A 56,866-nucleotide genomic window follows, 5' to 3' on the forward strand; every position below is an offset into this window, starting at 1 on the left:
CACTGGGGACGGTGTGGGAGAGTAGGACGCCGCCGGACAATTTTTGTGGGAGGGGTCAGCCGTGTAGGCTGGCCCTTTTCTGCTTTTGTGGGGGGTCGCCTGTGGGGGTGGCCCCTTTTTTGTTTCGCGCGTCCGTGGTTGTCACTCCACTCGCTCCCGCCGGGGCACGTCTACTGGCGCCTATGGCTGGTGTCTACGCCGGTCCTTTACCTCTTGGGGGTGTCTGCGGCCGCGTTGATGAGGGGTTCGATGCGGTGGGGGATCTGGGTCGAGAGGGCGATGGTGGTGTCGGTCCGCCGGATCGCCGGCGACGCCAGGACGACCGCGATGATCTCTTGGAGATGGGTCGTGCTCCGGGCGACGACTCGGCAGAGCAAGTCGGAGCTGCCGCTGGTTCCGTGTACTTCAAGGATCTGCGGGAGTCGCCGGAGGGCGTGGACGGCCTCCTCCAGCCTGCCTTGGGCGATTTGGAGGGAGAGGAAGGCGAGGATCGGGTAACCGATGTTCTCGGGTGCCACAGTCGGGCCGAAGTCGGTGATGACGCCTCTGGTGGTGAGTTTCTCCACTCTGGCCTGGACGGTCCCGCGGGCTACGCCGAGGAGTCGGGCGAGTTCGGTGAGCCCGATCCTGGGGTACGTGTGACGACGACTCGATCGCGAGCCTGCTCCGGACCGCGTCCCGGGGGGCCACGCGCTAGCCGTACCCTCTGATGACGTGGACCCATACTGTGACCATTGCGGGGAGCTTGTCCGAGATCGTGACCACACCGAGTGTGTCACGGCTCGCGCGATGGAGCCGCCTCGATTCTGCGCCCGCTGTCGGCGTCGTCTGGTGGTTCAGGTGACGCCGTACGGGTGGACGGCCCGATGCTCGGCACATGGACTTCGTATCGGGTAAACCCCATAGTTTTCGGTTTTGGTTAACCGATATGCTCGTTTCGTCACCCATCTCATAGGGCTCTCGGGATTCGCTGGACATGCGATGTTCCGACACGCGATACTGCGGCCTGCTATGCCTACATAACGGGTGTAACCGTGCGTGTTTGGCGCATTGCAATCGGTCTCGTATAACGGGGGAGCATGCTAAGGCAGGGAACGATGCTGGCGGGACGCTACCGCCTTGCCTCCCGCCTCGGTGCCGGGGGGATGGGTGAGGTGTGGCGTGGGGAGGACGTCGTCCTCGGCCGCATTGTCGCAATCAAGGTACTACTCGCCGGCCTCATGGAGGATCCGGGTTTCGCGGAGCGGTTCCGCGGTGAGGCTCGCGCGATGGCCACGGTCAATCACTCGGGCGTCGTCGACATCTACGACTACGGAACGAGTGAGCTCGAAGGCGGGGGCGCCACAGCTTACCTGGTGATGGAGTACGTCGACGGTGAGGCCCTCGACCGGCTGCTGGGCCGGGTGGGCCGTATTTCGACCGACGCCACTCTTGAGCTGATCGCGCAGGCCGCCGAGGCGCTGCACGCGGCGCACGAGAAGGGGATCGTGCACCGCGACGTCAAACCGGGCAATCTCATGATCCGGTCGGACGGCACGCTGGTGCTGACGGACTTCGGAATCGCGCGCCGGGGCGGTTCGGCCCATCTCACCGATGTCGGCATGGTTCTGGGCACCGCGGCCTACTGCGCGCCCGAGCAGGCCGAGGGGCGGGAGATCACCCCTGCGGCGGACATGTACGCGCTGGGCGTGGTGGCGTACGAGTGCCTCGCGGGCTATCGCCCGTTCGACGGTGAATCGTCGGTCACGATCGCGCTGAAGCACATCAGGGAGGCTCCGCCTCCACTGCCCGGGGACATCCCGGAAGCGGCACGCAAGGTTGTCGAGCGCGCGCTGGAGAAGGATCCGTCCGCGCGGTGGGCCACCGCTTCGGAGATGGCCCATGCGACGCGACGTGCCCTGGAGATGTCGGTGTTCGCCCAGCAGGGCAGCCCACTCAAACCTGCGGAGGGCCCACCGGTACCGGGCGTCCCCGAGACGGGCACCCAGGTGCGGGTCACCAGAAGCACGTGGGCGGAGACGGATGCGTCCGCCCCGGCCTTGCCGCAGACCGAAGTCGCCGTGCCCGGGGGAGGCCGCCGAGCCAGACGCCGAAACGAGCAAACCTGGCGTAAACCCACCCTGGTGGTGGCGGGGGCGGCGCTGCTCGCCGTACTCGTCGGGGGCTTCGCGTTCATCAGCTTCGCAGACCGTGACGGGGGGCCCGGGAACGGCGTCGGCGTGAATCCGGCCGGCACCACCCGGCCACTGGGTACGGCGACTCCGATCAAGACGCCCAAGCCGACGGCGAAGCCGGCGATCCGCACCACGCGGCCGCCGCGACCGACCCCGACGCCTACCGCGACGACGATCAAGCCCTCGGCGTCCCCGACGAAGAAGCCGCCCCCGACCGCCGCCCCGTCGACGACCAAGCCGCCGGTGTCGCCCAGTCCGTCGCCGTCACCGTCTCAGACGCTGCGGCCGAGCGCGCAGGTGCCTTCCCTGATCGGGCTGACCCGGGAGGAGGCCGAAGCCGGTCTGCGCAAGGCCGGCTTCAAGCCGATCGTCGACTACGGCGGCGACCCCGACGGGAAATGCCGGGTGGTCACGCAGCTCATCCCCGCAGGGGAGTTGCGGCAGGTCGGTACCCGGGTCACGGTCATCATCGACGGCCTGCCGGGGTGCGAGGCCGCCTAGATCCCTGTCGTGTTGCGGGGGTAGGCGATTTCCGGGTCGGTGGCGATGTTCACCAGGTAGGGCACTCCGGAGTCGAAGGCGCGGCGGAGCGCGGGGCCGATCTCCGACGGCTTGGTCACCAGCTCGCCTCCGCCGCCCAGGGCGGTGACCACCTGGTCGTAGCGGCACTGGGGCTGCAGCTCGGCGGCCACGTCGTAGCCGTAGAGCAGCTGCATCGGGTGCTTCTCCAGCCCCCAGATCCCGTTGTTGCCGCAGACCATGACGACGGGAAGCCGGTGCCGGACGAGGGTGTCGACGTCCATGAGGGAGAAGCCGGCCGCTCCGTCGCCGAGGAGGAGCACGACCTGAGCGGACGGTCTGGCGAGCCGGGCGGCGATGGAGTAGCCGAGCCCGGTGCCCAGGCAGCCGAAGGGGCCCGGGTCGAGCCATCCCCCCGGCCTGCTCTGTTCCACATATTTCCCGGCGTAGGACACGAAGTCGCCACCGTCTCCGATGACGATGGCGTCGTCTTCCAGGACACGGGTGAGCTCGCCGTAGATACGCATCGGATGGATCGGGTCCGCAGCCGAGCCGAGCAGCTCGGCGTCCCCGGCGACCGCCGTACCGACCGCTTCGCGGAGCCTGGTGAGCCAGGCCGCGTACGCCGAGGGGCGGACACCCGCCTTCGGCGCGGCCTCCAGCAAGCCTTCGAAGATCAGGCTCAGGTCGCCGCCGGCGGCGCCGACGGTGCCCGTGTGGGTGGCGAGCTGGTCGGGTGAGTCCGCCAGGTGGACGACTTTGGCGAGCGGGGCGCCGTCCCGCCCGCCGAACCAGCCGTAGTTGAGCCGGAAGTCGAGCGGGGTGCCCGCCACGATCACCAGATCGGCCTGGCCGAACGCGATGCCCCGAGCCCGGGTCACCAGCAGCTCGTGACCCGCGGGGAGGATGCCGCGCCCTTGCCCGTTGGCGATGACCGGCAGCCGGAGCTCCTCGGCGAAGGCCCTGCCCGCCTCCTCGGCCGTACCGGTCCACACGTCCGAACCGAGGACCAGGACCGGCCGCTCCGCCGTGGCGAGGTGCTCCGCGATCACGGCGAGGGCGTCGGGGTCGGGTGCGAGCCGTACCGGCTCCTCGATCGGGCCGAGTACGGCCGCCGCCGGGCTGAACAGGTGATCCATGTAGAAGTCGAGGAAGACCGGTCCCCGATGCGGGGCGAGGGCGGTACGGAACGCCCGCTCGACGTCGGCGGCGATCGTCTCCGGCCCGGTGGAGGTGAAGGAGGCCTTGGTGATGGGGGCGAGCAGCGGGGGATGGTCGAGCTCCTGCAGCGCACCGGAGCCCCATCGGGAGGCCGGGGCGCGTCCGCCCATCACGACGAGGGGGGATCCGTTGAAGTGCGCGGTGGCGACGCCGCTCACCCCGTTGGTGATCCCGGGCCCCGCGGTGAGCACGGCGAGCCCCGGCTTTCTGGCGAGTCTCGCCGTGGCTTCGGCCGCGAACACGGCGCTCTGCTCGTGGCGTACGTCCAGAATGCGCATCGTCTGGTGGACCGCCCCGTCGTACATCGGGAAGACGTGCCCCCCGGACAGGGTGAACATGGTCTCGATGCCATAGTGCTGCGCCACGGCGACCGCAACGTCGCCCGCGTGTCCGTCTACTTGCCGCATGGCCGAACGTTACCAGTGAGTCACTTGTGGGCCTAGATTCACCGCCCATTACTCAATGGAGCAAATAATGCTATTTCAGTGAAAGTCAGGGTTGCTGCTCCTAGGGTGTGGGTCGATGGGAAATCCTGGTGAGAGGACTGTTTCATGAGTGTGCGAGTCTGGCGTCGGGCCGGCCTGGGGGTTGTCCTCACGGCCGCGGTGGCGGCATTCGGCCTTCCCGCGTCGGCGTCGGCCCCGTCTCCGACGCACATTCCCCGGGGATTTCTCCTCCACGACGCGGACGCCAGGAAGAACGCCAACCCCGAGTTTCCCTGGATGGTCAGCAACCGCAGGCAGGACCCGCTGTCGGTCAACCCCTGTGAGACCAAGCTCGGGCCGGGCTACTCCGGCCGGACCGCGGTTCGCACCCTCACCCAGCCGCAGCCGGACGGTTCCATCTCCGAGGAGCTGCTGGTCTACCGCAACGAGGCGTGGGCGCGGCGGGCCGTGAGCCAGATCCGGGCGGACCTCGCGCGCTGCCCCAGGCTGAAGGTGCCCGACGGCGTCGACCAGGTGTACCGGGCCCGGACCCTGCGGCTCGGCGACCACGGGATGGCGATCCACGTGCAGAGCCACCGCGGCGCCAAGGCCGTGGACGGCGGGACACACATCGTCTTGGTGCAGCGCGGGAACGCCATCGCGCTCTACTCGGCCACGGCGCCGTTCTTCACCCCGACCGACGACGATTCGCGGAACCTGCCCAAGGCCAAGCGCATGGCGAAGAAGCTCTGCTTCTACGACGGCGGCTGCTCCTGACGCCACCGCACTCCCGGACGCGGCGTCCGCCCGAGGGGCGCCGCCTGCCCGGAATCCGGTACGGCCTCAGGCGCACCACTGAGATCCGGTACGGCCGAGGGCCCGCCTTGCTCTCCCAGGCTGCGGAGAACGACGCAAGGTCCGGCGGGCCCGGCCGCCGGGTTCAGAGTCCGGGGACGCTCCACCCCTTCTCCGCGAAGAGAGGCGCGTGTTCGGCGTTGACGAACAGCCGGTCCTCGGGATTGGGAATGCGGAAGTAGCTCTGCGGGTGCAGAAGTTCGGAGCCCTCGTCGCTCAGGTCGACCACGAAACGGTCGGGAGCCCGGCGCTGGGCGAGATAGCGCAGTTCGAACGGGAAGAGCCGGAGCGGGTCGGCGGGATTCCACAGGCCCAGCCCACCCGTCCGTGCCTGCCGTACCGCCTCCCGGGCCCGGCCCAGCGCACCTTTGGAGGCGAGTTCCAGCGCCCCGCCCGGAGCGGGTACGGCCAAGGCCGGCGTGCTCTGCTGCTTGACGAACGGGTCGACGTTGGGCCAGATGAAGTACGGCATGACATGTCCCGCGGCGAGCAGGCGCTCGTTGTAGTACGGCGGCCGCGGGGCCGTCGGCTGCTCCCGGTTGACGTAGCACAGGAGACGGCCGTACCGGTCTAGGATCTCGTGCGCGAACGCCATTCTGAGGCGGAACGTCTCCGGGGTCAGCCCTTGCTCGGTGATGTCCGCGGCGATCATCGCCCGGAGGGCTTCGGTGGACGGTCCGGCGTGTGCCGCGTGGTTGGCGGCGGTCTGCTCGTCCAGGCGGGTGCTCAGGTGGTTGTGGAGGGCCGGACGGAGGGACAGCGGCGGATAGCCCGCCTCGAAGGGGTCGGCGAGGAAGACGGTCCACGCCGGGTTGGTGATCTTCACGAACCCTTTGGGCACATCGGGGCGGCCGGTGTTGCGGGGGAGCTCGAAGCTCACCTCGGGGGCGTCGACACCGAGCAGGCGCACGCCGAAGTTGCCGTCCGCCGCCACGTTGACGGTGTCCCCGTCGTGCACCATCTGGGTGATCGACTGCGGTGCGCCCTTGCTTCGGGCGATCATCGCGTGTCCCACGGTGATCCCTGGGACGGGTTGTTCAATCGCCTTGGCCATCGTCGGTCCTCCTTCGGCCTGGCAAAGAGCCAGATATCCCACTGTGAGGGAATCCGTGGGAATGAATGGATTCTTCGGTGCTTCACCGGCGACGTGGAGAACGCCAAATGATCAAGCCCGATATGTCTAGAGATCGCGATAGAAAGGGGGCTAATTCCTGATAGGGGTGTTTTTGTAGCGCGGGTGGCCCGGAATTTCAGGATGATTCTTTCCGGCCACAAGAACCTTGTCCACAGGGCGCCTCGATCGTGAACCGGTTATCCCCAGAATTCGGTTCGGCTCATCGGGGGAGCCCGGCGGTTGGGCACGCTGGCCGTCATGTGCAAGCGAGAGAAATTGGCGTTTGGCCTATTGCCAAAACTCGTCTGGAGTGCCAGCATTGGACGCGGCAAACACCCGAACAAGGATGTCGAGAAAGCGCTTCGCCACGCTGAATCCCGGGGGTTCACGGTCACCGAGCTCCATCGCGGTCATCGATGGGGCGTGATCGATTGCGGGTCCGGTTGCCGGCGGGCGGTGTGGTCCACCCCCAGGAGCGGGGGAAGGCACGCCAAAGAACTAAGAGCTGAAGTCAACCGTTGTGTGCATCCTCGCGGTCGCGAGGGAGACAGGGGTGAAGGATGACACAGCACGAGTTTCGGGTCATTCTCAGCCGGGAGCTGGCCGAGAACGAGCTCGACGGCCTCGCCGAGCGCATCTACGGCACATCCGACGCGCCCGGTGGAGACATCTTCCCGGGTACGACGGGTGGGGTGCCCGACGCCGGGGTCTACTGGCCCGGTCAGAGCTTCGTCCACGCGGCCTTCGAGGTGATCGGGCATCTGGAGGAAGCGGCCGCCGGGCTGACGGTGACACGCATCGAAAGCGACCCGATCGTCAATCAGCAGGAGATCGCCGAGCGGATGGGGCTGACGAGGGAGTCCATCCGGCTCGCCATCAACGGCAAGGTCCGGCAGGGCGGGTTTCCCGTCCCGGTCACGGCGCCGAGTGCGAGCCGCCGCATGTGGCGCTGGTCGGAGGTGGCCGCCTGGTACGGCGTGAACGACCCGGTGATGTGGGAGGCGATGCGCGCCGCCCGGGCCGTCAACGCCTGGCTCGACCTGCGTGAGCTCGCTCCCGCGGCGGCTCCGACGCCCGCCGTGTTGATCAAGGCTCTGCTGGGGGAGCGGGAAGCGGCGTGAGGGTGATCCGAAATTCAGATCGCGGAGCACACCCGTTCGATCGGGCCGAGCCGACGTGGCATCACCCGAAGCCGGAGCGCTCACCGGGTCGGATCTCGGCGGTCGGGGCATGGATGCGTGACCTGGCGACGGCCCGATCACAGCCGAGGCCGGAGCGGCCCGCCGGGCGAGGCCGTCGAGATCCGGCCGTCGAGATCCGACGGGCGATGCCGGCGCTTGAAACAGTGGGATGAACGAGTCGTCAGAGCGTGTCGGACAGTGCCTTGATCGGCATCTTCAAGTCGACCAGGAGCTTGAGGTCCTGGTCCGGGGCGCGGCCTAGGGTGGTCAGATAGTTCCCGACGATGATCGCGTTGATTCCGCCGAGCATGCCGTCACGGGTGCCCAGGTCGCCGAGGGTGAGTTCGCGCCCGCCCGCGTACCGAAGGATCGTGCGCGGGAGCGCGAGGCGGAACACCGCGATCGTCTTGAGCGCCTCCTTTCCGTCGACGAGCGGGTAGGAGGCGAACGGAGTCCCCGGCCGTGGGTTGAGGAAGTTGAGCGGCACCTCGTCCGGCTCCAGCGTTCCGAGCTGTGCGGCGAACTCCGCGCGCTGTTCGACGGTCTCCCCCATCCCCACGATGCCGCCGCAGCACAGCTCCATCCCGGCCGCGCGCACCATGAGACAGGTGTCCCACCGCTCCTCCCAGGTGTGGGTGGTGACAACCTTCGGGAAGTGGGATCGGGAGGTCTCCAGGTTGTGGTTGTACCTGTGCACGCCCATCTCGGCGAGTTCGTCCACCTGGTCCTGGGTGAGCATGCCGAGCGAGCACGCGACGTTGATGTCGACGGCCTCCCGGATCGCCTTCACCCCTGCTCGCACCTGCTCCATGAGGCGTCGGTCCGGACCTCGGACGGCGGCGACGATGCAGAACTCGGTGGCTCCGGTCTCCGCCGTCTCCACCGCGGCTTTGACGAGTGAGGGGATGTCCAGCCACACGGCGCGGACGGGTGACTCGAACTTTCCGGACTGGGAGCAGAAGTGACAGTCCTCGGGACAGCCGCCGGTTTTGAGGGAGATGATTCCTTCGACTTCCACCTCCGGCCCGCACCATTTCATCCGCACCTCGTGGGCGAGGGCGAGTAGTTCGGGGAGGCGATCGTCGGGTAACCGCAGACATTCGAGTGCTTGGGCCTCGGTCAGGCCGCGACCCGATTCGAGGACCTGTACCCGTGCCGTTTCCAGAACATCCGTCATAGCTCCAACCTAAAGGTCTCCTTGAATTGGACTTGGTTGAACCTTCCCCCAAGGGATACCCCGAGTGAGCTTTGTGCACCTTCGAGAAATCCGCCGGCATCCATCCGCGCCATATCTTCAGGAAGCACGCCGGCGAGTGGACGGGCACCGAGCATTTCAAGGTCGGCGACGTTGTGGCGCTCCGCGAGGCCGGGATGACGCGGCCAGGAGCCGATGACGACACCCGCGAGTTCGACCCCGCGCAGGGCGAGGACCTCCAGGGTCAACGCGGTGTGATTGAGGGTGCCGAGGCCGGCCCGGGCGACGACGAGCACGGGTGCGCCGAGCGAGCGGGCCAGGTCCGCGACGGTGGTGCCGTCCTCGTCGAACCGGACGAGGAGGCCGCCGGCCCCTTCGACGAGGACCAGACGCCGGCTCCGGGCGAGTTCGGTGATCTTGCTCGCGCTTTCGGCCAGCGACACCGGCGGCCGGTGCGACTCCCGGGCCGCCGCGGCGGGGGAGAGCGGGTCGGGGAAGCGGGCGTACTCATGGAGGTCGGTCACCCCGGAGAGCCGCGAGATCTCGTCGAGATCGCCGGGCTCGTCGTCGCCCACCCCGGTCTGAGCGGGTTTCACCACGGCGACATCGGCGCCTCGCGCCCGGGCCAGCGCCGCGATCGCCGCGGTCACGACCGTCTTGCCGACCCCGGTGTCCGTACCGGAGACGATCAGGATGCTCATATGGGCCTGCTCGAAGGGGCAGACGCGGTGACCGTGGCGGCCCCGGCACGGAGGCGGCCGGTGTCGCGGCGCCGCGGAAGCCGGGGCCGGCCGGTGCCCGTACCGGTGCTCATGTGGGCTTACGGAGCCGGGTGACGAACTTGTACCGGTCGCCGCGGTACAGCGACTGGGCCCATTCGACGGGGTTGCCGTCGCTGTCGAACGCGTGCCGGGTGAGCAGCAGCATGGGCAGACCCACGTCGACGCCGAGTACCTGGGCGTCGTAGGGCGTCGCCAGGACGGTCTCGATGACCTCCTCCGCCTCGGTGAGCTGCACGTTGTAGGCGTTGTGCAGGGTCTCGTAGAGGGAGGAGTGGGCCTCCAGCTCACGGCGGAGCCGGGGGAACCGTCGCGCCGACAGGTGGGTGGTGTCGATGGACATGGGCTCGCCGCCGCCGAGGCGGAGCCGGTGGATGCGAAGCACCCTGCCCCCCGGATTGATCGCCAGGCGCCGGCTCAGGGCCTCGTCGGCGGCGATGTAGCCGACTTCGAGGATCTTGGTGTCGGGTTCGAGGCCGACCGTCCGCAGGTCGCCGGTGTAACTCGTGAGCTGAAGAACCTGTGCGACCTTGGGCTGGGCGACAAAGGTGCCCTTGCCCTGGATCCGCAGCAGCCGTCCCTCGACGACGAGCTCGGAGAGCGCCTGGCGCACCGTGGTGCGCGAGGTCTCGAACCGGACCGCGAGAGTGCGCTCCGGGGGGAGCGTGCTCCCCGGAGGCAAACTCTTGGTGAGCTCCAGCAGACTTCGCTTGACGTCGTAGTACTTCGGAACTCGGGGGGGATCTTCGATCACGCGTTTACCCTTGTCTCGGCCACAACGGTGAGGGCCTCTTTGATCACCGTGAGTTCATCGGAACCTAAATTGGCCCTGGCGGTCAAGCGAAGACACGATCTGCCTTCTGGGACAGAGGGTGGTCTGAAACATCCGACGCGTACGCCGAGTGCCGCGCAGAGGTCCGCCGCCCGGACCGCGGCACCGGGTTCTCCGATCACGATGGGGACCACCGCCGCCGCTGGATCCGTGGTCTCCAAGTTTAGGTCAGCGGCGAGAGCGGACAGTGCTTTCGCGGTGCCGCGTGCCCGTCGGGGCAGGTCGGGCTCGGTGTCGAGGACGTCCAGCGCGGCGAGTGCCGCGCCGGCGCAGGCCGGGGCGAGCCCGGTGTCGAAGATGAACGAGCGGCCGGTGTCGACGAGTGCCCGGACTATCTCGGGGGCGCCGAGCACCGCTCCCCCCTGTGACCCCAGGGACTTGGAGAGCGTGACCGTACGGACGACGTCGGAGTGCCCGGCGAGTCCGGCTCCGTACACGGCTCCCTGACCCCGGTCGCCGACCACTCCGAGCGCGTGCGCCTCGTCGACCACGAGGAGTGCGCCGTGCGCCGAGGCGACGGCGTGGAGTTCGGCCAGGGGGGCGAGGTCCCCGTCGACGGAGAAGACCGCGTCGGTCACGACGAGCTTGGGCGTGACGTCGGCCGAGGCGAGAGCCCGGTCCACGGCGGCGACGTCCCGGTGCGGTGTGACGATCACGGTGGCCCGGGACAGCCGGCACGCGTCCACGATCGAGGCGTGGTTGACGGCGTCGGAGACGACGAGGCCGCCCCGGCCAAGCGCGGTGACCGCGGCGAGGTTGGCCAGGTAGCCGGAGGAGAAGACCAGTGCCCGATCGGCCCGGACGAAGGCCGCGAGTCGCTCCTCAAGCTCGCTGTGGAGCGTGGTGGACCCGGTGACCAGACGGGAGCCGGTGGACCCGGTCCCCCACACCTGGGTGGCGCGGACGGACGCCGCGATCAGACGCGGGTCGCGGGAAAGCCCCAGATAGTCGTTTGAGGCGAGGTCGACGAGCCCGTCGTGGTCCGGGGTGCGGGGACGGAGAACACGCGTCAGGCCCAGTGCCGCGCGTTCGGACGCCGCCGCCCGAAGTCGCGCCAGGGGATCCATGTTCGATGGCCTCATGGGGAGAATCCTCCCAGGTGGCGATTGTCGATTCGCGTTCGGGCCGCTGAGGACGCATGATGCACAGGTGCCGACCATTAGTGACCTCGTTCTGCGCCACTCCGCGCTCGACGAGGCTGATCTGGAGTGGCTGCACTCCCTGGTATCGGATTGGCAGCTTCTCGCCGATCTGTCGTTCGCCGACCTCATTCTGTGGATTCCGCTCAGCGAGAACGACGGATGGGTGGCGATCGCGCAGATGCGTCCCACCACCGGACCCACCGTCTACCACGACGACGTGGTGGGCAAGCGTGTCGCGCGGAACGAGCGGTCGCTGATCGACACCGCCTGGAACGAGCGCCGGATCTGCCGGGAGGGCGACCCGGACTGGTCGAGCGGGGTGCCGGTGCGGGAGGAGACCATCCCGGTCCGGAGGGCGGACCATTTCATCGGGGTGATCCAGCGCTCCACCAACCTCTCCTCCGCGCGGACGCCGTCACGGCTGGAGCTGACCTACCTGCAGAGCGCCTCCGACCTGGCCCAGATGGTCGCCGAGGGTCAGTTTCCCTTCCCCGGGGAGGAGCCGATCCTCGTCCGGTCCCCCAGGGTCGGGGACGGGCTGCTCAGGCTGGATCGGGCCGGTCGGGTCACCTACGCCTCGCCCAACGCGCTCTCGGCATACCGGCGCCTCGGACTCACCGCCGATCTGGTCGGCTCCGACCTCGGCCGGGTCACCGCGTCCCTGTGCTATTCGGACGAGCCGGTGGACGAGGGGTTGATCCTGGTGGCGAGCGGCCGCGGGCCGCGGGAGACCGAGGTCGAGGCGAGCGGGTCGGTGGTGCAGCTGCGGGCCATCCCGTTGATCACCGGGGGCACCCGGCTCGGGGCGCTCATCCTCGTCCGCGACGTGACCGAGCTGCGGCGGCGTGAGCGCGAGCTGATGACCAAGGACGCCACGATCAGGGAGATCCACCACCGGGTCAAGAACAATCTGCAGACGGTCGCCGCCCTGCTTCGCCTGCAGGCCCGCCGGCTCCAGGTGCCCGAGGGCCGGGAGGCGCTGGAGGAGGCGGTGCGCAGGGTGGGCTCCATCGCGATCGTGCACGAGACCCTCGCGCACACCCCGGAGGAGCTCGTGGACTTCGACGACATCGCCGACCGGGTGATCGCCATGGCCGCGGAGGTCTCGGTCCCCGAATCCCGGGTGACCCCGCGCAGGATCGGCACCTTCGGTGTGCTTCCGGCGGCGGTGGCGACCCCGCTCGCCATGGTGCTGACCGAACTGCTGCAGAACGCCGTCCAGCACGGGCTGTCCAACCAAGCCGGGTCGATCAAGGTGTTGACCAGCCGGGCGGGCGGGCGGTTGCAGGTCACGGTGGCCGACGACGGTAAAGGGCTTCCGGAGGATTTCGACCTGGAGAAGTCGACGAGCCTGGGGCTTCAGATCGTCAGGACCCTGGCGGTGGGCGAACTGTCGGGGCGACTGGCTATAGTTCCGGCGGAAGGTGGAGGAACGGAGGTCTCGCTCGACATACCGGTTGCCGAGTCGTAGATCATCGGGAATTCGAGGGCCTCGGCGGGCTCCGTCGGGTGCCTGGCCGGGATCGTCAACCCGTGCGGTCCGTTAGGGTTCTGTGGAGCGGCGGTGAAGGGGCTGATCGGTAGGGTGCGTCGGCACGGATATGGAATCCCGCAGCCACATCGGCGTCAGGGTCGATGCGGCCACGGGTTCGCGACGGCGGTTGCGCGATGGGCTGCGCGTTTGCCGGTTGACCTCATGCGTGCGCGCGGGCGCGAGCGCGAGCGTTGCGGCGCTTGAGTGCGCGGCGCTCGTCCTCGCTGAGAGCACCCCAGACGCCTGCGTCCTGACCGGACTCCAGCGCCCACTTCAGGCACGGGTCGCTGACCGGGCAGGCTCGGCAGACTTGCTTGGCTTCTTCGATCTGTAGCAGCGCAGGCCCGGTGTTACCGATCGGGAAGAACAGCTCGGGGTCCACGTCACGGCAGGCTGCGCGGTGGCGCCAGTCCATGCGGTCCACTCCTTCTCGTACTTTGTGAATCATTTCACTAACTTGACCGAAGCTTCACCGGGGCTATGGTTAGACCCGGGGTTTCCTTCGCCTGATCGTCGGGCATGCCTTGCCGGGAGGGTGATTCCCCGCAAAGGTCCTACGTTCCGACGTCGTTCTGAGCCTGACAGCCACAGGGATCACACGCAAGAGGTTTGGGCAAACGTTTTGCCGGAGCTGGCTGTCTATTGCGTCACACTATGGCGGTAAAAGGGCGCTAGACGATGACGTTGATTGCATCTGGTATGGCCTGGAATGTCACGCTTTCCTGCTCACCGATGTAGTCACCGTCCAGCTGGAAGGCCATCGGCCGCCGGGCCCGCAGGGTGAACTCGCCCTGGTTGTGCGCCTGGACGATGTGCCGTCCCGCGGGCAGCGCCGCCCGCTCGCCGAGGATCTGCCGGATCAGGTTGAGCAGGGTGGCCAGGCGTAGTTTGCGGAGTCCGAGCAGGTCGATCCCGGTCTCAAAGGTTGCCCAAGGCGTCGGGTACACCGGCCGCGAGCCCAGATAGGTCCACGGCGAGGTGTTGGAGACGATGACCAGGTAGACCCCCTCGACGGGGGGTTTGTCCGGCCGGCCGATCGTCAGTCCCGGGTTCCGGCGATCGGTCATGAAGTAGTGGCGCAGCGCGGCGCTCACGTACAGCGTCGGCGTCGCCCGGTAGCCGGCGCTTCGCAGGCCTTCGACCGCACGGATCACCTCCGCGTCATACCCCATACCCGCGGAGAAGGTGAAGTAGCGCTCACTGGACTCCGATCCCGTCCCCCATCGGGCCCGGCCGAGTCCGATGGTCCGGCGCCCACCCGCCCGGATCGCCTCCAGGATCGCCCCGGTCGCCTCGATCGGGTCCCCGGGCAGCCCGAGCGCTCGGACGAAGACGTTGGCGCTGCCCCCCGGAATGACGGCGAGCGCGGGCACGTCCGATGAGACGCCCTCGGCGAGCAGGCCGTTGACCGTTTCGTTGATGGTTCCGTCGCCGCCCAGGACGGCTACCGTGTCGTAGCCCTTGGCCTGTGCCGACATGGCCAGGTGCGCGGCGTGCCCGCGGTAGTGGGTCTCTTCGACGGTGAGATCGACGGCGGCGCCGAGTGCGCGGATCAGGACATCCCTGGTTCGGGGGTTGGTCGCGGTCGCCTTTGGGTTCACCAGGAGCAATGCGCGCATTTTGTCAGCGTACTTCGTACCGGACACCTTGCCACCGCGATACCGGAGAGATGGGGGTTCACCGAGGAACCGGGCGTGTGGTCGGCTAGCCTTTCGAGGGTGCGCCGACGTCCGATGACCTTGACAGCAGCCGCGGTGGTTCTCGCCCTGGAGGGACTGACCTCCGTCGTGCTCGGAGGTTATGTAGCCGTGCAGACCGTGATCGGCAAGCCGGAGGACGTCACGAGTTCGATTGCGCTGGCCGTGTTCGGCCTGGGTGCCGGGGCGGCTCTCCTGTGGGTCGCCAAGGGGCTGCTCGACGCCTTGCGATGGAGTCGTTCCCCCGCGATCGTCACCCAGATCTTCGCGCTGCCCGTGTCGATCTCCCTGATTCAGGCCGGAGCCTACCTGTGGGGGGTTCCCCTGGTGCTGGTGGCCGTCGCCGGGCTCGTGGCCATGTTCAGCCCGCCCACGACGAACGCGCTGATCGATGACGGCGCCGACCACTCCGGGCGCGGCTGACCCCGGGCGGCTCAGTCCTCGGCGGTGAGCCCTTCACGGAGCTGGGCGAGTGTTCTGGCGAGCAGACGGGACACGTGCATCTGCGAGATGCCGAGCTCGGTGGCGATCTGTGACTGGGTCATGTTCCCGAAGAAGCGGAGCAGCAGGATCCGCTTCTCCCTCGGCGGGAGTCGCTCCAGCAGCGGTTTCAAGGACTCCCGGTACTCCACGCCCTCAAGGGAGTCGTCCACGATGCCCAGCGAATCGGCGACGGCGGGTGCGTCGTCGTCTCCGGAGTCCGGCGCGTCCAGGGAGACCGTGGAGTAGGCGTTGGCCGACTCAAGGCCCTCCAGGACCTCCTCCTCCGTCATCTGGAGGTGGATCGCCATCTCGGCGACCGTCGGGGCGCGCCCCTCCCGCTGGGACAGCTCGCTGATCGCCTTGGTGAGCGACAGCTTGAGTTCCTGAAGCCGACGGGGAACCCGGACGGCCCAGCCCTTGTCCCGGAAGTGCCGCTTGATCTCACCGACGATCGTGGGAGTGGCATAGGTCGAGAATTCGACCCCCCGCCCCAGGTCGAAGCGGTCGATGGACTTGATCAGGCCGATCGTGGCGACCTGGGTCAGGTCGTCCAGCCACTCGCCGCGGTTGCGGAACCGCCGGGCGAGATACTCCACCAACGGGAGGTGGAGTTCGACGAGTTCGTCGCGGATGCGCTGACGGCGTGGATCGTCGGCGGGCAGCTCCACGAGCTGTCCGAACAGATCACGAGCGCGGACCCGGTCAGGAACCGCGTGGTTGTCACTGGCCATAGCCCGGGTCTTCTCCGTCACGCCCTGTCTCCCGGCCCCGCCGAAGCAGCGCTCCGGCGCTTGCGCAACAGGATGGCCATCCGGTCCGCCGGCTCGGTTACCGCGTCGACGTCGTCGGCGAGCGCCGTCAACACCATCCAGGCGAAGTCATCCCGCTTGGGAGCCTGTGCGGTAACCGTCTGCACTTCGACCTTGACGCTCATCTCTTCGCCGGTCAGCTCGAACTCGGCGATGAGGTCCGTGCCCGGCACCGCCTGAGGCAGCAACATGGCGCAGGCCTCGTCGACGGCGATTCTGAGGTCCTCGATCTCATCGAGGGTGAAATCCAGACGTGCGGCGAGCCCGGCGGTCGCCGTACGCAGCACGGATAGGTAGGCGCTCACTGCGGGCAGCCGAACGGTCACCGTGTCCCGGATTCCTGACAATCCCGCCGCACGCGCCGCGGTTTCCTCGGTCACGTTCCTCCTAACGACTGGAGCGTTGCGATCCCTGAGTGCAACCTACAGCCCCAGGGCTCCCCTTGCCGGACTTGGACGCGCCCGATCTCCCGGCGTCATGGAGGAGACGCCTGATTTAACGGATTCACCCATCCCGCTCTTGAGACTCAATATAGGCGATAAAGGTAAACGGACTGCATATCTGCAGTTTGTGCAGATAAATCCCGCTTTACCTTGCTTAACGCGGGGCGTTAAGCCCGTCTATCCGGCCCTCCGGGTGATCCTAACGATATCGCCGATCCCGGCGAACAATGTCGTGGCTCCGGCAACGCGTGTCCCGCCGGCACGGCCGTCGTGCCGGCCGTACAAAAACGGGGTCAGACCTTGGGGTTCGCCCGCTTCCGGGCGCGGTAGGCGGCCACGTTGGCACGGCTCGCGCACCGGCCCGAGCAGTAGCGGCGGGAGCGGTTGGAGGAGGTGTCCAGATAGATGTTGCGGCACGGGGTCGCGAGGCAGGTGCCCAGCCGGTCGATGCCGCGGTCGGTGACCACGGTGGCCAGTCCCATCACCGCGCCCACCGTGTACTGGTCGGCGACCCGGCCCACCTCGGTGAGGTGCAGGTGCCAGCGCTTGTTGTCGTTGGTGGAGATCTGCGGGTAGATCGGGTGCAGGATGAGCAGGGTGTTGAGCCGCTCGACGGCGTCCGCCGCGTCCTTGGCCGCCACGGATTCGAAGATGGCCCGGAGCTCGGCGCGCAGGTCCCGGAGCGAGTCGAGGTCGGCACGGCTCGCCCGGCGGGCCAGCGCGGGCCGGTCCGCGAGGAGTTCCTGGAGGGCTTCCATGCTGCCGAGGCGATCGACCTCGGCGTCGGTGTTGACGAGGGCGACCGCGAGCTCAGCGTATGAGGCCAGATTCACGTGCGAGCCTTGCTGTGGTGGGACGCTGTGACGAGACGGGACCGTGGAGAGAAGTATCCCACGGAACGCCGTACCGCAGACTCATCTCGCCCCGTCCCGCCGGGACCGGGACAGCCCTGGGCCGCACGGTCACCTCATCGCTCCCACTCCATGACCGTGTGACACAATCGTGCGACGGGGGACCCCCGGACCGTCCGATAGATGACCGCTCCAAGGATCGCCCAGGCGAACCAGTCAAGCCAGAGGCTCCTATGCGGTTTCCCAAGCCAACTGACAATGGGGTCACCAATGGCTGCCGAACCCTTATCCGTTACGTCCAACCCTCTCGATGATGATCCCGTCTTCGCGCTGCACCGCGGAGGCAAGATCGAGATCCAGTCGAGCATTCCCGTGCGGAACGCCGAGGACCTGGCCCTCGCCTACACCCCCGGGGTCGCCCGGGTCTGCACCGCCATCGCCGAACGTCCCGAACTGGTCAACGACTACACCTGGGTCTCGAACGTGGTCGCCGTGGTCTCCGACGGCACCGCCGTACTCGGCCTCGGTGACATCGGGCCCGCTGCCGCCATGCCGGTCATGGAGGGCAAAGCACTCCTATTCCGTCAATTCGCCAATGTCCATGCTGTGCCGATTTGTCTTGACTGTACCGACGTTGACGCGTTGGTCGAGACAGTTGTACGGCTTGCGCCGTCTTTTGGCGGGATCAACCTCGAGGACATCAGCGCACCCCGCTGCTTCGAGATCGAGGACCGGCTCCGCGAGCTCCTCGACATCCCGGTCTTCCACGACGACCAGCACGGAACCGCCATCGTCGCCCTCGCGGCACTCCAGAACGCGGCCAAGCTCACCGGGCGAACCCTCGGTGACCTGCGCGCCGTGGTCGCCGGAGCCGGTGCCTCGGGCGTCGCCGTCACCCGGATCCTGCTCAACGCCGGCATCGGCGACATCGCCGTCGCCGACAGCAAGGGCATGCTCTACGAAGGCCGGGAAGGGATGAACCCCTTCAAGGCCGCGCTCGCCGCCGAGACCAACAAGGCGGGCTTCTCGGGATCGACCGAGGAGGCCCTGGCCGGAGCCGACGTGTTCATCGGCCTGTCGGGCTCCACCGTCTCCGAGGAGTCCGTCGCCTCGATGGCCCCGGACGCGATCGTGTTCGCCCTCTCCAACCCCACCCCCGAGATCGCGCCGGACGTCGCCCGCAGACACGCGCGGGTCGTCGCCACCGGCCGGTCCGACTTCCCCAACCAGATCAACAATGTGCTCGCCTTCCCCGGCGTCTTCCGCGGGGCGTTCGACGTACGCGCGTCGGCGATCACGGAGAACATGAAGGTCGCCGCGGCGACGGCACTGGCCGCCGTGGTCGGCGACGACCTCGCCGAGGACTACGTGATCCCCAGCCCGTTCGACGAGCGGGTCGCCCCCGCCGTGATCGCGGCGGTCGCCGAGCAGGCGCGTAAGGACGGCGTCGCCCGACTGTGAGTACGGCTCACGCGGCCCGAGCGTGTGCCTGACCCACATGGGCGTTCCGTATGCCGACGCCATCCCGCCCATCACCTGAACCGGCGGGCAGTCGTCCGGCCCCGGTAAGCGTGACCCCGCTTGCCGGGGCTTCGCCGTTCCCCGGTGTGTCGGGCGCGGCGCCCGTACCGCGTGATCGGTCGGGGTGTCCGAGGCGGGACCGGATGCGACCGGCACCGGTGTGGGTCCCAAGCGCCGGGATACACCGGTGACGGACCTCCCGGTATCGACGGATCAAGGGGAGCCGAGGCTCCAGATCCGGACACTGTCGTCCAGGCTTCCCGAGACGGCTATCGGATTGCCGTCGAGGTCGCCGATGGTGACGGAGAAGACCCCGTCGGTGTGCCCCTTGAGCGGCTCACCGATCGGCTGGCGGTTGGAGAGGTCCCAGACGCGGAGGGTGTTGTCGTCACTCGCCGAGACCGCGATGGGCCGCCCGCCTGCCCGGCCGACCGCCAGGCTCCTGATGTCGTCGGTGTGGCCTTCCAGCGGTTCGCCGATCGGTGTCCGGGTGGTCAGGTCCCAGAGCCGCACGCTGTCGTCGACCCCGGCCGAGACCACGACGGGACGGCCGTCGAGTTCGGTCACCGCCAATGTGCTGATGTCGTCGGTGTGCCCGTTCAAGGGGTCGCCGACGGGTGACCCGGTGGCGAGGTCCCAGATGCGGATGACGTCGTCGTCTCCCGCCGAGACGATGATCGTACGGCCGTCGAGCCGGCCGATCGCCACCGCGTCCACGTCGTCGGTATGGCCCTCCAAGGGCTCGCCGACGGCCTGGCGGGTGGTCAGGTCCCAGATTCTGATGGTGTTGTCGGAACTGCCGGAGACCGCGACGGGACGGCCGTCGAGTTCGGTGACCGCCAAGGCCTTGACGGCGTCGGTGTGCCCGCTCAGCGGCCCCCCGATGCGCTTGTGCGTGATGAGATCGGTGAGGTGGATCGGTTTGTCCAGGCCGGAGGAGACGAGGATCGGCGTCTGGTTGACGCTCGCCACCGCCACCGCCCGGACGTCGTCCTTCTGCTTGGCGAACGGGACGCCGATCGCCAGCCTGGTCCGGAGATCCCAGGTGCGTATCGTGAAGTCCTTCTCGTAACCGCAACCAGCGATGATCACGGGGGCTCCGCCGACCTGGGCTATGGTCACGACGTTCACGTCGTCGATGGACGCCGCGGTGATCTGGTCGATTTTCGCGCCGAACGGGCGCGCCGCCGGCGGGGTCGTCCCGGACGTCGTGGGGCCGCCGCTTTCCGGGCTCGGGCTCGTGGTCTTTGACGACGTGGAGCCGTCGAACCAGCGGGGCACCAGGATCACCGTGGCGGCCACCGCGACCGCGACGGCGAGCACCGTGGCGATGAGCGCGAGCGGGGAGGCGCCGGCCGATTTCCGGCCGCCCGGGCTCTCGATCGTCCCCGGGACGCCCAACGGGGTCCCGGGCGTGATTCCCGGGGTCTGGTACACGGCGTCGAAGGTCCGCACCCGGGTGGCTTCCCCGGGGACGTCCACCCCGATCGGCTCCGGCGTTCTCGGCGGTGGCGGAGGGGGCGGCGGAGGCGGGGCGGGGGAGGGCCACGTCCGGGCCGACGGGCCGTTGTGCCCGACGAGGGCGAGCATGATCTCGGGGGCGGTCGGGCGGTCCGCCGGGTTCTTGGCGAGGCAGCGCAGGACCAGCTCGACGAGGCGGGGCATCCCGGTCAGATCCGGATCGCCGTAGAGGACGCGGTGCATGACCGCGGGGATGGTGTCCTGGCCGAAGGGGGGTCTGCCGGTCGCCGCGAACACGATCGTCGCGGCCCAGCTGAACACGTCCGAGGGCGGGCCGGCCCGCTCCCCGGAGACCTGCTCGGGGGACATGTAGGAAGGCGTGCCCAGGACACCGCTGGAAACCGTGGCGGTCACGTCCAGGGCCCTGGCGATCCCGAAGTCGATGACCACCGGGCCGTCCGGTCCGATGAGGACGTTGCTCGGCTTGAAGTCGCGGTGAACGATCCCGGCCTGGTGGATGGCGGCCAGCGCCGCGGCCGTGGCGACCGCGAGCCGCTCCAGCGCGCCGGGGCTCCGCGGCCCCTCGATCCGCACGAGTTCGTCCAGGGAACGGCCGTCGACGTACTCGCTGACGATGTACGGGCGATCGCCGACGACGTTGGCCTCCAGGATTCGCGCGGTGGAGAACTGGGCGACCCGGGAGGCCGCGGAGATCTCCCGCAGGAATCGTTGCCGGGCCTGTTCGTCCCGGGTGAGCCTGGTATGCAACATTTTGATGGCGACGCGTTCTCCGGATGCGCTCTCCGCGAGATAGACAACCCCCTGGCCGCCTTCACCGAGATAGCCCAACAGTCGAAACGTGCCTATATGGCTGGGTTCACCCGAATTTAGTGGCCGATGGCCGGACATAGGGATCTCCGCGGGGTGCAATAAAAATCGGTGGTCTCACCATAAATGATGATTGTTGATGAAGGCAGGAGCTGGATTTCGGCTAACTATCCGCGCCGATCTCGTTACATTGAGTGTTGACATTTTTATGTCACCATGCGAGCCTCCTTGGAGGCGGAATGAGAGATGGGGATCGATGACGGAAGACGGCTCGGATCGACGGAGGACGACGGTGCGAATCGACGAGACATTGCTCAACAATGCCAAGGCTCTTGCCGCCAAGCAGGGCCGAAGTCTCAATTCAGTGATGGAGGACGCCTTGCGTCAGCTGCTGAAGACCCAGGACGACAGGGTCGATCGGCCCGTCGTGGACCTCGTCGCCTTCCAGGGGGAAGCCGGCTATCACACCTGGGTGCGCGAGGCCCGGTTCACCGGGGTTGACATCAAACACCTCGACGACGAAGCACTCATCGACGGATTCGTCACTCGGGGAGTCACGTGATGAGGCTCGTCGATGTCAACGTCCTGGTTTACGCCTATCGGACGGAGGAGCCGAATCATTCGGCCTACGCGGCGTGGGTGAGTGGGCTCGTGAATGGGGACGAGAGCTATGCCGTGGCAGACTCGGTGATAAATGGGTTCGTCCGAGTGGTGACAAATCACCGCATTTATCGGACACCTGCTCCGATCGAGCATGCACTCGTCTACGCCGACCGCATTCGCAATCAGCCCCATGCGGTTCCGATCACCCCGGGCCGGCGACATTGGGGGATCTTCGAGAAGCTCTGCCGCATCTCAGGGGCCTCGGGCGCACTCATCGCCGACGTCTACCTGGCGGCGCTGGCGATCGAGCACGGGTGCGAAGTGATAACCGCGGACAAGGGATTCGCCAGATTTCCCGGGCTCCGATGGCGTCACCCCGTGTGACGCCGGAAAGACCGGTGGATTGGTCGTGCGTGTCGGCACCCGGCCGCGGATGGCCGCCGGACAACCGGTTAGTGTGCGGCCATGTTCGCTGTAACCGCTGTACGCACCGATGCCGAGAACCCCTTGTCCGGCCTGTCGCTGGGCGAGCACCCTGACCCACAGGTGCCTGAAGGCTGGGCGACGGTCACGGTGAAGGCCGCGTCACTCAACCATCATGATCTGTGGACGCTCCGCGGGGTCGGGATTCAGCAGGAGAGGCTCCCGATCATCCTCGGATGCGACGCCGCCGGATTGGACGAGAAGGGCAACGAGGTCGTCGTCCATGCGGTGATCGGCGACGGCGCCGATGAGACGCTCGACCCACGACGCTCACTGCTCTCCGAGATCCACGACGGCACCTTCGCCGAGCGTGTCGTCGTGCCACGCCGGAATCTGGTGCCCAAACCCGCCTCGATCTCCTTCGAGCAGGCCGCGTGCATGCCCACGGCATGGCTGACGGCCTACAAGATGCTGTTCGACAAGGCGGGGGTGGAGCCGGGTTCGACCATCCTCGTGCAAGGCGCCGGGGGTGGGGTCGCGACGGCGCTGATCGCGCTGGGCCGGGCGGGCGGCTATCGAATCTGGGCCACGTCGAGATCGGAGGCGAAACGGGACCGGGCGCTCACGCTCGGCGCCGACGCGGTCTTCGAGACCGGGGCGCGACTCCCGGAGCGGGTGGACGCCGTGATGGAGACCGTCGGTCAGGCGACCTGGGAGCACTCGCTGAAGTCGCTCCGGCCGGGAGGCAGAATCGTGGTGTCCGGGGCGACCAGCGGTCTCGCCCCGTCCGCCGACCTCGCCAGGGTGTTCTTCCTCCAGTTGTCCGTGGTCGGATCGACCATGGGCAACCGAGACCAGCTCGAACGTCTCCTGCGTTTCTGTGAGCAGACGGGGGTCCGACCCACCATCGACACCGTGCTCCCCATGACCTCGGCCACCGACGGCTTCGCCCTCATGGAAGAAGGCGACGTCTTCGGCAAAATCGTCTTCACCCTCTGACCCTCCCTCAGAGTCGATCGGGCAGCCGATCCGGGAGCTGAAAGGATCACGAAGGTGGGCTACGACAAACTGATCAGGGAGGCGTTGACCACCCCCTTCGAAGGCTGGAACCTCGGAGTCTTCCACGGCCGGATGATCGAGGACTCGGCCGCCCTGCCGTGGAACTACGAGCAGTTGGTGCAGGAGCGGCTGCCGTATGCGGACTCGCTCCTCGACCTCGGCACGGGCGGCGGTGAACTGCTGGCCTCCTTCACCCCGCTCCCGGAGCGGACGGCCGCCACCGAGGGGTGGGCGCCGAACGTCCCCGTGGCCAGGAAGCGCCTCGAACCGATGGGCGTGCAGGTCGTGGAGGTGGGCGACGACGACCGGCTGCCGCTGCCCGACCGGTCGTTCGAGCTGATCATCAGCCGGCACGAGTCCTACGACCCGGACGAGGTGCGGCGCGTGCTCAAACCCGGCGGGACGTTCATCACCCAGCAGGTGGGCGGCGAGGACATGGTCGAGATCAACAGGGCGCTGGGCGCGAAGCCGCACGAGTACGCCGGCTGGAACCTCACGACCGCCGTCGCCGACCTGGCCGCGGCCGGATTGGAGGTGTCCTGGCAGGAGGAAGCGCGGATCTCCACCGTCTTCCACGACATCGGGGCGCTGGTGCTGTTCCTGCGCATCACGCCGTGGCATGTTCCCGGCTTTGACGTCGAACGATACGCCGACCGGCTGCGTGCGCTGCACAAGGAGATGCGGGCCGGTCGGCCGCTGACCGCACACGCCCACCGATTCGCCCTCATCGCCCACCCCACCTCCTGACACCACAGCCGGATCGGACGTGACGCCACCGGCGGTTCCGCTCAACGCGGCAGCTCGGGCGCCTCGGAACACCGGCACCGCCGATGGACCGTCGCGATCCCCTGAGGATGACCCCCACCGGCGACACGGGGCTTGAGCGGCAACTCCACGGCCGGGACGAGGTCGGCGTCGATCGCCGACTCCAGGTGGACGCGGGCGGCGAACCCTCTCGCTCCTCCCGTGCCGGGCGCAGGGCTACCGGGGTGTGAGCAGTCGCCGGTTGAACGCCTCGGCCACGGCGGCGGCGCGGTCGCCGACGCCGAGCTTGGCGTAGATGTTCAGCAGGTGACTCTTGACCGTGGCCTCTGTGATGAAGAGCCGGGCGGCCACCTCACGGTTGGTGTTCCCGGCCGCCACGAGTTCGAGGACTTCGAGTTCGCGCTGGCTGAGCAGTTGTGGAGCGGGCGTTTTGACCCGATTCATCAGTCTTGCCGCCACCGAGGGGGAGAGTACGGGCTCGCCTCTGGCGGCGGCCCGCGCACCTCTCAGCAGGTCCTCCCGGGGGGAGTCCTTGAGCAGGTAGCCGGTCGCTCCCGCCTCGATAGCCGGCAGTACGTGGGTGTCGTTGTCGTAGGTGGTCAGAACCAGGACCCGCGCGGTGACGCCGAGCCTGGTCAGCTCGGTGATCGCGGTCAGCCCGTCCATGCCCGGCATGCGCAGGTCCATCAGGATCACATCGGGCTGAAGCCGCTTGGCGAGACGCAGGGCTGCCGCCCCGTCCGCGGCCTCACCCACCACCTCGAATCCGGGTGCGGAGGCGAACATGCTGCTCAACCCATCCCTGACGACGGGATGGTCGTCCACGATCAGCAGTCGTATCGGGGTCTCGGCCGTCGATTTGGCCGTGCGATCGTTCATGCGTGGCTCCCGGTCGGCAGGGTGGGGACGCAGGCCGAGATCCCGGTGCCGACGCCGGGCTCGGACTCGATCCGCAGAGTTCCGGACAGTCCTTCGACCCGCTGTCGCATGATGGTCAGGCCGAATCCGCCGCCGCGAGACGGCGGCTGCGGCGCGCCGGCTTCGAGACCGGCGGGATCGAAGCCCCTGCCGTCGTCTCGCACGTCCAACGCCACCTCGTACTCCAGGTAGGACAGCGTCACCCCGACCCTGGTCGCCTGCGCGTGCTTGGCCACGTTGGCCAGCGCTTCCTGCGCCGTGCGCAGCAGCGCGAACTCGGCCTCCGGCGTCATCGACCGCACCGTGCCGGTCGTCGTGACCTGAACGGCGAGCCCGTGCACCTTCGACCACCGGTCGGCGACGTCGGCGAGCGCGTCGCTCAGGCGCGCGGTCTCCAGCGGCTCGGGCCGGAGCGCGTCGACCGAGCGACGGGCCTCGGACAGGCTCTCCCGCGCCAGCCTCTTGACGGCTTCGAAGGGACGGCGCCACGGTGCCGGGACCTCATGCATCTGTTCGGCCGCCTGCAACTGCGCGATGATCCCGGTGAGTCCTTGCGCCAGGGTGTCGTGGATCTCACGGGCCATCCGCCGGCGCTCGTCGATGACCCCCGCCTCCCTGGCCTGGGCGAGGAGCTGCGCGTGCAGGCCGGCGTTCTCGGTGAGAGTCGTCTCCAGCAGCCGGTTCGTCCGGCTCAGCTCCGCGAGGGCCTGCTCGCGCTGCTCCCTCTCCCTCTCGGCGAGCCGGAGCGCCCAGGCGACGGAGCTCATGAGGGCGACGTTGGCGACGACGATGGTCGTGTACAGCGTGAGGCCGAGCCCGGTCGTCCTGTCCACGCCGGAGGCCTGTGCGACACCGGCCACGACCGCCACGGCTGCCACAGCCGGCAGCCGCCACGGCCAGGGCAGGACGGTGAAGGCGTAGATGAAGGGCGCAGGGGTGAACAACCCGAACATGGGATCTCGCACCACCAGGATCGCTGTGATCACCAGTAATCCGGTGAAGAACACCCCCATGATCCGTGGCCGTTCCCACCAGGCGGGACGCAGGGTGAACATGCCGAGCATCCACGCCGCGGCCAACCCGCACAGGCCGAGATCGATGAGCGGGGAGTCGCCCGCCGAAGGCCCTCTGATCACCTTGAGGACGACAAGTCCGGCCAGCAACGTGTACGGCACCGCGGTGACAAGGAGGAGCGGTCGCTCTTCCCGCACCGCCGCCCAGTGCTCGGGCCGCCTCCGCCTGCTCAAGACCCTCTCCTCCGTGCCGAGTCTTTTCCCAGCTCATCCGTGCCGAGTCTATTCCCAGCGAAACCAACGGACCGCGATGATCGAGCACCCGACCGCGTAGACCGCCAGGGTCAGGAGCGGGAGGACGGACGGGAAATGGCCCAGGTACGCGTCCTGGAATGCTCGCATGCCCGCGCCGAGCGGGGTGTAACGGCTGATGTTCTGCAGCACCGCGGGCATTTCCGAGATCGGCACCCAGAGTCCGGCGAAGAACATCATCGGGAAGAACAACACCATGCCCATCGCGGAGGCCACACTACGTCCCGGCACCCGTGCGGTGAGCAGCAGGCCGATCGCCAGCAACGCGGCGGCCGCGAGCAGCCAGGCGACGGCGAAGCCGAAGAGGTGCTGCGGCAGGTCGACGCCGAAGCCGAGGCCGGCCACCGCGAGGAACAGGATCATCGCGACGAGCGCGATGGCGAAGTTGGCCACGAGCTGGGCGGTGAGTACGCGGGCCGGGCCGATCGGCGTGGTCCGCATACGTTGCAGCACACCGTTCTCCCGGTAGCCCGCGAGCGTGGTCGGCAGGGCGGTCACGGCCAGGATCGCCAGGTTGAACAAGATCAGGACGGGCACGTAGACGTCGAAGGTCGTCAGGCCGCCGGTGTCCTCGTTGGGCTTTCGCAAGGAGGGGATGCTGCCGAGGATGATCAACACGACCAGCGGGATGCCGACGCCCCAGAGGAGTGCCATCTTGTCGCGGATGGACAGCTTGCTCTCGGCTTTGATGAGCCTCCACGTCGCGGAACCAGGCTTGGCGGCGGCCCGGGGTGGGGCGGTGTTCAGGACTGACATGAGTACGGTTTCCTTCTCTGTGGGGCGGACTGCGGGTCGGATGCCTAGTGGGGATCGAGGCGTTTGCCGGTCAGCCGGACGAACGCGTCCTCCAGGCTGGCCTGCTCGACGCGCAGCCGTTCGGCCACGATCTGGTTGCGGGCCAGTACGGTGGTGACGGCGTTGAGCGCGTTGTCGTTGCCGCTGACGACGACCAGCTCGCCCCGGCGGGTGACGCCCGAGACGTCGGGCAGGCTCGTCAGCAGGGAGTCGTCCAACGGCCTGGACGGACGGAACTGGATTCGCTGCCCGATGCGGGCCCGTTCGGTCAGGCCGGCCGGGGTGTCCACCATGACGACGCGTCCGGCGTCGATCAGGGCCAGCCGGTCACACAGCCGCTCGGCCTCCTCCATGAAGTGGGTGACCAGCACGATCGTCACCCCGCGGGACCGCACGCCCTCGATCAGGTCCCAGGTGTCGCGCCGTGCCTGCGGGTCGAGCCCGGTGGTGAGCTCGTCGAGGATCGCCACCCGAGGGTTGCCGACGAGTGCCAGTGCGATCGACAGCCGTTGCTTCTGGCCACCGGACAGCTTGGCGTACCTGGTCTTCGCCTTGTCGGTCAGGCCGAGGTCGTGCATCAGCCCGCGCCAGTCGGCCGGCCTGGGATAGAAGGAGCTGTAGAGCTCCAGGGCCTCGGCGACCTGTAGCCGCTCGGGGAGCTGGCCGGCCTGCAACTGGACACCGAGCCGCCGGGTCAGCTCGGCGCGGTCCCGGAGGGGATCGAGACCCAGCACTTTGATCTCGCCCCGGTCCGGCGTACGGAGGCCCTCGATGCACTCCACGGTCGTCGTCTTGCCGGCGCCGTTCGGGCCGAGGATCCCGAGGATCTCGCCCTCCTGAACGGTGAGCGAGACGTCGTCGACCGCGACCTTGTCGGCATAGCGCTTGTGGAGGTTGCGTACCTCGATCACTGGTGGCATGTGCGCGTCCTTCCGGGGCTGGGCCCTTCGGTGATTGGCACTGCTCACCCTGCTACGACCGGCACTCCGGTGAACATCGACCAGCAGACCGGACCTGGCTGCCGCACGGTGGGGGCACCGGCCCAATCAAGCGGTGGTGGCGATCCACCGATCGGTGGATCGCCACCGGGGGCCTCGGTCGATAGGATGCGCTTCGTCGCTCCCTCGACCACGGTCTACGCGCGGCCGGGCTTCGAGTACTTCGGCCGGGGCCGCAGCGCGACCTGGCTGAACATGCGGAATGACCGGGTCCTTTGGGCTGGGCGGGTGGGTCATGGCCCGTACGCCGCCGCCTCATCATTCGTCAGGAACTCCACCGGCATAGCCCGCAAAGTAGGACCAACCAGCAGACCGCCCACCCACACCTATCGTTGCAAGGTCCCTACCTGCCTGACGCTACCCGCATCGGAACGGCCGGAGGCGCGCTATGTCGGCATTCGACGGCCCGCTAACGCCACTGGCCCATTCAGGTGCTGCTCGACCCCCGACACCGCAGGGAAGTAATTCAAGCCTTTCTGGGACGGCTGGAGGCAATTACTTGCGGGAAGTCCCATTCCCGTGAGTTGTTATCGTTTGGAGTGATCTGAAGGCATTGATGATCTCGGCGCAATCAACGCCGTGATTGGAGTCGTCGGGTTCAAGTCGCAATCCCTCCAGGGATGATCGGGCACTGATACTGCCCGGCGGGGAGGCCGCAAAGACGCAGTTGCGATCCCTCCAGGGATGATCGGGCGCTGCTCAACTCTCAAGGCTTGACGCGTCTGCGATTGGCCGGGCTTGTCCGGAGGAACCACTCGAACGCCTCTCGGGCCAGTGCCGATACCGTCTTGCCCTCTTGCTCGGCTCGGGACTTCGCGCGTTCGCGCAGTTCTTCGGGGACACGAAAAGAAACCCTTGGGGAGTGTGAGCCTTCACCGGTCAGTGACGGACGCCCACTGCGGCCGGTCGGGACGGATACGCGGCCCTCGTCGATTGCACGGTGCACATCGGCGATCGCCTGATCCACGTACTCGTCCGTGATCGGGGCGCCCTTGGTGTCGTGGAGTTCCTCGGTGTCGATCTCGGAGTCGGGATCCAGGACCAGTTCGATGTCTTCCGGTGGCCAGGTTCGGTGCTCGGTCATGGCTTTCTCCTCCTCAGCGCGGTCGGCATCACATGGATGATCACCAGGTGTTTATCGGTGAGGACGCCGATCACTTCAAGTTCGATGCCCCTGTCATCCGGGCCGATCCACACCCATCGATCCTCCAGATTTGGGTCGGTGGCGGGAACGATTGCCGGCGGTCCGGATCGAACCACATGAAGAGCGTGTGCCTGCACGATGCGGTGCCTGCGTGCCGACCGATAGAACCGCAACCTCTTCATGCCCATATTATGTCTGACACAACCCTGTTGGATAGGGCGATTCGAAGACCTGTGTGTCCACGACCCGACTGGGCGGTGGGTGACGAGCTGATCGCGGGGCGGGTGACTTGGGGATTTTTGGGGTGGGGTTAGCGGGGTTTGGTGGGGTCTTCGTGGAATGAGTCTTTGATGCGTTTGGTGGCGTCGTCGAGGGTGGAGCGGATGGTGGTGAGGGTCTGCTCGGAGAGGTTGGCGTCGGCGGCGGCCCGGCGTAGTTCGCCGATGAAGTCGGCGAGGATCCGGCCGAGTTCCTTGGCGCTCTCCGCGTGTGCCCGAGCCTGCTGGGAGCCGAGGGAGCTCGCCTCCGCCCAGGAGTCCTCCCAGAGGCGGCGCCACTCCTGCTTCTGGCGTTCCCACTGGTTGGGGCGGCTCATCTCGCGCCCCATCTCCCGGGTCATCTGGGTGATGCCGTGGCGGAGGGAGCGCACGGTCTGGCGGACGTCTTCCTTCACTTCGCGGGCGATGTCGCGGACGGAGTCGGCGAGTTCCCGCTCCAGGTCGGAGAGTTCGTCGAAGCGTCCGGTGAGTTCCCCGCGGCCGGCGTCGGTGAGTTTGAAGACCTTCTTGCCGTCGACGACTTCGTGGGTGACCAGGCCTTCCTCTTCGAGCCGGGCGAGGCGCGGGTAGATCGTCCCGGGGGAGGGGGAGTAGACGCCGAGGAAGCGGTCCTGGAGGAGCCGGATGACCTCGTAGCCGTGCCGGGGGTGCTCGTCGAGGAGCTTGAGAAGGTAGAGGCGGAGGCGGCCGTGGCCGAAGACGGGACTCATCCGCGGGCCCGTTTTGTCGCCCCGTGCACCCAGCCGGACATGAGTGTGCCCTTCTCCGAGGTACCGCCTGTCCACGACACGATATGTCGCGTTTCCGGGAAAGCCAAATACGCGTCAGTCGTCGTCGTCGAGGCGGGCCAGCCAGGTGGCCAGCCGTTCCACGGGGGTCTCGAACTCGGGGTTGAGGTCGACGAACTCGCGGAGACGCTCGGCGAGCCAGTCGATGGAGACCTCTTCGCCGCTGCGGCGGTCGACGAGCTCCTCGATCCCCCGATCGGTGAAGTACACGGTTTGAACTCCTTTGAACACAGTGTTCTGAACACAGGGGAGATGATCTTCAGCCTACCGGGTGAAATTCCAAGCTCCGCACAGCACGCTTGGCTGGGTTCCAACTCCCTCAACCCTAGTCAGAGCCTGGGTGTGCGTGGCGGTCGGTCGGCACCACGGGTCACTGATCGCAAGGTAGCCGACATGGCAGGTCGTGCCCCTACTTCGATGACCGACGCGGCCTGCTCGCCTTCGCAACCCAGGTGATCGTTGTGGACTGTGGGCCCGATGGGGTTTGCACAGCGCAATGATCATAGTGAGTGGGAAAAAGGAACAGCTGCCACCAGCGGGGAGCCGGTGACAGCTGTTTTGAGTCGCAGCTCGATCGGGGATCAGCCGAAGATCTGGGCGAGCAGGTCGTGGAGTTCGGCGTCGTGGGCGGCGTGGGAGCCGACTGCGGGCGACGGGTTGTTGATCCGGGACACCCGGCGCAGCGGCCGTCCACCGAACACGTCGGGGGTTTCGACCATCTTGAGGGTGAGGAACGGCCACGGTCCCATGTTGACCGGCTCGTCCTGTGCCCAGGTCAGGGTGGCCTCGCTCGGGTAGCGGCCGAGTTCGGCGCCGAGCTCGTCCACCGGCATCGGGTAGAGCCGCTCCAGCCGTACGATCGCCACATCGGTGCGTCCGGCCTTCTCCCTGGCCGCGGCCAGGTCGTAGTAGATCTTGCCGGAGCAGAGGACGATCTCCCGGACACCCTGCGGGTTCACCTCGGAGTCGCCGATGACGGGCTGGAAGTGCCCGCTGGTGAAGTCATCGGTCGCCGAGGTGGCGCTCTTGTGCCGCAGCAGCGACTTGGGGGTGAAGACGACGAGCGGCTTGCGACGGTCGGACAGCACCTGCCACCGCAGGAGGTGGAAGTAGTTGGCCGGCGTCGTGGGCTGCACCACGGTCATGTTGTCCTGGGCGCAGAGCTGCAGGAACCGCTCGATCCGGGCGGAGGAGTGGTCCGGGCCCTGTCCCTCGTACCCGTGCGGCAGCAGCAGGACGACCGAGGAGCGCTGGCCCCACTTCTGCTCACCGGAGGAGATGAACTCGTCGATGATCGATTGGGCGCCGTTCACGAAGTCGCCGAACTGGGCTTCCCAGGCCACCAGCGCGTCCGGCCGGACCACGCTGTAGCCGTACTCGAAGCCGAGGGCGGCGAACTCGCTGAGCAGCGAGTCGTAGACGTAGAACTTGGTGGTGCCCCGGTTGAACTGCTTGAGCGGGGTGTGCTCGTCCCCGGTGCCGCGGTCGACGAGGACGGCGTGCCGCTGGCCGAAGGTGCCGCGGCGCGAGTCCTGGCCGACGAGCCGGACCGGGTGGTTGTCCAGCAGGAGCGAGCCGAACGCGAGTGCCTCACCGGTCGCCCAGTCGATCGCGTCCTCGCTGACCATCTGGCCGCGGCGCTGGATCACCGGCGCCAGACGCGGGTGGACGGTGAAACCTTCGGGGAGGCTCAGCTGGGTGTCGATGACCTGCTTGACGGTCTCGTTGGTGATGGCCGTCTCGGTGGTGCCGTGCGACCAGGGGAAGACCTCGGCGGTCTGCGGCTTGACGACCGACCCCGGCTCCAGCGGCTTCTTGGCGGCCTCACGGGTCTCGGTGAAGGCCCGCTCCAGCTGCTCCTGGTAGTCGCGGAGCGCCTGCTCGGCCTCCTCCACCGTGATGTCGCCCCGGCCGATCAGGGCCTCGGTGTAGAGCTTGCGGGTGGAGCGCTTGGCGTCGATCAGGTCGTACATGAGCGGCTGGGTGAACGAGGGGTTGTCCATCTCGTTGTGGCCGCGCCGCCGGTAGCAGACGAGGTCGATGACGACGTCCTTGCGGAAGGTCTGCCGGTACTCGAAGGCGAGCTTGCCGACCCGGACGACGGCTTCGGGGTCGTCGCCGTTGACGTGGAAGATCGGTGCCTGGATCATCCGGGCGACGTCGGTGGCGTACACCGAGGAACGGGACGACGCCGGGGACGTGGTGAAGCCGACCTGGTTGTTGACGACGACGTGCACGGTGCCGCCGGTGCGGTATCCGCGCAGCTGGGAGAGGTGCAGCGTCTCCGCGACCACGCCCTGCCCGGCGAAGGCCGCGTCGCCGTGGACGAGGACGGGCAGGACGGTGAAGCCTTCCTCGCCCCGCTCCAGCAGGTCCTGCTTGGCCCGTACCACGCCTTCGGTGACGGGGTCGACGGCCTCCAGGTGGGAGGGGTTCGCCACCACCGAGGTCGTGATCTTGGCGCCGTTGGGGGCGACGAAGTCGCCCTCGGCGCCCAGGTGGTACTTCACGTCGCCGGAGCCGTGCGCGGAGCGCGGGTCCAGGTTTCCCTCGAACTCGCCGAAGACCTGGGCGTAGGACTTGCCCACGATGTTGGCGAGGACGTTCAGCCGGCCCCGGTGGGCCATGCCGATGACGACCTCGTCCAGGCTCTCGCCGGCGGCGGCGCTGATCACCGAGTCGAGCAGCGGGATCAGGGACTCCCCGCCTTCGAGGGAGAACCGCTTCTGGCCGACGTACTTGGTCTGCAGGAACGTCTCGAAGGCCTCCGCCGTGTTGAGCCGCTGCAGGATGTGCAGCTGCTCGTCGCGGTCCGGCTTGACGTGCGGGCGCTCGATCCGCGCCTGGACCCAGGCCCGCTCCTCCGGGTGCTGGATGTGCATGTACTCGATGCCGATGGTCCGGCAGTAGGAGTCGCGGAGCACACCGAGGATGTCGCGGAGTTTGGCGAGCGGCTTGCCGCCGAACCCGCCGGTGGCGAACTCCCGCTCCAGGTCCCACAGGGTCAGGCCGTGCGACTTGATGTCCAGGTCGGGGTGCCTGCGCTGGTTGTACTCCAGCGGGTCGGTGTCGGCCATGAGGTGGCCGCGCACCCGGTAGGCGTGGATGAGCTCGATGACCCGGGCCGACTTGGCCACGTCGTCGTCGTGGGTGGCGGAGATGTCCTGGACCCAGCGGACGGGCTCGTAGGGGATGCGGAGCGACTCGAAGATGTCGTCGTAGAAGCCGTCCTCGCCGAGGAGGAGGCGGTGGATCTGCCGGAGGAAGTCGCCGGACTGGGCGCCCTGGATGATCCGGTGGTCGTAGGTGGAGGTCAGCGTCATGACCTTGCTCACCGCGAGCCGGGAGAGCGTCTCGGGGGAGGCGCCCTGGTATTCGGCCGGGTACTCCATGGCGCCCACACCGATGATCGTGCCCTGGCCCTGCATGAGGCGGGGCACCGAGTGCACCGTGCCGATGGTGCCGGGGTTGGTGAGGCTGATCGTGGTCCCGGCGAAGTCCTCGACGCCGAGCTTGCCGCTTCGCGCCTTGCGGACGATCTCTTCGTACGCCATCCAGAACTGGCGGAAGTCCATCGACTCGGCGCCCTTGATGGAGGGGACGAGGAGCTGCCGCGTGCCGTCGCTCTTCTTGACGTCGATCGCCAGACCCAGGCCGACGTGCTCGGGCTTGGCCAGCACCGGCTTGCCGTCGACTTCGGCGTAGGAGTGGTTCATGTCCGGCATCGTCTGGAGCGCCTTGACGATGGCGTATCCGATGATGTGGGTGAACGACACCTTGCCGCCGCGACCGCGCTGCAGGTGGTTGTTGATGACGATGCGGTTGTCGATGAGCAGCTTGGCGGGGACCGCCCGGACGCTGGTCGCCGTGGGGACCGCGAGGGAGGACTCCATGTTGGCCACGGTCCGCGCGGCGGCGCCGCGCAGGCGCACCTCTTCGGCGCCCGCGGGTACGGCGGGGCCCTTGATCGCGGGGGCGGCGGGTGCGGCGGGGGGAGCCGGGGGAACGACGGGCTTCGCCGGTGCCGTGGGGGTCACGGTCGCCGTGCCGGCGCCGTTTCCGGGAGCTCGTCCAGGCCCGTAGTCGGGGTTGTAGTCAGCGAAGAAGTTCCACCAAGCTTTGTCGACCGACTCAGGATCCTGGAGATACTTCTGGTACAGCTCGTCGACAAGCCACTCATTGGGACCAAAGGCTGCCAGCGGGTTTGTCCGCGCTGAGTCAGGTCGACTTTCTGTAGACACGGCGGAAATCGCCCTCTTCCGCAGATCGGCGTTGGATGTTAGGTAACCGGTCTCAAGGCTACTCGTCCGAATTGGGCGAGTGGGCCCGACTCGGGTAACCTCTCGCACGATCCTCTCAGGACCGCTCGATCTGGTCACCCCTGATTAGCTCATAAGGGTAGTGTCCCTGGTCACAGAAGCTCTCAGGTACGGGGAAACGTGCGGAGAGCAGTTTGTCGCCGACGTTGAGTGATCCACCGGTGGCGGCGACCCGGTCATGGAGCACGTGAAGTTTGTCTGGATTGTGACCTTCTTCGCCTGTGTCGTCGAACAGCAGACCCTCGCCCGACACCTCGATGAGCAGCTCGTTCTCCTCGCACGCGAGCCGTACCTCCACCGGGGAGGCGGGGGCCGTCCTCCGGGCGCAGGCCAGCGCCGCCTGAACGCAGTCGAACGCCGCGTGCTCGACCCCGGCCGGATGCCGCCCGAGCTCGCCGATGTCGGTCTCCACCGGGATCGGGGTGCGCCGGACGAGCGCGGTCACCGCGTCGGCGAGACCTCCCGTGGTCATCTCCTCCGGCCAGAGCTCGGCGGAGATCGCGCGTACCGTGACGAGGAGCTCCCGGGCCTGATCCTGGATCTGTTCGAGCTCGGCCGCCGCAGCGGCGGCCTCCGGCGTGGCGACCTTGGCGGCGACGCCGGGCCCGATCCGGACCGGTTCGATGAGGGTACGGCGCAGCAGCCGCAGCCGGACGGCGAGCTCGGCCACCCGCCGCTGTACGGCGTGCCGCAGCGTTCCGGCGGTCCGCGCCCGCTCGACCTCGAAGGCGTCGAGGAGTCGGGGCCGTAGGTCCGGCGACGGCGGGGCGAGGGGCCGGCTCACGGTGTGCAGGGCCCGGGCCGCGGCCCGGGCGAAGTCCCGGATCACGGCGGGGTCGTGTTCCCCGCCCACCTCCAGCTTCCCGAGGTCGGTCCCGTCGTGGGAGAGCGGTGCGGAGGTCGCCGGGGCGTGTCCCTCCTGCCCGTACGCGAGCACGCGTCCGGGCAGGTGGACACGGACCCAGGGAGCCCCGAGACCCCGGGTGAGCGATTCGGCGATCAGCGAGGTGACGGCCTTCTCGTCGCCGGAGGCGTCGAACGCCCGCTCCACGGTGTGCAGGTGGGCGAGGTCGTGCCGTGGCATCAGCATGATTACGACGCCGACCGCGAGCTGGAACGGGTGGACGGGGAGGAGCACGGTGACCCACAGGGCGCGCAGCACCCAGGTCTCCCCGGGGCGGAGCCGCCTGCCCGCGGGGAGTCCGGCGATCAGCTGTGCCCCGAGGACGAACACCGCGCCGAGCGCGACGTCCGCCGCGAACCCGCACAACTGCGCCCATACGGTGTCCGCCGGTGGCATCGCGCCGACGGCGGTCAGGGTGACGTGCCCGGAGTACACGGTCGCCAGGAGCAGGACGCCCGGGGAGAGTGGATGGCCGGGGGCGCGGCGGAGCCCGTACAGGCCGGCGCAGTAAAAGGTGAGGGCGCCGAGGAGCGGCAGCCTGGCCTCGGGGACCGACGTCAGGGCGAGCAGCGCGCTCAGTGAAAGCGTGAGAGCACCGGTGACCGCGGCCCCGGTGGTCCATCGGCTCTGCGCCTGCCGCACGTGTCACATCGTGCGCCCCATGGAGATCCACCACAAGTCATATCGGCGGCCGACCCGGCCGTAGGACCGGTGCCGGAATCGGACGAGGGTCCGTCCCAGGGTGAGGTGGCCATGGGTCTCCCCGAGCGGACCCAACGGCGGTTTGCTTCAGCGCGGCTCCACCGGCGCGTTACGGCGGTCGCGAGGGCCGGCGACCTGGAGGCGACCGGTTTGGAACCGCGTGTCTCGCCGTCACGAGCCGGAGGATCGCAAAGAGTTATTTGCAAAATTCTCTTTGCAAATAACTCTTTGCGCTTTACTCTCGGCGCATGACCAGAAAAGTGAAGTGGGTCACAGACCTGGCCACCATGAAGGCGCTCGCCCACGACCTCCGCGTGCGGATGCTGGGCGAACTCAGGTCCCATGGGGAGGCCACCGCCTCCGAGCTGGCCCGCAAGTTCGGGGAGAGCTCCGGCTCGACCAGCTACCACCTCAGAGAGCTCGCCAAGTACGGCTTCGTCGAGGAGGCCCCCGTCCAGCCCAACCGGCGGGAACGGCGCTGGCGTGCCGCGCACGAGCTCACCGCCTGGAACAACGCGGACTTCGCCGGAACGGATGAGGGGCGCGAGGTCATCGCGTTCATGCAGAACCGGCAGTGGGAGGCGCTCCGCGAGGCGGCGGCGGAGTTCGACCGGGGCCGGGCCTCGTGGAGCGACGCGTGGATCGAGACCGCCGGCGTGAGCGACTACTCGGTCCGGATGGCCCCCGACACCCTGCAGGAGCTGTGGGAGCGGATCCAATCCCTCATCGATGAGCTGGAGGCCCGTGACGCGGGCCGCCCCGACGCGGTCCGGGTCACCTTGGGCGCGATGGCTTTCCCCAGGGAGCGCAAGGCCGCGGCGCCCGCAGACGAGGCGGAGGGGTGAACCACCGGTCGGCGCGGCGCCGTTATGCCCTGGTCAGCTTCCTCACCTGGTTTCCCGTCGGCTTGATGCTGGCGCCGTTCGTCCTCATCATGACCGAGCGCGGGCTCGACCTGGCCGCGATCGGCCTGGTCTTCGCGATCTACTCCCTGGTCGTGGTGGCCCTGGAACTGCCCACCGGCGGGCTCGCGGACGTGCTCGGCCGCCGGGTCGTGCTGGCGGCCTCGGCCGTGTTCACCGTCGCGGCGATGGCCTGGCTGGCGGTCGCCGGCACCCTGACCGAGTTCATCGCGATCTCCGTGCTCAAGGGTGTCGCCCGGGCGTTGCACAGCGGACCGGCCCAGGCCTGGTACGTGGACACCGCGCACGCCGTCGAGGGACCGGACGCCGACCTCAAGCCGGGTCTGGCGGCGGGCTCCTCGGCCGGCTCCGCGGGGCTCGGCGGGGGCGCCCTCCTCGGCGGGGTGATCCCGCTGCTCGTCCCCGCCGGATGGTCGGCCGGGCCGATCCTCCCGCTCTCCCTCCCGCTGCTCCTCGCCTCGGCGACCGCCGCGGTGCTGCTGGTGACGGTGGTCCTGGCGCTGCCGGAGCCGCCGCGCGCCGCGGTCACCCTCGGCGGTGTGCTGCGCGGAGTCCCGGCGACGATCGTCTCCGGCTTCCGGACCGCGCTCGGCGACGGGGTGCTCACCCGGCTGCTGGTCGTCGCCGTCGCGCTCGGGGTCGTGCTCAACGCCGTGGAGATGCTCACGCCCGGGCGTCTGGCCCAGATCACCGGTCGGCCGGAGACGGCGGGCCTGGCCTACGCGGTCGTCGCGGCCGTCGGCTTCCTGGGCAGCTCGCTCGGGAGCGCCGCCGCACCGGCTGCGGCGCGGCGGACCGGGACCTCGGCCCGGGGGGCGATCGCCGCAAGCCTGGCCGGCGTCCTCGCCTTGGCGGCGCTGGCTGGGACGGTACCGCTCGCCGGCGCGGTCGCGCTTGTCTTCGCCGGGCTCGCCTACCTGCTGCTCTTCGCCGGTGCGGGGGTGGTCGACGTGCTTCGGTCGGAGCTGATGCACGGCCGGGTGGACTCGGCTCGCCGCGCCACCCTGCTCTCGGTCGACTCGCTTCTGCTCCAGGTGGGCGGGGGTCTCTCGGCGCTCGCGTTCGGCTGGCTCGCCTCCCGGTACGGTACGGCCGCCTCGTGGTGGGTGACCGCCGGTCTGCTGGCGCTCTCGACGTTCCTCTACCGGCAGGGGCGCCGCGCCGCCGAGCCCTCCCTCGCGGAGGTCGGCCGACTGGAGGACCCGCGTCCGGCGGGGTGAGTGGCCTTGGCCGGGGACGGCTGCCGCCCGGCCGGCTCGGGCCGCGTTCGTCGAGGTGTCGCGTACGCCGTACCGGATCGTCGGTCCGGGAACGGGGGTTTGCCGAGGTGGGTACGGCTGCCGCGTGGTGACCGCGGCAGCCGTACCCGACGGCCGGGGCCGGGGTCAGCCGAGGTTCAGGTCCACGTCGAGCAAGGGCAGGAACCACAGGAAGATCGCCAGGAGTGCTTCGGCGATCTCTCTGAGCAGGGGAGCGTTGAGGTAGTCGTGGACCCAGGCCACGTAGATGCCGATCAGGATGTAGATCAGGCCGACGAGCCCGAGTCCCCGGCGTCGGTATGCGGCCAATTCCGCCTCCCGGTTCGGGGTCAGGTGGCGTCCGGCTGCCCCGTTCCGGGCGGTTGAAACCGCGATCGCTATTCGCGCAGGGTGAGTGCGGTCTTCGGGCAGGATCGGACGGCGTGGCGGACCCGGTCGAGCGCGTCGGCGGGGGGCGTGGGCCGCAGGATGTGCAGTCTGTCCTCGTCGTCGAGTTCGAAGACGTCGGGGGCGAGCCCGGCGCACACGCCGTTGGCCTCGCAGACGAGCGGGTCGACGCTGATCTCCATCCTGATCCCTTCCCGTTGCCGGTGCGCGTTTCGATGATCTCATGCCGGGTCACGGTGTGTCGCGGGACCGTCGCCGCGGGTCGATATCGGAATCGGGCGGATAGGGGAGTGATGTCCGTCCTTCGTGAGAGGTTGCCGTATGGCGTGGGCGGTGCTCAGGCCGAGATGGGCGGGTTCGTCGGCCGGGGACCTCGCCGATCGTCCGTTCGACCGGCCGGATGCGTGTGGAAATGAGTACTGTGAAGATCGCAATGCCCGAGGGGTTGCTGCGCGCCGCGGAGAGCGCCAAGGGGTTCATGCCGGCCGTCGAGGGGCTGGCCTTGTTCGAGGCGGCGTGTGTGTACGGCCGTCGCGGCCCGATCTGCGAGATCGGTAGCTACTGCGGGAAGTCCGCCGTCTATCTGGGCGCCGCGGCGCGGCTGGTCGGGAGTGTGGTGGTGACGGTCGACCACCACCGCGGATCCGAGGAGATCCAGCCCGGATGGGAGCATCACGACCCCTCGCTCGTGGATCCGGCGTCGGGCCGGATGGACTCGCTGCCGGTTTTCCGGTCGACGATCGCGGAGGCCGGGCTGGAGAACGAGGTCGTCGCGGTGGTGGGGCGCTCCGAGACGGTGGCGCGGTTGTGGGCGAGGCCGCTCGGGCTGCTTTTCATCGACGGCGGGCACGCCGAGGAGCCGGTCCGCGCGGATTATGAGGGTTGGGCGCCACATGTGCAGGTCGGTGGCGCTCTGGCGATTCACGATGTGTTTTCCGAGCCGGGTGACGGCGGGCAGGCCCCCTACTTCATGTATCGGCGGGCTCTGGCCTCCGGTGCGTTCACCGAGGTGGCCCACGAGGGGTCGTTGCGCATTCTTGAGCGGATCTCATCGGGCATTTAGGTATTTGCCCTATTGATTCATGGGCATTGTCTGTACCCACTGTTTAACGGGCTCTGGGCTAGGTGAATCCCCAGGTGGGGAAACACCCCCTTGGCGCTGGGAAATCGGCCCGGCGCACACTAACTTTCCCGCCTGATGGGCGATTCGAAGCCTTAAAGGCGTTCTCATATATAAAAGGGGATAAATCATGCCTGAGCCCAGCAGTGGGGGGCCGGATTCGGAAATCACCGCAGACAGGCGGAGGTTCATCGCCGGGGCTGCCGCCGTGACCGCCGGGGCGGCGACCGGGGGGCTCTTCGGCGCCGGGATGTGGGCGAGCCCGGCGTCCGCATCGGCGCTGGGACTGACCCGGCAGTACGCGGTTCCGGGATATCCCGGTGCCACGCTTCCGTTCCCCACCGATCCCGGGGCTTTCTTCGCGCAGGCCCTGAAGACGGTGTTCGGCGCGCTCCAGGTCTGCCTGTGCGTCACCCCGCAGGGCGTCCTGCGCCTGGTCGGCGGGGAGACGGCGACCGCCAACCTGGCCGGCGGGCTGGGGGTCGCCATCGGGGAGGGCCGGTCCAAGCAGGGCAAGAACGTGATCCAGCAGGCGATCAACGTCCTGCTGAACCCGACCGACCATATCTCCGACGGGGTCAGCGACGCACTCGGCGTCATCGGGATCCGGCACGACGGTGCCCGGCCGACACCGTCGAGCAATATTTCGCCGCTCGATCCCGCCCGGGTATTCGCCAGATTCGCCGAGTTATTCTTGAATCCGCTGAGATGGCCGTCGCTTATCGCGGCATTCCTCCGGGACCCGGTCGGCTTTTTCAGCAGCTTCCTCGGGCTGTTCTTCCCCGCCCAGCAGAACATGAACTTCAACGTCAAAGTCACGTCCAGCAAGTTCCCGGACGTGGTTTTAGTCAATAGGTCGATCATCACGATGCAGAACGGGAACGCCAAGGAGTTCCCGCCGCGCAACGCGGGATACGCACCGCAGGGCGCCGTCGAACTCGTCGACGTCAGGAACCCGACCGGCCCGACCCTGGTGACGATCGAGCAGTTCAACTCGGTCGTCAGTCACCGGAAGGGGGCTCCGGCGCAGTTGACGCCGGCCTTCGTCCAGCAGAACGTCGCCCAAGTGGTGACGGTCTCCGCCGGCCGGTAGGGCCCGGACAAAAGACCGGCCCGTACGGCGTCACCGTCGTACGGGCCGGTTCCGTCGTCACGGCTGCGGGGTCGCGGCGCCGATCGTGTGCTCCGCCAGCGCGTCCCAGGCGGGGGAGTGCCCGGGCAGTTCCAGGATGCGCCGCAGCGTCTCGGCGTCCCCCAGGCACGCGGTCCACGACTCCCCGATCGTGATGTGCTCCTGCGGGGTCCACAGGATCTCCACGTCGTCCCCGGCCTCGACCCCGCCGTGGGCGACGTCGGCGGGGTGGCCGAGGATCGGCCGCAGGTAGACCCCGGGCCGTGCCGCGTCGAGGAAGGCCTCCAGGCCGACGCCGACGGTGGTGAGGAACGCGGGGCTGGGGATGCGCGGTCCCATGACCTCGAATCGGACCTCGCCCAGGCGCCAGAACTGGCCGAGCAGCATGTTCAGGGCGATGTCCACGCCGGAGAGGGTGACGTTCTCGCCGAACGAGCCGTTCTCGTATCGCCGGTCGAGTTCCCGGCCCCACCGGTCGAGGTCTTCGCGGGCGTAGGCGTAGACCGGGTAGTACACCCCGCCGTGGTCGTTGTCGGCCTGTTCGTCCCCCTCGATGCCGAATTCGGTGACCGGGTGCCGTCCCTGGACGGGGCGCTTGTCGAGGGCGCTGAGCCCGAAGTCCGAAGGCACGGCCGTGCCGATGTTGACCGAGACGACTTTCATGAAGCTCCCCCAGCGTTCGAGTGGTGTGAGTGGGTTGAGTAAGGTGCCAGCGCCCGGGAGAGCTCATCCGGTACGGCGACCGCGGCCATCCCCGTGGCGGTCCGCGCCATACAGGCGATCGTCTGGCCGCCCCGGGCCACGAGCTCGGCGACCGCCCCGCCGATCCGGTAGTAGTCGAAGAGCATGGTGATCCGGTTCCGGGTGGTCTCCCCGAGCGACATCCGCAGCTCGACCCGCTCCATGCCGTACAACTCGGCGAAGTAGTCGCATCGGCAGGAGACGGTGACCAGGGCGAGGCTCCCCTGCCGGAGCGAGGCGAGCACCCCGGGGGCGCGCTCCGCCAGGAAGCGCTCCCGGCAGTGGCCCTGCCAGCGGAGGTAGTTGGTGAAGTAGACGTTCCCCACCAGGTTGGTCTCCTCCAGAGTGACCAGGTGCCGATGGTCGTACGTCCGCACGGCGCTCATCCGCCGCCTCCGGTGAGCAGCGCGACGGCCACCGGGCCCGGGCCGCCCGCGACCTCGGCGACGGTGGAGACGATCGACGCGGACCCGCAGCGGAGGGCGATCCAGCCGTTCTCGTAGACCCCGTTGACCGTGATCGGCTCCGTGGGCGGCCGTCCGATCTTGGACAGGCACTCGACCGCGGTCCAGATCCGGGTGGCCGTCCGCTCCCGCGGCTCGGCGCAGCGGAGCAGCAGCTCGTCGAGGAGTCGGCGGAAGGCCGGACCCAGGGCGTGCTCCGCCCCGTCGCGGATCGGCTCCCAGTCGCAGCCGACGCCGCCCCGCGCCCGGGCCGAGAGCACCAGGCCCCCCAGCCGGCTGCGGGAGCCGCCGCGGTCGGCCGGGACCTCCGCCGCCACCCGAACCCGGAGCGAGGGGTCCAGGCCCAGCGCGATCGCCTCCCGCTGCAGGTAGACGCCGAGCAGCGGGACGGGCCACGGCGTGGTACGGGCCAGCGGGCCCGCGTCGGTCAGCCGCAGCCCCGACCACCGGCGGACCGGGGCGCCGGAGCGGTCCGTCACGTGGACGTCCCAGACGTAGTCCGCGCCGGACTGCGACCGCTGCCGCGCGTGCAGGGTGAGCGGCCCGCCGGCGTCGCGGCCCGTGGTGTGGAAGGCGTCCGCGCCGACCGGGAGCAGCCGCCGATGCGGCACACAGGCCTGCAGGGCGTGCACGGTCGCGTCGTTGATCGCGGGATCGCCCAGCAGGGCGCCGCCGACGGTTTCGGCGCCGGGCGCGAGTTCGGCCCGGCAGGCGTACGCGCCGAGCACGGTGACCTCGGCGACCCGCCGGAATCCGCCGGTGTGGAAGCACAGCGAACCGTAGAGCTCCTCCGGCGACAGCCTCCCGGCCGGTACGGGCTCCGCGCGGCCTTCGTCCCCGGTTCCGCGGGGATCGCGCCGCGCGGGCCGTACCCCGTCCTGGCAAGGATCGTCCGCGGGGATGGGGAAGACGGCGCTGAAGTGGTCGGGGCCGTGGGCGGTCTCGTCGCTGCGGAGCACGGTCCGGATGGCGTCCCCGTCCCGGAGGGCGCAGACCCGCAGGAGCCGTACCCCGTCCTCGGCCAGGACCACCGGCTGGGTGAAGGCGGCGGAGCGGACCTGCGTCAGGGGGCGTCCGGCGAGCGCGGAGGCGGCCTGGGCCATCGCCTCCAGGCCGGCGACCGCGGGCAGGACCGGCAGGCCGTCGATCCGGTGGCCGTCCAGGAGCGGGTCGGCGACGAGGGAGATCCGGCTCTCCGCGATGAGCTCGACGCCGGGCTGGTGGACGCGGACCGTCTCCAGGTACCGGCCGCCGGGGACGGGACGGGGCACGGCCGGGGGCTCGCCCAGCCGGCCGTGGACGGCGACGCCCGTCGGCAGCCCGGGGGTGCCGAGCAGGCGCAGGAAGAGCTCCGTCCCCTCGGCGACGGGGATCGGGGTGACGCCGGAGCGGAGGAGGGAGTCGAGGACGCCGAGCCGTTCGGCCATCCCGGCGCCGGTCCACACCGACCAGTCGAGGTGGAGTACCCGCAGGTCCGGGCGGTCGGCCGCCAGCCGGACGGCGTGTTCCCGGAGGAGGCCGTTGGCGAGGGCGTAGTGGCTCTCCCCGCCGAGGCCGTGCCGGCCGATCACCGATCCGAAGGTGACCACACTCCGCAGGTGCCCGGCGGCGGCGAGCAGGGTGTCCAGCGCGCCGGACTTGGGGGCGACGTGCCGGTCGAAGTCGGCGGCGGTCAGGTCGGCGAAGCGGGCGGGCCGGTTGATCCCCGCCGAGTGGACGAGCATCGTGATCTCGGTGCCGAGGCGGCGCTCCGCGCGGTGTACGGCCCGCCGCACGGCGTCCGCGTCGCCCAGGTCGGCGGTTTCATAGACGACGTCGACCCCTGCGGCGTCGAGCCGCCGCAGACCGGCGGCGAGCACCGGGTCCGTGCCGGGCTCGCCCCGGCCGAGCAGCGCGAGCGGGCATCGGACGGCTTGGGCGAGGGCGATCGCGCACTCCAGGCCGATGCCTTTGCCGCCTCCGGTGACCAGGGCCGCCCCGGAGTGGGCCTGCGGCGCCGCGGCCCGGTCGCGCAGGGACACGGGGAGGAGCCCCGGGGTCCGGAGGCGGCCGTCGGCGTCCAGGACGAACTCGTGGTAGCCGGGCTCCGCGGGGACCCGCACCTCATCGGGCGGGTAGGCGGTGCAGGACCGGATCAGGGTCACCGTGGTCTGCGGATGCTCCAGCCAGAGGCTGCGCAGGAACCCCGAGAGCGCGTCGGAACGGGCGAGCACGGTGATCCGGCCGGTCGCCAGGGCGGCCCGGCAGGCGTCGATCAGTTCGCCGGTCCGGCCCGGGTCTTCGACCCGGATCGCGTCCGTCACGGCGACCGTGGGCAGGAGTCCGGGCTCGCCGAGGGTCTCGGTGAAGCAGCGGATCCACGGGGCGACCCCCGCGGGCGTCGGATCGTGGCCCTCCTCGGCCTCCCCGGAGCCGATCTCGGGGAGGGCGCGCAGCACCGCGACGACCTCGGCGATCGTGGCGTCGGCCATGCTGAGCGGGGCCATCGGGCGCCGTCTGCCGAGGGTGTCGGCGGCGGAGGCGATCAGCTGGGCGACCCGGAAGGAGGTCAGGTGCAGGTCGCCGAGGAGGCGGTGGTCCGGGGTGATCGCCGTACGGGGAAGTTCGGTCGCGGCCGTCACCAGGGAGATCACGGTGGACTCGGCGTCGGCCGGGTCCGCGACGGGCTCGGAGACCGCCGTGACCTCGGGCGCCGGGGCGGGGAACGGGCGGGCGCAGGGGTTCGCCAGGAAGGCGGGGTCGCGCCGGAGGTCGATCGGCCTTTCGCCGCGGCCGGCGAAGAACGGGGCGAGGCCGTCCACGGCGCCGCAGGCGAACAGGGCCGCCATCGTCTCGGCGAGCGGCGTGTCGCCGGGGCCGAAGACGTCCATGCTCACGGCGGGGACGCCGCCGACCAGACCGGCCAGGGCGCTGCCCGGCCCGACCTCGCAGAACAGGTCGGTCGCCGGGGCGATCAGACGTACCGCCTGCTCGAAGCGGACGGGTGCGGTGATCTGCTCGCGCAGGAGCAGGACCGGGTCGTCGCCGTCGCCGAGCGGACCTCCGGTCACGGTGGACAGCAGGGTGCGTTTCAGCCCGGTGAAGGCGGTCGAGGTGAGCGTGTCGGCGAAGGCGTCGGCGCAGTCGGCCATCGCGGGGGAGTGGAAGCCGCGCGAGACGGCGAGCATCGTGGTGGCGGCACCGGCCCGTTCGGCGTGCGCCGCCACCCCGACGATCCCGGCGTGCGAACCGGCCAGGACGTGGGAGGCGGGCCCGTTGTAGGCGGCGACGACCAGCCCGAACTCGTGTGCCCACCGTTCGGCGTGCTCCCTGGGCGCCCCGACGCTCACCATCCCGGTCCCCGGACGGCCCAGCTCGTCCATGATCCGGCCCCGCTCACGGACCAGGACACCGGCGTCCTCCTCGGTGAGGGCGCCCGCCCACACCAGACCGGTGATCTCCCCCAGGCTGTGGCCGACGCCCGCGTCCGCCGTCACGCCGAGCAGGTCCAGGACGCGCAGCCCGGTGAGGGAGGCGTGCAGGATGGCGGGCTGCGCCACCGCGGTGTCGAGCCTGCTCTGCGCGAGCCGCGGCGCGGCCGCCTCACCCGGCCCGGCCTCGGCGGGCTGCGGCGGGAGGTCGACGCGGCTGAGCGGGAATCGCGGGGGGACGTCGTCCGGCGGCAGGCGGACCGGGGCGCCCTGTCCGGGGAAGAGCAGGGTCACCCGGCCGCGGGCGTGGACCCCGGCGAAGACCCCGGGCTCGGCCCGGACCCGGCCGGCCGGGGTGCGCGCCAGGACCTTGCGCGCCCGCAGGGCCCGTTCGGCGAGTTCGGCGGGCGTCCGCGCGGTGCAGGCGACCCGGTACGGGCCGTGGATCGGCCGGGCGGCCAGGGCGCAGGCGAGGTCGTGCAGTTCGGCCTCGGACAGACGCGGCGCGAGCTCGGCGATTCGGGTGAGCCGGTCGACGACGTCGGCAGGGCGGTCGCCGCCGAACAGGAACACCTCGGTCTCGGGCGGTGGGACCGGCGTCGCCGTACGGGCGGCGGGGGGACGCCGGTGGCTCGCCGCGTCGAGCAGGTCCCGCTGGAGCCGGAGGACCACGTGGGCGTTGACGCCGCCGAAGCCGAAGCCGCTCACCCCCGCGTGGCGGGGTCCGTCCGGCCACGGCTCGCAGCGCCGCAGGATCCGGAGCGGGCCGTCCGGTCGCAGGAGGGGGTGCGGCTCCCGGCAGCCGGTGGTGGGAGGAAGGACGCCGCAGGCCAGGCTGAGCGTCGCCTTGATCAGTCCGGCCACGCCCGCCGCGGCCTTGGTGTGGCCGATGTTGCCTTTGACCGAGCCGATCGCGGCCGGGGCCGTCCGGGTGGGCGGGGGGTCGTCGAGCAGGGTGAGCAGGGCGCGCAGTTCGGTGGTGTCCCCGACGGCGGTCCCCGTGCCGTGCCCTTCGAAGAGGGCCACCGCGGACGGGTGGACCCCGGCGTGGGTGTAGGCCCGGCGGAGGGCGCGCAGCTGGCCCTCGGCTTCGGGCCGGGTCATGCCCCCCCTTCCATCCGAGGAGACCCCCCAACCTGCTATTTCTGCATATATCGGGATTCGTTGGGCTACCGCGTCGGCGGTCCGCATCAACGCGACGATCCCGCACCCCTCCCCGGGCCAGAAGCCGTCGGAGTCCCGGTCGTAGACCCGCATCCGCTCGTCGGCGAGCGCGCCCGCCTTGGCGAAACCGATCAGCTCGAACGGGTCGAGACTGAGGTCGACCCCACCGGCGAGGACGAAGTCCGCCGAACCGTCCCGCAGCGCCGTACCGGCCGTGATGACCGCCAGCAGCGAGGAGGCGCAGGCGCCGTCCACCGTGTACCCGCCGCCCCGCAGGTCGAAATGGTTGCAGATCCGCCCGGCGATGGTGTTGGAGAGACCGCCCGCCAGGCTCTCGTCCGAGGTCTCCGGGAACGGGGCGAGGAAGTTCGCCATCGCCTCGTCCAGGATCTCGCGGCGCCGTGCCGGACTCGGATCGGCGCGCTCCAGCGCGGCGGCGAGCACCCGCCGTACGTACGGCCAGCGCAGGCGGAGGGCGTTGGCCCGGGTCACCTCCCCGGTGAGCGTGTTGCCGATCACCACCGAGACGCGGTCCCGATCCAGGCCCGCGGCCTCCGGGAACCCGGCGTCGGCGAGCGCCCGGGAGGCCGTCTCCAGGGCGAGCCAGTGCGCCGGGTCGGCCGTACGGTACACCGGGCCCGGGATGCCGAAGGCGGTACGGTCGAAGACCCAGTCGCGCAGGATCGCGGCCGACGCGCTGTAGGTGGTGTCCGGGACGGACCGGTCCGCGCAGAGGTAGTCGTCGAGGTCGAGGCGCTCCGGGGGGATCCGCCGGAACGCCCGCCGCTGCCCGATCACCGTCTCCCACAGGGCCGCCGCGTCGTCTGAGTCGGGGTAGCGGCAGGCCAGGCCGACGATCGCGATCGACATCAGGGACCCACCCCTGCGGCGACTTCCGCCCGTGGAGGCGGCGCGGGGACGGCCGGGGTGCTGATCCGGCGGTACAGCGCCGACGCGGCGTGGACCAGCCCGCGCCCCGCGCAGACGATCACCAGGGCGAAGAAGAGGCCGAAGACGACGTGGAAGTGGACCAGCAGGCCGTAGACGGCGGCGGTGGCGAGCCCGAACACCACCTGCTCCCGGCGGCGCCAGGGGGTCGTGCCCGGATCGGTGATCATGTAGTTGGTGTAGAGGACGAACGCCGCCCCGGTCATCGGCAGCAGCGCGCTCGGGATCGCCGTGTCGGTGAACAGGCCGCGCAGCACGGCCTGGGCGGCGAACCCGCCCACCCAGCCCAGGATCAGCGGCATCTTGCCGGTCAGCTTGGCGTTGAGCAGCGTGCCGAGCGTCAGCACCACCAGCGGGACCAGCGCGTCGACCGGCCCGAAGACCCACTCGGTGAACTGGTACGGCGGCGCGATGCTCACCCAGGGGAACAGCAGCAGGACGCAGCAGATCCCGAGGTTGGACGGGTTGAGGAAGTGCCGCGCCGGCCGGCCGGGGCCGGGTGAGACGCGCAGCACGTACTTGGAGCCGACCCCGACGAGCGCCGCCAGGACGGTCGGCAGCAGGTGGGAACCGCCGTAGAGGAGCATCGCACAGGCCAGCCCGCCGATGTAGGCGGGGAGGAAGAAGTCGATCACCTGACCGGCGGGCGCCAGGTACCTGGCCCGGCGTCCGTGCCCCCAGGCCTCCGCCGTCTCCAGGACGAACTCGGCGGCCAGCGCGGTGAGCACCCCCGCGATCGGGGTGAGATAGGCCTGCTCGAACCCGAGCACGCTGTGCCCGAGCACCGTGGCCAGGGTGATCGACGCGGCGAATCTGCGGAGCGCCTTGCTCCGTGGGTCGGGGGTCACCGCTCCGCCACCTTCCTGGCCCGGCCGTCCGAGGTGAGCAGGACCTGATGCCAGCCGGGGGCGAAGGTCTCCGTGGTCTTGTGGATGCGGCCGCAGGCGTCCCGCCAGGAGAGGTCGACCCGGACCGGGTTGGCCGTGGTCTGCCCGCTCAGCCCGAACAGCAGGTCGGGCGCGGAGACGCCGCCGTGCCCGTTTGCCGGATAGAGCTGCCGGACCTGCGGCGCCCCCGTGGCGGGCACGAGCCGGGCGACCGCGCCGATGGCGGGACGGGCCGGCAGGGCCGTACGGAGTCCCGGACCCTGGGGGCAGACGCCCGTCGGGAGCTTCAGCCGCAGCCCCAGGAACGGGGAGTGCTCGGACCTGTTGAGGTAGAGGGTCGACTGGCCCCACTGGTTGGCCACCGCGAAGTCCAGACGTCCGTCGCCCTGCACGTCCCCCACGGCGAAGCCGCGGCTCACCGCCTCGGTGCCGACCCCGACCCGGCGCGCGGCGTCCACGTAGCGGCCGTCGTCGGTGCGGGCGAAGAACGTGTTGGCGTTCCGGCCGGAGAGGTCGTCACCGGCCCTGATGTACGGCCACAGGCCCGGATGGGCGACGATCAGATCGTTGGACGTCGCCGTCTCCTGCAGCTGGGCCCAGCGGTTGACCGTGCCCCGGACGAAACCGGTGGCGTGCATCACCTCGTCGACGCCGTCGTTGTTGAAGTCGGCCGCCTTGACGTCCCAGGACCAGCCGGAGCGGCTCAGCCCGAGTTCCTCGCTCCGGTCGTCGTAGGGGGCGTGGCCGCGGTGCATGTCCCGGCTTCCGGTGGAGACGAAGGCGAAGTTGCTCTCCTGCAGGGCGTACGGCTCGGTGATGTTGCTGACCAGGATGTCGGGGATCTCGTCGGCGTTGAGGTCGGTGAAGGCGACCCCCATGCCCTTGAAGGAGTCGCCGCCGACCACCTTGGACTTGGGGGTGGCCAGGTGCCGCGTCCCCCGGGCCGCGCGGAACCTGATCCGGCCCGGCTCCGATTCGTTGATCAGCAGCTGGTCGGGGGCGAAGTCGTTGGCGACATAGAGGTCGGGGCGGAAGTCGCCGTCGAGGTCCTGGGTGCCAAGGGCGAGCGTCCACGCCCCGGCGCCGGAGTCGAAGACCCCCTTGACCTCTTCGAACCGGACGGCTCCCCGGGAGGTCCCGGTGAAGCGCAGCAGCCGGTTGGTTCCCCCGTTGCGGCCGCCGGAGAGCGAGTCCGGCATGACGATGTTCCCGTGGTCGCCGGTGGGGTCGAGGACCCGGGCGCCCTCGGGGAAGTAGTTGCCGAACACCAGGTCGAGGTGCCCGTCCCCGTCGTAGTCGCCGAGGGTGGCCGCGTTGGTGTTCCAGATCTGCGGCCGGTCCAGGAGGTTCTGGTGCTGGAAGGCGATCCGCGCCGGGCGTTCCGCGGGCTTGCGCAGGAACACCGAGGGACTCCGGCCCCAGTAGTACACGACCACGTCCTGCCGCCCGTCCTCGTTCAAGTCGGCGGGCAGGCACCCCATCGGGGCCTCGTACGGCGCCGCGTCCGGCGGCCGGAGGACGAACGGCCGATACCGTGCCCCGCTGCCCGGCGCGGGCTGCACGGTCACGGTGTCGGTGCGGGGGTCGACCAGGCAGACGTCGTCGGAGACGCCGTCCCCGCCGAGGTCGAAGAGGGCCACCCCGGCGCCGACCGAGGAGATCCACGCCCGGACCCCCTCGTAGGAGGGCGCCACCGGGCGGAGCCGCCGGTCTTCGGGCCGGTCCGGTGCCCCGAGCGGCACGGCTTCGAAGCGGAACTCCCGCCCGAGCCTGGTTCGGGCGGCGTCCGAGGTGGGCAGGCAGGTCGCCGCCCACACGGCCAGACTCGCGCCGACCGCCAGGAATCCGGCCGCGTTCCGCCGGGCCAGGGAGCGGATCGGGGGTTTGAGCCTGCTCACGGGTTCTCCCCTTTCCGCGCCCAGATCCTGCGGATCTCGGCTCGCCACCGTTGGAAGTGCTCCCCGCTGTGCGGGTTCTCCCCGAGCGGGATCAGGGCGTCCTCGGTCCAGCGGGCGGCCTCCTCGACGTCGGCCCCGGCGAGCAGGAGCGAGGCGTTCCGGGTGTGCTCGGGGATCGTCCCCGAGATCACCCGGGCGGCACCGGCGAAGGCGGAGCCCTGGGCGAGGTGCGCCTGGAAGCCGGTCCCCTCCGCGGCCCCGCCGCGGGCCAGATCCACCAGGTTGAGCAGTTCACCCGGGGTCGCGCCGCCCACGTAGGTGGCGGCGAGTCCGACACCGCTCCACAGGTCGGGCCGCCGGCGCGGGGCGAATTCGGCGATCCGCAGGGCCACCGACTCGACGTCCGCGCACTCGTGGAACCAGAGCATGCGCCCGAGGCCCTGATCGCAGATCGTCCGCTGGACCGGGGTCATGAGGGTGTGGGCCCGCTGCCGTCCCACCGTCCGGTCGGTGTGGAAGAACCCCTGGTGGAAGCCGAAGCCGTCGAAGGCGAGCCAGCGCAGCAGCGGGTGGACCGTCCGGATTCCCCAGGTGGGGCGGGCTCGCATCCGCGCGTAACCCCAGCCCATGCCGACGTGCACCAGGTGGGGGTGGCGTACGGCGGTCGCGGTGAGGAGCGTGCGCACCCGCCGGCCGCCGGAGAGGGTGAGCAGGTCCAGGATGGTGCACGCCATCCCCGCCCCCTCGTAGGCGAAGCCCCGCAGACCCTCCGGGAGCCGGTCGATCCGGTCGGAGATCTCGTGGCTCGGCGTGGTGAGGACGAGGTTGAATCCGGTGAGGAAATGACGCCCGGCGGTTTCCAGGATGTCCCTGGCCGGTCCGGTCCGGAGCCGGAACCTGCGATGGCCGAAATCCACTTGGTTCAGATCCTGCCAGAGCATTCTGGACGGCCAGTGTGGTTTTTGTGGATTCTCAGGTTTCTCGGTGTCTAAAACAGTCTTTTGGGAATATGGGGCTAACCCCTCTTGTGGTGTGACTTCCCCGTCGTGTAATGCATGCAAGTCGATACCGGCTGGATTATCCAATGCTTCCCCCGAAGCCCCGTGGTCTGCGGTACAGCGGAATAGACCCCGAATTCAGCTGCTTAACGGCCCGACAGACCAAAGCAGAATCTATTTATGCGGGCGGAGCCGGGTCAAGGTCGCCGCTCCATGCTCTCGCTTCTGGGATTAACTGCTAAGAGACGTTTTACGCGGCCCTTACCGAGAAACGGGGACAATATGAACCGGGTACACCGGTGTTTCGCCGGGTAAGAGTATGGAGTCGGACTAAACGGGCATCCCCCCTGTACTGGGGGCGTAGTGGCATCCAATACCCTGGACGTTCAGCATCCTCCAAGGTTCATAGGGTAGAAGTGAGGGTTTACAGAGACGGCAGGGGAGGGAGTGCATGACGGTCCGAGAAGGAAGCCCTGAGTCTGAACTTAACGGGGTGGCCGTCCTGGTCACCGGTGGGACGGGGTTCATTGGGTCGCATGTGGTCCGGACCTTGCTGGAACTTGGGGCCGACGTCACGGTGGCCGACCGGAATCCCCATCCGGACCCGGACGTCCGCTGCGTGACGGGGGAGCTCGCCGACCCCGCCGTACGGCGCCGGGCGGTGCGACCGGGCACACGGGCGATCATCCACCTGGCCGCGGTGACCTCCGTGCTCCGCTCGCTGGAGGACCCCCAGGACGTGTACGAGGTCAACGTCGAGGTCACCCAGGGCCTGCTTGAGCTCGCCCGCGCCGAGGGCGTCGGGAGCTTCGTGCTCGCCTCGACCAACGCCGTCACCGGGGACGTGGGCGCGGCGAGGATCGACGAGAACATCCCGCTCCGGCCGCTGACGCCGTACGGCGCCACCAAGGCCGCGGGCGAGATGCTGCTCAGCGCCTACTCGGCCGCCTACGGGGTCACCGGGACCTCCCTGCGGTTCGCCAACGTCTACGGCCCGGGCATGCGGCACAAGGACAGCTTCGTCCCAAGGCTCATGCGGGCCGCGCTGGACGGGTCGACGATCCAGGTCTACGGCGACGGCACCCAGCTCCGTGACTACGTGCACGTGCACGACATCGTGCGGGGAATGCTGCTGGCCTGGCGTGCCGGGCACACCGGCCCGCTCATTCTCGGCTCCGGGCGTTCCGAGTCGGTGAACGACCTCATCGAGGCCGCGCGCCAGGTCACCGGCGCTCCGATCCCGGTCGACCACGTCCCGGGCAAGCCCGGCGAGATGCCCGCGGTGGTCCTGGACGTCTCCGCGGCGCGGGCACTGGGGTACGAACCGGCCTATGATCTTACGGGCGGTCTGAAGACCGTCTGGTCCGACTTCACGGATGGAGCGCCGGGATGACTCTGCGAGGGGCCACCCGGCCGACCTCCGGTGCGGTGAACACGGTCGACGACCGCGCGTTCGCCGAGTTCGTCGCGGAGTACGGCCCGCGGCCGCTGCCCGAGGTGGCGGTGGTCATCGCGGCCTACAACGAGGCCGAGGGCATCGGCACGGTCGCCGACGCGATCCCCGCCCGGGTGTGCGACCTGGACGTGGCGACGGTCGTCGTGGTCGACGGGGCGAAGGACGACACGGCCACGGTGGCGGTCAAGCACGGGGCGCTCGTCTGCGACGTCCCGGTCAACCGGGGTCAGGGCGCGGCGCTCCGGCTCGGCTACCGGCTCGCCCGGGAGTGCGGCGCCTCCTACATCGTCACCACCGACGCCGACGGGCAGTACGACCCGGCGGAGATCGAGCGGGTGCTGGCCCCGGTCGTCCGCGACGAGGCGGACTTCGTCACCGGCTCCCGCAGGCTCGGCCGGCAGGAGACCGACGACGCCGTCCGTCACCTCGGCGTCCGCGTCTTCGCCGCGATCGTCTCGCTGCTCACCCGCCGGCGCATCACCGACACCTCGTTCGGGCTCCGGGCGATGCGCGCCGAGGTCACCGGGTCGGTGGAGCTCCGTCAGCCGCAGTACCAGTCGTCCGAGCTGCTCATCGGCGTGATCTCCCGCGGGTACCGGGTGGTCGAGGTGCCCGCGACCATGCGCATACGCTCGGCGGGGCGCAGCAAGAAGGGCAACAACCTGGTGTACGGCTACCGCTACGCACGCGTGGTCATGGCGACCTGGTGGCGGGAACGCCCTAGCGGGCGCTTGATTCGCCGTCGGCGGAGCGATCAGAAAAGATGATGTAGTGGAAAAGGCAGAACTTCACCAGGAACAGCACTCCGTAGGTTCCCAGGTAAGCTGCCCCCACGAAGGCCACCCTGGCCACCCCGGTCAGGAGGTATTCGGATGCCAGGCGATCGGCCGCGCCGGTCGCCAGCGCACCGATGATCAGGCTGGCGAACGCCGTCAGCCAGTACGGCAGGAGCTCTCGCACCGGCGCCCGGCCACGCCTGTTCCACGCCCAGCGCCGGTTGAGGACGTAGTTCACCACGGCGCCGGCGGTCCAGGCGGCCACGGCGGCGACCTCCGGGCCGGCCAGGCGCAAGCCGTACAGCAGCGTGAGGACGAGCCAGCTCGCGGCGAAAGCGGCGACGGAGCCGAGGGTGTAGCGCGTGAAAGCGCGCCGCACCCGGACGGGTCCAGCCGGAGTCCGAGTCATCGAATCAGCTTAGTTGGAGGCGATACCTGGCGGTGTCGGGGGATGTATGGCCGCCGATATTTCACAGCAAAGCGGGGAAGACACGTCGAATGAGCGTTTAGAGAGGCACAAACAGATGCGAATCCTGGTTCTCGGCGGCGACGGGTACCTGGGCTGGCCGACCGCGCTGCACCTATCCCAGACCGGTCATGAAGTGGCCGTGGCCGACAACTTCGCCCGCCGTGGTTACGACAACGAGCTCGGGGCGGAGAGCCTCGTCCCGATCGAGTCGCTCCAGACACGGGTCGCGGTGTGGAGGGAGTTAACCGGCAAGTCGATCGGCGTCTACATCGGCGACCTGTGTGAGGCCGACTTCACCTCCGCCATGATCAAAGAGTTCCGGCCGGACGCGGTGGTGCATTTCGCCGAGCAGCGCGCGGCGCCGTACTCCATGATCGATCGTAAGCACGCCGTGTACACCCAGGTCAACAACGTGGTGGGCACGATGAACCTGCTGTACGCGATCGCGGAGATCGATCCCTCGATCCACCTGGTCAAACTCGGGACGATGGGGGAGTACGGCACCCCCAACATCGACATCGAGGAGGGCTGGCTGGAGGTCACCCACAACGGGCGGACCGACCGGGTGCTTTACCCCAAGCGCCCCGGGTCCTTCTACCACCTGTCCAAGGTGCACGACAGCCACAACATCGAGTTCGCCTGCCGGATCTGGAACCTGGCGGCGACCGACCTCAACCAGGGCGTGGTCTACGGCCAGCAGACCCCGGAGACCGCGCTGGACGACCGGCTGGCCACCCGGTTCGACTACGACGCGGTGTTCGGCACCGTGCTCAACCGGTTCGTCATCCAGGCCGTGCTCGGCAGGCCGCTGACGGTGTACGGCGCGGGCGGCCAGACCCGTGGCATCCTCGACATCCGGGACACGGTCCGCTGTATCCAGCTCGCCTGTGAGAATCCCGCACAGCCCGGTGAGTTCCGGGTGTTCAACCAGATGACCGAGTCGATGTCGATCAAGGACATCGCGGCCACGGTGGCACGTTGCTTCCCCGGGGAGGTGACGATCGAGCACCTGGACAACCCGCGGGTCGAGCGGGAGGAGCACTACTACAACGTGGTGCACACCGGATTGGTGGAACTGGGCTTGGAGCCGCACCTGCTCTCGGACACGTTGATCTCGTCGCTGTTCGACATCACCAAGCGGTATGCCCACCGGGTCAACGCGGAGCTGATGCTCCCCAAGGTCAACTGGCGCGTCTCGGCGGTGTGACCGATTGACGGTCTCCGTGGTTCGTGATCATGTGGAGCGGGTTCCGCATGATCACGGACTGCGCCGGTCAGGGCCAGACCGCCTCCGCGTCGGACTCGCTCCGCAGCGTCTTCCCCGACAGCAGGGCGATGTCGGACTCGACCATCATCGCCACGAGGTCCTCGAACGACACCGACGGCTCCCAGCCCAGCCTGGCCTTCGCCTCCTTGGGGTCCGCGCAGAGCAGGTCCACCTCGGCCGGCCTGCGCAGGGACTGGTCGAAGACGACGTACCGCTCCCAGTCCAGGCCGACGGCCTCGAAGGCGGCGGCGACCAGCTCCCGCACCGAGTGGGTGCGCCCGGTGCCGATCACGTAGTCGTCCGGCCGGTCCGCGGCGACCATGAGGTGCATCGCCCGTACGTAGTCCCCGGCGTACCCCCAGTCGCGGCGGGCGTCGAGGTTGCCGAGCCGTAGCTCCGAGGCGAGGCCCAGTTTGATCCTGGCCACCCCGAGGGAGACCTTGCGGGTCACGAACTCGGCTCCGCGCCGGGGCGACTCGTGGTTGAACAGGATCCCGGAGACCGCGAACATCCCGTACGACTCGCGGTAGTTCTGGGTGAGGAAGTGGCCGTAGGTCTTGGCCACCCCGTAGGGCGATCTGGGGTGGAAGGGGGTCCGCTCGGTCTGCGGCGACTCCCGCACCTGCCCGAACATCTCCGACGACGAAGCTTGATAGAAGCGGATTTGTCCGGATTTGGGAGATCGGGAGGACGAGATTCCGGAACAGACGCGGATCGCCTCCAGGACCCGGAGCACCCCCATCCCGGTGACCTCGGCGGTGAGCTCGGCCTGCTCCCAGGAGAGGGGGACGAACGAGATCGCGCCCAGGTTGTAGACCTCGTCGGGCTGGACCTTCTCCACCGCCGAGATGAGCGATCCCTGATCCAGCAGATCGCCTCCGACGAACCTGATGTCCTCCAGCAACCTGCGGACGCGGGTCACCCGGGGATTGGCCTGGCCGCGGACGAGGCCCCAGACGTCGTACCCCTCACGCAGCAGGTGCTCTGCGAGGTAGGAGCCGTCCTGCCCGGTTATGCCGGTGATCAGTGCGCGCCTGGCCAACGGACCCTCCTGGATTCTGATTTGACCACTACTTATGGGGCAAAATCTCCCGTGCCTGGCGAATGTACCCCGAGTGTCCACGCCCTCCCATCCCTGGCCCGCCAGAGTCCGCCCCCGTCGGTAGAACGAGTTCTCACAGGTGGCACACAGCACTCCTTAAGATCGCAGATCGGAGAGGTGGTTGCCCAGATGAGAACAATTTCACATCACCCCTAACCCCACATAAGGGCAAGTTGATTTTGCAAGCTAAGATCAAGGCTCACGTCGCGCCCCGTACGGCGAAGCGAGAGGAGGTCGCGGCATTGGCCGGACCGGACACGCTCCGAGTCGCGTTGCTCTCTTACCGCAGCAAACCCACCTGCGGCGGCCAAGGTGTCTACGTCCGCCACTTAAGCCGGGAACTCGTCGCCCTCGGGCACCACGTCGAGGTCTTCTCCGGA

52 protein-coding genes (1 of these 52 cut by a window edge) are annotated in these 56,866 nt (G+C 69.1%); 19 read left to right on the plus strand and 33 right to left on the minus strand.

Annotation, left to right across the window (positions count from 1 at the left end; genetic code table 11):
* Positions 1–206: 206 nt before the first annotated feature.
* On the minus strand, positions 207–779 hold the full coding sequence (locus tag RUR_RS36760) for an Lrp/AsnC family transcriptional regulator (protein ID WP_428846975.1): 573 nt from the start codon (positions 777–779) through the stop codon (positions 207–209).
* On the opposite strand from RUR_RS36760, the gene bsaP reads away from it, so the two are divergent.
* The gene (gene bsaP, locus RUR_RS36925) at positions 715–897 is read left to right on the plus strand and encodes a biotin synthase auxiliary protein BsaP (protein ID WP_487250713.1); all 183 of its coding nucleotides are present in this window, start codon (positions 715–717) and stop codon (positions 895–897) included. The two genes, RUR_RS36760 and bsaP, sit on opposite strands and share 65 nt — an antisense overlap.
* 182 nt (positions 898–1,079) lie before the next feature.
* Positions 1,080–2,675 (plus strand): serine/threonine-protein kinase, encoded by a 1,596-nt coding sequence (locus tag RUR_RS06680; protein WP_283134029.1) that lies wholly within the window; start codon positions 1,080–1,082, stop codon positions 2,673–2,675.
* On the opposite strand, the gene RUR_RS06685 is transcribed toward RUR_RS06680, so the two are convergent.
* Entirely contained in the window at positions 2,672–4,321 is a 1,650-nt protein-coding gene (locus RUR_RS06685; protein ID WP_283134030.1) for an acetolactate synthase, read from the minus strand. The genes RUR_RS06680 and RUR_RS06685 overlap by 4 nt on opposite strands.
* 144 nt (positions 4,322–4,465) lie before the next feature.
* On the opposite strand from RUR_RS06685, the gene RUR_RS06690 reads away from it, so the two are divergent.
* On the plus strand, positions 4,466–5,116 hold the full coding sequence (locus tag RUR_RS06690) for a hypothetical protein (protein ID WP_283134031.1): 651 nt from the start codon (positions 4,466–4,468) through the stop codon (positions 5,114–5,116).
* Between the two features lie 163 nt (positions 5,117–5,279).
* Here the strand turns inward: RUR_RS06690 and RUR_RS06695 are convergent, their stop codons facing one another.
* Positions 5,280–6,248, minus strand: a complete 969-nt coding sequence (locus RUR_RS06695; protein WP_283134032.1) for a thermonuclease family protein — start codon at positions 6,246–6,248, stop codon at positions 5,280–5,282.
* 620 nt (positions 6,249–6,868) lie between these two features.
* Here RUR_RS06695 and RUR_RS06700 point away from each other — a divergent pair.
* A complete protein-coding gene (locus RUR_RS06700) occupies positions 6,869–7,429 on the plus strand; it encodes a helix-turn-helix transcriptional regulator (protein WP_283134033.1) in 561 nt (186 codons plus the stop codon).
* Positions 7,430–7,670: 241 nt separating this feature from the next.
* On the opposite strand, the gene bioB is transcribed toward RUR_RS06700, so the two are convergent.
* The 4 genes from bioB to RUR_RS06720 form a co-directional block, all read right to left on the minus strand.
* Positions 7,671–8,666 (minus strand): biotin synthase BioB, encoded by a 996-nt coding sequence (bioB, locus tag RUR_RS06705; protein WP_283134034.1) that lies wholly within the window; start codon positions 8,664–8,666, stop codon positions 7,671–7,673.
* Positions 8,663–9,385 (minus strand): dethiobiotin synthase, encoded by a 723-nt coding sequence (gene bioD, locus RUR_RS06710; protein ID WP_283134035.1) that lies wholly within the window; start codon positions 9,383–9,385, stop codon positions 8,663–8,665. The genes bioB and bioD overlap by 4 nt, the downstream gene beginning before the upstream one ends.
* A gap of 109 nt (positions 9,386–9,494) precedes the next feature.
* Entirely contained in the window at positions 9,495–10,217 is a 723-nt protein-coding gene (locus RUR_RS06715; RefSeq protein ID WP_283134036.1) for a GntR family transcriptional regulator, read from the minus strand.
* Positions 10,214–11,377, minus strand: a complete 1,164-nt coding sequence (locus tag RUR_RS06720) for an 8-amino-7-oxononanoate synthase (protein ID WP_283134037.1) — start codon at positions 11,375–11,377, stop codon at positions 10,214–10,216. The genes RUR_RS06715 and RUR_RS06720 overlap by 4 nt, the downstream gene beginning before the upstream one ends.
* A 67-nt stretch (positions 11,378–11,444) precedes the next feature.
* Between RUR_RS06720 and RUR_RS06725 the strand changes: the two genes are divergently transcribed.
* On the plus strand, positions 11,445–12,908 hold the full coding sequence (locus tag RUR_RS06725; RefSeq protein WP_283134038.1) for a sensor histidine kinase: 1,464 nt from the start codon (positions 11,445–11,447) through the stop codon (positions 12,906–12,908).
* 223 nt (positions 12,909–13,131) lie between these two features.
* On the opposite strand, the gene RUR_RS06730 is transcribed toward RUR_RS06725, so the two are convergent.
* Positions 13,132–13,386, minus strand: a complete 255-nt coding sequence (locus tag RUR_RS06730; RefSeq protein WP_283134039.1) for a WhiB family transcriptional regulator — start codon at positions 13,384–13,386, stop codon at positions 13,132–13,134.
* Positions 13,387–13,642: 256 nt separating this feature from the next.
* Positions 13,643–14,590 (minus strand): diacylglycerol/lipid kinase family protein, encoded by a 948-nt coding sequence (locus RUR_RS06735; RefSeq protein ID WP_283134040.1) that lies wholly within the window; start codon positions 14,588–14,590, stop codon positions 13,643–13,645.
* Positions 14,591–14,689: 99 nt separating this feature from the next.
* Between RUR_RS06735 and RUR_RS06740 the strand changes: the two genes are divergently transcribed.
* The gene (locus RUR_RS06740; RefSeq protein WP_283134041.1) at positions 14,690–15,091 is read left to right on the plus strand and encodes a hypothetical protein; all 402 of its coding nucleotides are present in this window, start codon (positions 14,690–14,692) and stop codon (positions 15,089–15,091) included.
* Between the two features lie 11 nt (positions 15,092–15,102).
* Here the strand turns inward: RUR_RS06740 and RUR_RS06745 are convergent, their stop codons facing one another.
* The 3 genes from RUR_RS06745 to RUR_RS06755 form a co-directional block, all read right to left on the minus strand.
* Positions 15,103–15,882, minus strand: coding sequence for an RNA polymerase sigma factor SigF (locus RUR_RS06745; protein ID WP_283134347.1), 780 nt, complete (start codon positions 15,880–15,882; stop codon positions 15,103–15,105).
* Positions 15,883–15,899: 17 nt separating this feature from the next.
* A complete protein-coding gene (locus RUR_RS06750) occupies positions 15,900–16,340 on the minus strand; it encodes an ATP-binding protein (RefSeq protein WP_283134042.1) in 441 nt (146 codons plus the stop codon).
* A gap of 356 nt (positions 16,341–16,696) precedes the next feature.
* Positions 16,697–17,236 carry a CGNR zinc finger domain-containing protein gene (locus RUR_RS06755; protein ID WP_283134043.1) on the minus strand — a complete coding sequence of 180 codons (540 nt, stop codon included), beginning with the start codon at positions 17,234–17,236 and terminating at the stop codon, positions 16,697–16,699.
* A 288-nt stretch (positions 17,237–17,524) separates the two neighbouring features.
* Between RUR_RS06755 and RUR_RS06760 the strand changes: the two genes are divergently transcribed.
* Entirely contained in the window at positions 17,525–18,715 is a 1,191-nt protein-coding gene (locus tag RUR_RS06760; RefSeq protein ID WP_283134044.1) for an NAD(P)-dependent malic enzyme, read from the plus strand.
* A 273-nt stretch (positions 18,716–18,988) separates the two neighbouring features.
* On the opposite strand, the gene RUR_RS06765 is transcribed toward RUR_RS06760, so the two are convergent.
* Positions 18,989–21,085: a WD40 repeat domain-containing serine/threonine protein kinase gene (locus RUR_RS06765; protein ID WP_283134045.1), complete on the minus strand. Its 2,097-nt coding sequence runs from the start codon at positions 21,083–21,085 to the stop codon at positions 18,989–18,991.
* 271 nt (positions 21,086–21,356) lie between these two features.
* Between RUR_RS06765 and RUR_RS06770 the strand changes: the two genes are divergently transcribed.
* The 4 genes from RUR_RS06770 (at position 21,357) to RUR_RS06785 (ending at position 23,896) form a co-directional block, all read left to right on the plus strand.
* Positions 21,357–21,626 carry a hypothetical protein gene (locus RUR_RS06770; protein WP_283134046.1) on the plus strand — a complete coding sequence of 90 codons (270 nt, stop codon included), beginning with the start codon at positions 21,357–21,359 and terminating at the stop codon, positions 21,624–21,626.
* Positions 21,626–22,051: a type II toxin-antitoxin system VapC family toxin gene (locus tag RUR_RS06775; RefSeq protein WP_283134047.1), complete on the plus strand. Its 426-nt coding sequence runs from the start codon at positions 21,626–21,628 to the stop codon at positions 22,049–22,051. The genes RUR_RS06770 and RUR_RS06775 overlap by 1 nt, the downstream gene beginning before the upstream one ends.
* Positions 22,052–22,132: 81 nt before the next feature.
* Entirely contained in the window at positions 22,133–23,089 is a 957-nt protein-coding gene (locus RUR_RS06780) for a zinc-binding dehydrogenase (RefSeq protein WP_283134048.1), read from the plus strand.
* Positions 23,090–23,143: 54 nt separating this feature from the next.
* Entirely contained in the window at positions 23,144–23,896 is a 753-nt protein-coding gene (locus tag RUR_RS06785; protein WP_283134049.1) for a class I SAM-dependent methyltransferase, read from the plus strand.
* 234 nt (positions 23,897–24,130) lie between these two features.
* On the opposite strand, the gene RUR_RS06790 is transcribed toward RUR_RS06785, so the two are convergent.
* From RUR_RS06790 to RUR_RS06835, 10 genes are all read right to left on the minus strand, one after another.
* Entirely contained in the window at positions 24,131–24,793 is a 663-nt protein-coding gene (locus RUR_RS06790; protein ID WP_283134050.1) for a response regulator, read from the minus strand.
* Complete coding sequence (locus RUR_RS06795) at positions 24,790–26,079, minus strand: sensor histidine kinase (protein WP_283134051.1); 1,290 nt, start codon at positions 26,077–26,079, stop codon at positions 24,790–24,792. The genes RUR_RS06790 and RUR_RS06795 overlap by 4 nt, the downstream gene beginning before the upstream one ends.
* A 48-nt stretch (positions 26,080–26,127) precedes the next feature.
* Positions 26,128–26,913, minus strand: coding sequence for an ABC transporter permease (locus RUR_RS06800; protein WP_283134052.1), 786 nt, complete (start codon positions 26,911–26,913; stop codon positions 26,128–26,130).
* Positions 26,914–26,957: 44 nt separating this feature from the next.
* Positions 26,958–27,872 (minus strand): ABC transporter ATP-binding protein, encoded by a 915-nt coding sequence (locus RUR_RS06805; protein ID WP_283134053.1) that lies wholly within the window; start codon positions 27,870–27,872, stop codon positions 26,958–26,960.
* A 784-nt stretch (positions 27,873–28,656) separates the two neighbouring features.
* Complete coding sequence (locus RUR_RS06810; protein WP_283134054.1) at positions 28,657–29,034, minus strand: hypothetical protein; 378 nt, start codon at positions 29,032–29,034, stop codon at positions 28,657–28,659.
* Positions 29,031–29,276, minus strand: a complete 246-nt coding sequence (locus RUR_RS06815; protein ID WP_283134055.1) for a hypothetical protein — start codon at positions 29,274–29,276, stop codon at positions 29,031–29,033. Before RUR_RS06815 ends, RUR_RS06810 begins: the two co-directional genes overlap by 4 nt.
* Positions 29,277–29,404: 128 nt before the next feature.
* Positions 29,405–30,082, minus strand: coding sequence for a helix-turn-helix transcriptional regulator (locus RUR_RS06820; protein WP_283134056.1), 678 nt, complete (start codon positions 30,080–30,082; stop codon positions 29,405–29,407).
* A 114-nt stretch (positions 30,083–30,196) separates the two neighbouring features.
* Complete coding sequence (locus RUR_RS06825) at positions 30,197–30,370, minus strand: DUF6104 family protein (protein ID WP_283134057.1); 174 nt, start codon at positions 30,368–30,370, stop codon at positions 30,197–30,199.
* A 371-nt stretch (positions 30,371–30,741) separates the two neighbouring features.
* The gene (locus RUR_RS06830) at positions 30,742–34,401 is read right to left on the minus strand and encodes a multifunctional oxoglutarate decarboxylase/oxoglutarate dehydrogenase thiamine pyrophosphate-binding subunit/dihydrolipoyllysine-residue succinyltransferase subunit (RefSeq protein ID WP_283134058.1); all 3,660 of its coding nucleotides are present in this window, start codon (positions 34,399–34,401) and stop codon (positions 30,742–30,744) included.
* Between the two features lie 115 nt (positions 34,402–34,516).
* On the minus strand, positions 34,517–36,025 hold the full coding sequence (locus tag RUR_RS06835) for a sensor histidine kinase (protein WP_283134059.1): 1,509 nt from the start codon (positions 36,023–36,025) through the stop codon (positions 34,517–34,519).
* Positions 36,026–36,333: 308 nt separating this feature from the next.
* Between RUR_RS06835 and RUR_RS06840 the strand changes: the two genes are divergently transcribed.
* Together RUR_RS06840 and RUR_RS06845 are read left to right on the plus strand one after the other, a co-directional pair.
* Positions 36,334–36,930: an ArsR/SmtB family transcription factor gene (locus tag RUR_RS06840; RefSeq protein ID WP_283134060.1), complete on the plus strand. Its 597-nt coding sequence runs from the start codon at positions 36,334–36,336 to the stop codon at positions 36,928–36,930.
* Positions 36,927–38,228: an MFS transporter gene (locus tag RUR_RS06845; RefSeq protein ID WP_283134061.1), complete on the plus strand. Its 1,302-nt coding sequence runs from the start codon at positions 36,927–36,929 to the stop codon at positions 38,226–38,228. Before RUR_RS06840 ends, RUR_RS06845 begins: the two co-directional genes overlap by 4 nt.
* A gap of 165 nt (positions 38,229–38,393) precedes the next feature.
* On the opposite strand, the gene RUR_RS06850 is transcribed toward RUR_RS06845, so the two are convergent.
* The gene (locus RUR_RS06850; protein ID WP_283134062.1) at positions 38,394–38,576 is read right to left on the minus strand and encodes a hypothetical protein; all 183 of its coding nucleotides are present in this window, start codon (positions 38,574–38,576) and stop codon (positions 38,394–38,396) included.
* Positions 38,577–38,644: 68 nt separating this feature from the next.
* Positions 38,645–38,836, minus strand: a complete 192-nt coding sequence (locus RUR_RS06855) for a ferredoxin (protein ID WP_283134063.1) — start codon at positions 38,834–38,836, stop codon at positions 38,645–38,647.
* Positions 38,837–39,066: 230 nt separating this feature from the next.
* On the opposite strand from RUR_RS06855, the gene RUR_RS06860 reads away from it, so the two are divergent.
* A complete protein-coding gene (locus RUR_RS06860; RefSeq protein ID WP_283134064.1) occupies positions 39,067–39,717 on the plus strand; it encodes a class I SAM-dependent methyltransferase in 651 nt (216 codons plus the stop codon).
* A gap of 187 nt (positions 39,718–39,904) precedes the next feature.
* On the plus strand, positions 39,905–40,867 hold the full coding sequence (locus tag RUR_RS06865) for a hypothetical protein (protein ID WP_283134065.1): 963 nt from the start codon (positions 39,905–39,907) through the stop codon (positions 40,865–40,867).
* A 57-nt stretch (positions 40,868–40,924) separates the two neighbouring features.
* Here RUR_RS06865 and RUR_RS06870 read toward each other — a convergent pair whose 3' ends face one another.
* From RUR_RS06870 to RUR_RS06895, 6 genes are read right to left on the minus strand one after another with little or no spacing between them, the layout of a single operon-like run.
* Positions 40,925–41,569: an MOSC domain-containing protein gene (locus tag RUR_RS06870; RefSeq protein ID WP_283134066.1), complete on the minus strand. Its 645-nt coding sequence runs from the start codon at positions 41,567–41,569 to the stop codon at positions 40,925–40,927.
* Complete coding sequence (locus tag RUR_RS06875) at positions 41,566–42,033, minus strand: acyl-CoA thioesterase (RefSeq protein WP_283134067.1); 468 nt, start codon at positions 42,031–42,033, stop codon at positions 41,566–41,568. The genes RUR_RS06870 and RUR_RS06875 overlap by 4 nt, the downstream gene beginning before the upstream one ends.
* Entirely contained in the window at positions 42,030–47,555 is a 5,526-nt protein-coding gene (locus RUR_RS06880; RefSeq protein WP_283134068.1) for a type I polyketide synthase, read from the minus strand. The genes RUR_RS06875 and RUR_RS06880 overlap by 4 nt, the downstream gene beginning before the upstream one ends.
* Positions 47,555–48,481, minus strand: a complete 927-nt coding sequence (locus RUR_RS06885; protein WP_283134069.1) for an enediyne biosynthesis protein UnbU — start codon at positions 48,479–48,481, stop codon at positions 47,555–47,557. Before RUR_RS06885 ends, RUR_RS06880 begins: the two co-directional genes overlap by 1 nt.
* Entirely contained in the window at positions 48,478–50,418 is a 1,941-nt protein-coding gene (locus RUR_RS06890; protein ID WP_283134070.1) for an FG-GAP repeat domain-containing protein, read from the minus strand. Before RUR_RS06890 ends, RUR_RS06885 begins: the two co-directional genes overlap by 4 nt.
* On the minus strand, positions 50,415–51,359 hold the full coding sequence (locus RUR_RS06895; RefSeq protein WP_283134071.1) for a DUF1702 family protein: 945 nt from the start codon (positions 51,357–51,359) through the stop codon (positions 50,415–50,417). Before RUR_RS06895 ends, RUR_RS06890 begins: the two co-directional genes overlap by 4 nt.
* 508 nt (positions 51,360–51,867) lie before the next feature.
* On the opposite strand from RUR_RS06895, the gene RUR_RS06900 reads away from it, so the two are divergent.
* Positions 51,868–52,809, plus strand: coding sequence for an NAD-dependent epimerase/dehydratase family protein (locus RUR_RS06900; RefSeq protein ID WP_283134072.1), 942 nt, complete (start codon positions 51,868–51,870; stop codon positions 52,807–52,809).
* A complete protein-coding gene (locus RUR_RS06905; protein WP_283134073.1) occupies positions 52,806–53,639 on the plus strand; it encodes a glycosyltransferase family 2 protein in 834 nt (277 codons plus the stop codon). The genes RUR_RS06900 and RUR_RS06905 overlap by 4 nt, the downstream gene beginning before the upstream one ends.
* Here the strand turns inward: RUR_RS06905 and RUR_RS06910 are convergent.
* Positions 53,593–54,057: a GtrA family protein gene (locus tag RUR_RS06910; protein WP_283134074.1), complete on the minus strand. Its 465-nt coding sequence runs from the start codon at positions 54,055–54,057 to the stop codon at positions 53,593–53,595. The genes RUR_RS06905 and RUR_RS06910 overlap by 47 nt on opposite strands.
* Positions 54,058–54,172: 115 nt before the next feature.
* Between RUR_RS06910 and RUR_RS06915 the strand changes: the two genes are divergently transcribed.
* The gene (locus RUR_RS06915) at positions 54,173–55,324 is read left to right on the plus strand and encodes an NAD-dependent epimerase/dehydratase family protein (RefSeq protein ID WP_283134075.1); all 1,152 of its coding nucleotides are present in this window, start codon (positions 54,173–54,175) and stop codon (positions 55,322–55,324) included.
* A gap of 67 nt (positions 55,325–55,391) precedes the next feature.
* Here the strand turns inward: RUR_RS06915 and RUR_RS06920 are convergent, their stop codons facing one another.
* Entirely contained in the window at positions 55,392–56,426 is a 1,035-nt protein-coding gene (locus RUR_RS06920; RefSeq protein ID WP_283134076.1) for a GDP-mannose 4,6-dehydratase, read from the minus strand.
* 302 nt (positions 56,427–56,728) lie between these two features.
* Here RUR_RS06920 and RUR_RS06925 point away from each other — a divergent pair, with 302 nt between their 5' ends.
* A protein-coding gene (locus RUR_RS06925) for a glycosyltransferase family 4 protein (protein WP_283134348.1) crosses the window boundary here: on the plus strand, positions 56,729–56,866 show its start. The gene runs 1,110 nt beyond the window's last position; 138 of the gene's 1,248 nt are visible here — the first part of the coding sequence; its start codon is at positions 56,729–56,731; its stop codon lies off the right edge, out of view.

This window comes from Rhizohabitans arisaemae (assembly GCF_025996515.1).
Classification (GTDB): domain Bacteria; phylum Actinomycetota; class Actinomycetes; order Streptosporangiales; family Streptosporangiaceae; genus Rhizohabitans; species Rhizohabitans arisaemae.

Excerpts from the sequence above, each read along its gene's own strand:
- RUR_RS06680 (WP_283134029.1), top strand. The coding sequence starts at position 1,080 with ATGCTAAGGCAGGGAACGATGCTGGCGGGACGCTACCGCCTTGCCTCC.
- RUR_RS06685 (WP_283134030.1), bottom strand. The coding sequence starts at position 4,321 with ATGCGGCAAGTAGACGGACACGCGGGCGACGTTGCGGTCGCCGTGGCG.
- RUR_RS06690 (WP_283134031.1), top strand. The coding sequence starts at position 4,466 with ATGAGTGTGCGAGTCTGGCGTCGGGCCGGCCTGGGGGTTGTCCTCACG.
- RUR_RS06695 (WP_283134032.1), bottom strand. The coding sequence starts at position 6,248 with ATGGCCAAGGCGATTGAACAACCCGTCCCAGGGATCACCGTGGGACAC.
- RUR_RS06700 (WP_283134033.1), top strand. The coding sequence starts at position 6,869 with ATGACACAGCACGAGTTTCGGGTCATTCTCAGCCGGGAGCTGGCCGAG.
- bioB (WP_283134034.1), bottom strand. The coding sequence starts at position 8,666 with ATGACGGATGTTCTGGAAACGGCACGGGTACAGGTCCTCGAATCGGGT.
- bioD (WP_283134035.1), bottom strand. The coding sequence starts at position 9,385 with ATGAGCATCCTGATCGTCTCCGGTACGGACACCGGGGTCGGCAAGACG.
- RUR_RS06720 (WP_283134037.1), bottom strand. The coding sequence starts at position 11,377 with ATGAGGCCATCGAACATGGATCCCCTGGCGCGACTTCGGGCGGCGGCG.
- RUR_RS06730 (WP_283134039.1), bottom strand. The coding sequence starts at position 13,386 with ATGGACTGGCGCCACCGCGCAGCCTGCCGTGACGTGGACCCCGAGCTG.
- RUR_RS06735 (WP_283134040.1), bottom strand. The coding sequence starts at position 14,590 with ATGCGCGCATTGCTCCTGGTGAACCCAAAGGCGACCGCGACCAACCCC.
- RUR_RS06745 (WP_283134347.1), bottom strand. The coding sequence starts at position 15,882 with ATGGCCAGTGACAACCACGCGGTTCCTGACCGGGTCCGCGCTCGTGAT.
- RUR_RS06760 (WP_283134044.1), top strand. The coding sequence starts at position 17,525 with ATGGCTGCCGAACCCTTATCCGTTACGTCCAACCCTCTCGATGATGAT.
- RUR_RS06775 (WP_283134047.1), top strand. The coding sequence starts at position 21,626 with ATGAGGCTCGTCGATGTCAACGTCCTGGTTTACGCCTATCGGACGGAG.
- RUR_RS06780 (WP_283134048.1), top strand. The coding sequence starts at position 22,133 with ATGTTCGCTGTAACCGCTGTACGCACCGATGCCGAGAACCCCTTGTCC.
- RUR_RS06790 (WP_283134050.1), bottom strand. The coding sequence starts at position 24,793 with ATGAACGATCGCACGGCCAAATCGACGGCCGAGACCCCGATACGACTG.
- RUR_RS06800 (WP_283134052.1), bottom strand. The coding sequence starts at position 26,913 with ATGTCAGTCCTGAACACCGCCCCACCCCGGGCCGCCGCCAAGCCTGGT.
- RUR_RS06805 (WP_283134053.1), bottom strand. The coding sequence starts at position 27,872 with ATGCCACCAGTGATCGAGGTACGCAACCTCCACAAGCGCTATGCCGAC.
- RUR_RS06810 (WP_283134054.1), bottom strand. The coding sequence starts at position 29,034 with ATGACCGAGCACCGAACCTGGCCACCGGAAGACATCGAACTGGTCCTG.
- RUR_RS06815 (WP_283134055.1), bottom strand. The coding sequence starts at position 29,276 with ATGAAGAGGTTGCGGTTCTATCGGTCGGCACGCAGGCACCGCATCGTG.
- RUR_RS06820 (WP_283134056.1), bottom strand. The coding sequence starts at position 30,082 with ATGAGTCCCGTCTTCGGCCACGGCCGCCTCCGCCTCTACCTTCTCAAG.
- RUR_RS06840 (WP_283134060.1), top strand. The coding sequence starts at position 36,334 with ATGACCAGAAAAGTGAAGTGGGTCACAGACCTGGCCACCATGAAGGCG.
- RUR_RS06855 (WP_283134063.1), bottom strand. The coding sequence starts at position 38,836 with ATGGAGATCAGCGTCGACCCGCTCGTCTGCGAGGCCAACGGCGTGTGC.
- RUR_RS06860 (WP_283134064.1), top strand. The coding sequence starts at position 39,067 with ATGAGTACTGTGAAGATCGCAATGCCCGAGGGGTTGCTGCGCGCCGCG.
- RUR_RS06865 (WP_283134065.1), top strand. The coding sequence starts at position 39,905 with ATGCCTGAGCCCAGCAGTGGGGGGCCGGATTCGGAAATCACCGCAGAC.
- RUR_RS06870 (WP_283134066.1), bottom strand. The coding sequence starts at position 41,569 with ATGAAAGTCGTCTCGGTCAACATCGGCACGGCCGTGCCTTCGGACTTC.
- RUR_RS06875 (WP_283134067.1), bottom strand. The coding sequence starts at position 42,033 with ATGAGCGCCGTGCGGACGTACGACCATCGGCACCTGGTCACTCTGGAG.
- RUR_RS06880 (WP_283134068.1), bottom strand. The coding sequence starts at position 47,555 with ATGTCGATCGCGATCGTCGGCCTGGCCTGCCGCTACCCCGACTCAGAC.
- RUR_RS06895 (WP_283134071.1), bottom strand. The coding sequence starts at position 51,359 with ATGCTCTGGCAGGATCTGAACCAAGTGGATTTCGGCCATCGCAGGTTC.
- RUR_RS06900 (WP_283134072.1), top strand. The coding sequence starts at position 51,868 with ATGACGGTCCGAGAAGGAAGCCCTGAGTCTGAACTTAACGGGGTGGCC.
- RUR_RS06905 (WP_283134073.1), top strand. The coding sequence starts at position 52,806 with ATGACTCTGCGAGGGGCCACCCGGCCGACCTCCGGTGCGGTGAACACG.
- RUR_RS06910 (WP_283134074.1), bottom strand. The coding sequence starts at position 54,057 with ATGACTCGGACTCCGGCTGGACCCGTCCGGGTGCGGCGCGCTTTCACG.
- RUR_RS06915 (WP_283134075.1), top strand. The coding sequence starts at position 54,173 with ATGCGAATCCTGGTTCTCGGCGGCGACGGGTACCTGGGCTGGCCGACC.